Here is a 57,671-nt window from a genome sequence, read left to right as displayed (position 1 = left end):
GCCAGGCCGTGAGCTTTTCAAACGCCCAGGCCGGAGCGTACTTGATCAACTCCTTATTGCCCTTGCCGGTCACGCGCAAACTGCGCTCTTGAACGTTGATCTGCGCCAGGTCGAGGTTGACCGACTCCGACTTGCGCATGCCCGAGCCATACAGAATACCGATGAGCGCCGCATCCCGCAGGCCCTGTGGGCGCGGGTCGGCAGCGCAGACTTCCATCATTTCGCGGATCAGAGTACGTCGCAGGTTGCGGCCCTGACCCAGGCGTGTGCCAGGGGCGGCCTTGACCGAGCGGATCTTGAACAAGTGGTCCTGGCTGATCAGGCTCATGCGCCAGGCTTCGTTCATCACCCCGCGCACCGCATTCACATACAGCGATGAAGTGTTCGGCGCATAACCGTCTTCGCGCAAAGCGGCGACCAGGGCAATCACGTGTTCGGGCTGCAGGAGGTGCCACTCGATGTCATCGAGGTTGATGTCTTCGAAGCCCAGGCGGTCGGCGGCGTCTTGCAGCACGTAGCGCATGGTCAGTTGGCTGGAGGGCGCCAGGCGGGTGAGGTAAAGGGTCAGCGGGTTACGGATAGACTCAGTCAAGGTAGATCAGCCTTTGGATTAAATACCTCTAGCAAGCCATTGTTTAATAGAGGTATTTAGTGAATTGGCGAAGACCTAGTCTACCGCAGGGCCGGCCCTGGTACAAAAATCACGGGGCAGACTCATCATCCCCGGTCGGTTCCTCGGGCTGGGGCTGGGTCTGGGATTGGCTCCACTCGGCGTCCTGCTTCTGCATCAACGCAAACCAATGCTGACGCATGAATGCCAGGTAGCTGTCCGGGGCCTTGGCAAAGTCCTTTTCATCACCATAGCAGCCCGGCAGGGGCAACTCGGTGCCTTGCTCCTTGTACTGGCTGACCAGCGCCTGCTGCGCCGCAACACTGCAATCCTTGGGCAACGGCATGCCACGCAACGCGCCCGCTTCCTCGTCCCACCAGCTCGCGCCGACGCGATCAACACCGCGCAGGCGGTACTTTTGTGACTTGCCGACATGCATGATCAACTTGAATTCGTTGGGGCTGACATCGCTGGTGCACGTGCGCGAATAACCCACGGTAGCCTGGGTAATGCCATCGCCGGTCAGGTCGGTGACTTTGGTCGCGGCCATGTCAAAACGCAACGCCGCGTCGAATTGGCAATGCTGCACATCGTCGTAAAGCATCCACATGCGCTTGGGATGGTTGCCCTCCAACAGATACTGGGCCGCGTAAACAAATGCCGACTGGGTACCGTCGTCTTCACGCTCGCTGACCTGCTCGGCAAGCACCAAGAGATTCTTGCCCTGCCGGTCGTCCCAGGTGTACACCGCGACCGGTTTACCACGCACTTCAACGCCTTCCGGCACCTGGTCGACACGGGTGAGCGCGACCGCATCATCGGCCCGTACGGTCGTAACGCAGGCCACAGCCATCAACAATCCCATCAACGCGGGCCGCAACTGGCCGCGTAAAAGCTGCACGCTATTCATCCGAGTACCCTGGCAAGAGATGGCTTACTTTACCGGCACTTGAGCGGCAATGCAGAGAAGATTGTTGAATAGACCAGGCGAAGCGCTGCAGGCTGCAAAAAACGCCTGCATTTTACCCGCTCAAGGTATCCCTAGGCGCATCAGTCACTTAGCTGAACCCTAGCTGTCTACCTGTCAAATAAACGAGTTTTTCATCTGCCTTTCATATTCGTTCAACATTTTTGCGCTTAATCTTGGCGCCAGGACTTGAGAACAAACCGCGCATTCTTCAACTAACCTGTTGATTACGTTTTACCTTTCACGTTTTTCGTCTTTACTCTGCTAGCCATGGAAGAAAATATTGCTCGTCTCAGGAAGCTCGAATGATTACCGCAAGCCCACGCTATATTTAATCAGTGATCTGAACATTCAGCCGCTGGTGACTGCTGTTTTCACGCTCCAACCGCTCTAGCCCCGAGGTCATGAATCTTTGAAACCCTACCCTATTCATTGCGTGTCGATCGTCATCCCGGTCTACAACGAACAAGAGAGCCTGCCTGAATTGCTGCGTCGCACGACGGCAGCCTGCAAGCAACTGGCCTACGAATACGAAATCATCCTGGTCGATGATGGTAGTCGCGACAATTCCGCCCAATTGCTGGAAGACGCCGCCGCGCAAGACGGCAGCAACGTGGTGGCGGTGATTCTCAACCGGAACTACGGCCAGCATGCGGCGATCATGGCCGGCTTTGAGCAGTGCCGAGGCGAGGTGGTGATTACCCTCGACGCCGACCTGCAGAACCCGCCGGAAGAAATCCCGCGTCTGGTCGAACAAGCCGCCCTGGGTTACGACGTGGTTGCCACCGTACGTAACAATCGCCAGGACTCGGCCTTCCGCCGCTGGCCTTCGCGCCTGATCAACCTGGCCGTGCAGCGTTCCACCGGCGTGGCCATGAGCGACTACGGCTGCATGCTGCGCGCTTATCGGCGCACCATCGTCGACGCCATGCTTGCCTGCCGCGAGCGCAGCACCTTCATTCCGATCCTGGCGAACGGCTTTGCCCGCCACACGACCGAGATCCTGGTGCATCACGCCGAGCGTGAACACGGCGAGTCCAAATACAGCCCGATGCGCCTGATCAGCCTGATGTTCGACCTGCTGACCTGCATGACCACCACGCCATTGCGCCTGCTGAGCATTGTTGGCTTCAGCCTGGCAGCGTTGGGTATGTTGTTCGCTTTTGCCTTGGTCGTCATGCGCCTGGCCTTCGGTGCTACCTGGGCCGGCGACGGCACGTTTGTGCTATTTGCCGTATTGTTCGTATTCACCGGTGGCCAATTCATCGGCATGGGCCTCTTGGGTGAATACCTGGGGCGCATGTACAGTGACGTGCGCGCCCGTCCACGGTTCTTTATTGAAAAAGTGCTGCGCAACCAACCGGCAGCACCGGCTCCAGTGGTCGTCGTTGACGGCCTGGTGTCCTCCCATACCTCTACCTCTCCTTCCGATCAGGTTTCGTCATGAATTCAAAAGCTGTTGTCTTCGCTTACCACGACATTGGCTGTGCAGGCATTGAAGCCCTGCTGACCGCTGGCTACGACATTGCTGCCGTGTTCACCCATGCCGACGACCCCAAGGAAAACAATTTCTACGGCTCCGTCGCGCAACTGTGCGCTCGCAACGGCATCCCGGTGCATGCACCTGAAGACGCCAACCACCCCCTGTGGATCGAGCGCATTGCCAAGCTCAACCCCGACTACATCTTCTCGTTCTACTACCGCAATCTGCTGAGCGAGGCCCTGCTGGCCACCGCCAAAAAAGGCGCGTTCAACCTGCACGGCTCCTTGCTGCCCAAATACCGTGGCCGCGCACCGGCCAACTGGGTGCTGGTCAACGGCGAAACCGAGACCGGCGTGACCCTGCACCGTATGGTCAAGCGTGCCGATGCCGGCGCAATCCTGGCCCAGCAAAAAGTCGTGATCGACCGCACTGACACTGGCCTGACCCTGCACGCCAAACTGCGCGACGCGGCCACCAGCCTGCTGCGTGACGCCCTGCCGCAACTGGCTCAAGGCAAGCTGCCCGAGACCGCCCAGGACGAAAGCCAAGCCACCTACTTCGGCCGCCGTACTGCGGCTGATGGCAAGCTGGATTGGAAAAAACCGGCTGAGGAACTGTTCAACCTGGTTCGCGCCGTGACTCAACCTTACCCGGGCGCCTTCTGCGCTGTTGGCGAGCACAAACTGATTGTTTGGCAAGCCGAAGTGGTCAAGGGCAACGAAGGCATGGCACCTGGCCGCGTGATCAGCGTCAACCCGCTGCGCATCGCCTGCGGTGAAGACTCCCTGGTGGTCAAGTTCGGCCAGCGCAACGCCAATGGCCTGTACCTGGCCGGCCCTTCCCTGGCCGACGAGCTGGGCCTGGTGGACGGTTCCGTACTGCGCGGCGCCGAGTCCGGCCGTAAGCCACGGCGTACCCGCGTACTGATCCTGGGTGTGAACGGTTTTATCGGTAACCACCTGTCCGAGCGCCTGCTGCGTGACGACCGTTACGAAATCTACGGCCTGGATATCGGCTCCGACGCCATCGAGCGCCTGCGCAGCCACCCTAACTTCCACTATGTGGAAGGCGATATCAGCATTCACTCCGAGTGGATCGAGTACCACATCAAGAAGTGCGACGTGGTCCTGCCGCTGGTGGCTATCGCCACGCCAATCGAATACACCCGTAACCCGCTGCGCGTGTTCGAGCTGGACTTTGAAGAGAACCTGAAACTGGTTCGCTACTGCGTCAAATACAACAAACGCGTGATCTTCCCGTCGACCTCCGAAGTCTATGGCATGTGCCAGGACCAGTACTTCGACGAAGACACCTCTAACCTGGTGGTCGGCCCGGTCAACAAGCAGCGCTGGATCTACTCGGTCTCCAAGCAGCTGCTGGACCGTGTGATCTGGGCTTACGGCGACAAAGGCCTGAACTTCACCCTGTTCCGCCCATTCAACTGGATGGGCCCACGCCTTGACCGCCTGGACTCGGCCCGTATCGGCAGCTCCCGTGCGATCACCCAGCTGATCCTTAACCTGGTGGAAGGCACGCCGATCCGCTTGTTCGACGGTGGCGAGCAGAAGCGCTGCTTCACTGACATCGCCGACGGCATCGAAGCCCTGGCACGCATCATTGATAACGACAACGATGTCTGCAACGGCCAGATCATCAACATCGGCAACCCGGAAAACGAAGCCAGCATCCGTCAACTGGGCGAAGAATTGCTGCGTCAGTTCGAAGCTCACCCGCTGCGCAGCAACTTCCCACCGTTCGCCGGTTTCCGCGACGTCGAAAGCAAGGCGTTCTACGGCACCGGTTACCAGGACGTGGCACACCGCAAGCCAAGCATCGAAAACGCCAAGCGCCTGCTGAACTGGGAGCCTACCGTTGAGATGAGCGAAACCATCGGCAACACCCTGGATTTCTTCCTGCGTGAAGCCATGCTTGAAATCGCGGATAAAAAGTAATGCAGGCAGGCCTTCGCATCGACGTCGACACCTACCGTGGCACCCGTGAAGGCGTGCCGCGGTTGCTCGAATCCCTGGATGAAGCCTCGGTTAAAGCGACGTTCTTCTTCAGCGTTGGGCCGGACAACATGGGGCGCCATTTGTGGCGCCTCATCCGCCCGCAATTTCTGTGGAAGATGCTGCGTTCCAATGCTGCCGGGCTGTATGGCTGGGATATCTTGCTGGCCGGCACCGCCTGGCCGGGCAAGCCGATTGGCCGTGACCTGGGGTATTTGATGCGCCAGGTCAAGGATGCCGGCCATGAAGTCGGCCTGCATGCGTGGGACCACCACGGCTGGCAGGCCAACACCGGGCGCTGGAGCGATGCACAGCTGGTCGAGCAGATCCGTCGTGGCGTCGACACCTTGAGCGACATTCTCGGTGAGCGCATCGACTGCTCAGCGGCCGCTGGTTGGCGTGCCGATGAGCGCGTGGTGCAAGCCAAGCAAGGTTTCAACTTTCGCTACAACAGTGATTGCCGGGGCACCAGCCTGTTTCGTCCAACCCTGGCCGATGGCAGCGCAGGCACCCCACAAATTCCGGTAGACCTGCCGACCTTCGACGAAGTCGTCGGGCCGGTAGTGGCTGCCAAAGACTTCAACAGCTTCATTCTTGACCGCTTCAGCGCGTCGAAGCTGAATGTGTACACGATCCACGCAGAAGTAGAAGGGATTCTGATGGCTGATGATTTTCGCCAGTTGCTCGCCCAGGCCGGGCAGCGTGGCATCGACTTCAACCCTCTGGGCGACCTGTTGCCTGCGGATGTGACCAGCCTGCCCCAGCAACAGCTGGTGCGCGGCGCACTCAGCGGCCGCGAGGGTTGGCTCGGAGTGCAGCAGGCATGATCCGGCGCTGGGCATTGCCCCTGCTCCTGTTGGCGTTTGGCGCGTTTTACCTGTTACCGCTGGCCACCCACGGCCTGTGGATCCCGGATGAAACCCGTTACGCGCAGATCAGCCAGGAAATGCTGCTGACCGGCAAGTGGGCCTCGCCGCACTTCATGGGCATTCGCTACTTCGAAAAACCGGCTGCCGGTTACTGGATGATCGCGCTGGGCCAGGCGATCTTCGGACAGAACCTGTTTGGCGTGCGTTTTGCCTCAGCCTTGAGCACCGGGCTGAGCATCCTGCTGGTGTACCTGGTGTCGCGCCGGCTGTGGAACGATCCGCAAAAAAGCCTGGTCAGCACCGTGCTGTACATGAGCTTTGTCAGCGTGGCGTTGCTCGGCGGCTATGCCAACCTGGACCCGCAATTCACCTTCTGGGTCAACCTGACCGGCGTTGCGCTGTGGTTCTGCTTCGACAGCACCACGCGCCGGGGCCGCCTGTGGTCCTGGGCCTTGCTGGGGTTTGCGTGTGGCATGGGCTTTATGACCAAGGGTTTTTTGGCTTGGTTGCTGCCGGTGTTGATCGCCCTGCCCTATGCGATCTGGCAGAAACGCTTTCGTGAGCTGCTCGGGTACGGTGTGGTCGCCGTAGTCGTCGCCATTATCGTCAGCCTGCCCTGGGCGTTGGCCGTGCACCTGCAAGAACCGGACTACTGGAGCTTCTTCTTCTGGCATGAGCATATCCAACGCTTTGCCGGTGACGATGCCCAGCATGCCGAGCCGTTCTGGTATTACCTGCCACTGATGGTCGCGTTCTCGCTGCCGTGGATTGCCCTGCTGCCGTCCACGGTCAAACAGGCATGGCTGGAAAAGCACCTACCCAAAACCGCGTTCCTGCTGTTGTGGCTGTTGATGCCCCTGGCCTTCTTCAGCCTCGCCAAAGGCAAGCTGCCGTCCTATATCATGCCCTGCCTGCTGCCATTGGCCTTGCTAATGGGCTCGACCCTCAGCGACAAGCTTGCTCAAGGCCATGGCCGCGCCTTGCGCATCAACGGCTGGTTGAACTTGGGTATCGGCGTGCTGGCTTTGCTGGCGCTTAGCTGGTTTCAATTGAAGAAGCCGGTGTACGAACACGGCGAGGAAACCCTCAGCCTGGTACTGGTCTTTACGTTCTTGTTCGGCTGGATCGTCGTCAACCTGCTGCAAGCGGCACGCCCGCTGGCACTGTGGGCTGCTCCGTTGATCGGCAGCGGGCTTCTGGTGCTGCTCGTGCCGGCCGCCTTGCCGCATTCGGTGGTTTATAACAAAACGCCGGATCAGTTCATTATCGACCATCAGCACGAACTGCAATCGACCACGGCCTTGCTCAGCAATGACCTTGGCGCTGCGTCGGCACTGTCCTGGCGCCTGGGCCGCCCGGATGTCGCGCTCTACAACACCGTCGGCGAAGTGAAATACGGCATTGCCTACGCAGACACTGCCCACCGCAAGATCGACACCACTCAGGTCCAGCAATGGATGAGTGATGCGCGTAAGCAAGGGGCGGTCGGCGTGGTCATGCGGGTCAAGGGCGACGATGAAGTCGCTGAAGTGAACCTGCTGCCCCAAGACGGCACGCGTTACGAGCAAGGCAATCTGGTCATCCTGATCTTCCCACAGGCCGCGCCATGATCACGCTGGTTCTTTTATTAAGCGCCTGCCTGCTCACGTGCATGGGCCAGGTCTCGCAGAAGTTTGCTGTGGAAAGCTGGCGCGACCAGCCGCACGGTTGGGCGCCAAAACTGCGTTCGCCTTGGCTGTGGTCGGCGCTGGTGTGCCTGGGCCTGGGTTTGCTGGTCTGGCTGCTGGTGTTGCAGCGCCTGGAAGTGGGCATCGCCTACCCCATGCTCAGCCTGAATTTTGTACTGGTCACCTTGATGGCGCGGTTTGTCTTTCATGAACACATCGATGGCCGTCACTGGCTGGGTGTGGCACTGGTCATCGGCGGTGTGGTGTTGCTGGGGCGTCACGTATGAGCCGGGTTCAAGGGTTTGCCTTGGCCCTGGGCAGCGTCGGCCTGGTCAGCGCCGCCCAGTTGGGCATGCGCTGGAGCATGACGCGCCTGCCGCTGCCTGCCGAATGGCTGAACGCGCTCAACAGCAATGCCATTGACCTCGGCGCCTTGGGCGTGGTGATCCTGGCGATCATCGCCTATGCGCTGTCGATGCTCTGCTGGCTTGGCGCACTCAAGCACTTGCCGCTGGGCCGCGCCTATTCTCTGCTCAGCATCAGCTATGCGTTGGTCTACCTGTTGGCCGCCAGCCTGCCGGTGTTCCACGAAGATTTTTCCCTTTCAAAAAGCCTGGGGGTGGCGTTGGTCATCCTCGGTGTTCTGGTTATTAACTCTCGTCGTGCTAGCGTTACAAGCCCCAGGAATGCCCCATGAAAATCAGTGTATTTGGTAGCGGTTACGTCGGTCTGGTACAGGCCACCGTATTGGCCGAAGTTGGTCACGATGTGATCTGCATGGACGTGGACAAGAACAAGGTCGAATCCCTGCAGAAAGGCCATGTGACCATCTTTGAGCCGGGTCTGGCGGCCATGGTCAAGGAAAACCTGGAAAGCGGACGCCTGCACTTTACCTTTGATGAAAAGCTCGCCGTAGAACACGGTGAAGTGTTGTTTATCGCCGTGGGCACGCCGTCGGATGAAGATGGCTCGGCCGACCTGAAATATGTGCTGTCGGTAGGTGATGCGGTGTCCCGCCACCGTGTGGAGCCGGTGATCCTGGTGGAAAAATCCACCGTACCGGTAGGCACCGGCGACACCTTGCGTGCGCACATCGAAAAAAACCTGCGTACGGCCGGTCGGCACTTGGAGTTCGATATCGTCTCCAACCCGGAATTCCTCAAGGAAGGCTCGGCCGTGGCCGACTGCCGTCGCCCGGACCGGATCATCATTGGCTGCGAGCGTGAAGAAGTGCGTGAAGTGATGCGCGATCTGTACGCGCCGTTCAACCGCAACCACGACCGCATCATCTTCATGGACCTGCGCAGCGCCGAACTGACCAAGTACGCCGCCAACTGCATGCTGGCCACCAAGATCAGCTTTATCAACCAGATCGCCGAACTGGCCGAGCACCTGGGCGCCGACATCGAAGCCGTGCGCCTGGGCATCGGCGCCGACTCGCGCATCGGCTACCACTTTATCTACCCCGGTTGCGGCTACGGCGGCTCGTGCTTCCCCAAAGACATGCGCGCCTTGATCCACAGCGCCAAGCAGGCCAACTGCTCCAGCGACCTGCTGGAAGCCGTGGAAGCCATCAACCAGCGTCAGAAGAGCAAGCTGTTCGAGCGCATCAACGCTTACTTCAAAGGCAATCTGCAGGGTAAGACGTTCGCCTTGTGGGGCCTGGCCTTCAAGCCCAACACCGATGACATGCGCGATGCACCCAGCCGAGTGCTGATGGAAGCCTTGTGGGCCGCCGGCGCCAATGTACGTGCGTTCGACCCCGAAGCCATGCAGGAAACACAGCGCATCTATGGCGACGAGTCGCGTCTGACGCTGCTGGGCACGCCGGAATCGGCCTTGAGCGGCGCCGATGCGTTGATCGTCTGCACTGAATGGCAGCAGTTCAAGGCACCGGATTTCGACCTGATCCTCGATCGCCTGAAAAACCCGGTGATTTTTGACGGTCGCAACCTTTACGACGGCGAGCGCCTGGCACGCAAAGGCTTCAAATACTTCCCAATGGGCCGAGGCGACTCCTGCGAACTGCCGATCCCTCAGCAAAACTGGGTACAGCAGGTCAAGGAAGCCTGAGACGTGAATAGAGTTCAACCGCCCCTGCTCAACGCAACGATCCGCCACCAGTCGCTGGGGCTTGGGCTCCTGGCCCTGGTGCTGTTTATTGTGGGCAACTGGCATCAGGCGATTATCGGCTTCGACTCGCGCTTTGTGCTGTTCGCTCAAGAAATGCTACGCCATGGGCCGAGTTTCTTCCCCACGACCTACGGGCAGCCCTACGCCGATTACCTGGCGACCTCTACGCTGCTGACATGGGTGTTGTCGTTGCCGTTTGGCCAGGTCACCAGTCTCACGGCGTGGTTGCCTACCGCCATCGCTTCGGCGCTGATCGTCACGCTGGTGTATCGCCTCACAGCGCCCTACTCCACGCGCTGGGGCCTGCTGAGCATTGCGATGTTGTTGCTTAGCAGCACCTTCATCAGCGAAACCCGCGCGGTATCCCTGGACCAGATGCTCGCCGCCGTTGCCCTGGCGGTGTTCTACCTGGGTTATGCGCATGATCACTTCGGCGCCGCCAAACGCCTGCACTGGCTGTTCCTGCTGCTGATTATCGGCTTCGCCATCCGTGGGCCTATCGGCCTGGTGATTCCAACGGGGGTGCTGTGCAGCTATTACTTGCTCAATCGGCAATGGCGCCAACTGTTTACGTTCGGCCTGATCGCGCTGGCGTTGCTGGCGGCATGTGTCGGTCTGTTGCTGCTGCTGGCCAAGCTCAGTGGCGGTGAGGAGTTTATGCAGGACGTGATCCGCATGCAGTTCCTCGGCCGCATGGACGGCACCGAAGGCTCCGGCGGCGTGCTGTATTACTTCACCAGTTCCATAGGCAATTATGCCTTGGCCTATCCACTGGCACTGTTGGTACTGCTGGCTGTGGTGGTGGGCGGTCGTCGGGCACCGGACCCGGCGTTGCAACTGGTACTGTATTGCGCGGCTGCCGGTTTACTGGTGATGCTCGGTTTGTCAGTGCCACAGGCGAAAAAAGCCCGCTACATCCTGCCAATGCTCCCGATGGCGGCGATGATCGCGGCCTACCCGTTCCACGTCAGCCAAGGGCGCTTATTTGCCTGGTTGCGCGGGTTAATGCTCGGTATCTGGACGTTGTTGCCGGCGTTGTTGATGATTGGGCTGGTGGTGGCGCGCAGGCGTTATCCGGAACAGTTGAGCAGCCTTGGGCTGATGTTCACCGCGCTGGGCATGCTTCAGGTATTGGCGCTGCTGGCGGTGTTGAGACCGCGGTTGCGGCCATTGGGCCCGGCGTTTGCGGCGGTGCTGGCGCTGTGGTCGACCTATATCGTCGTGGTCGAACCGCTCGAACGTTCGCTGTACGACACCCGAACCTTCAGCCTCGCGGTTAAAGCCCAGATCATGCAGCAGCCTGCCCCCGTTGTACTGCATGGGCTGGGTAAAGATGCCAAGGCCATCAAGTTCATGGTCAACTTCGAGTGCGATAAGGTGCCGCTGTTTACGCAGTCATCTGCCGACCTGGCGCCGCTGCAAGCGCCAGCCTGGGTGGTGATGAGTGTGCAGGAGTTCAATCGTTTGCAAGACCCGCGCTTGCGCGCCCTCACCCCGACCCTCACAGGGGAGTTCGATAAAGACCCCTATGTGTTGCTGCATCTGGCGAAGCCCGCAGCGCCCTGATCGCGTTTACAGCAGCGGTTTAATAAACAACGCCCACTCTTTTAAGGAGTGGGCGTTTTTCGTCATAACCACCAAGAAAACGCCTACATGGCTATGCGTAACAGCTGTCGCACTCTGTCTTCCGGCGCTTGGAACCCAAATGTAGACTCGTTGCACAGTGCATTAACTATCTACTACCACGATCTCGACAGGCTGGAGTGCGTGCACGCAAGTCACCGTGACTTACTTCATTAAGAGGGCTATGCCGTGCTGGAAGACCTGTTACTTATTCCTGTGCCGAGGCTGGATCGGTTGATGGAACTGCGCGACGCCTTGGTGGCGTTAAAGGGGCCGTTGGCCGACGACGTTGCGCTGCAGAAAAACCTGCAAAAACACTTGTTCAACGAAGAGGCGGATATACGCGTACTGGGCCACCTCAACCCTGCGCTACCCCAGAAGGATCGCCTTACTCCAATCGGCGACGCGACGTAACTGCAGTATTCTTGCATTTAACCCTCATTAATATGTATTGGCGACCACGCTTCAAGCTCGGCACACTGCGCGGGTTCCACCCCAAATGTTGGAACCTTCAAAGGGCTTTTCCGGGAAACCCGGCAAGCCTTTTTTTCGCCCGTTTTTTATGGACAGTTCGATGCTCGCTCGCTGGTTACCCGCCGCAATCAACACCCGCCCTGCCGAATGGAGCCGCGCCGCCATCGGCATGGCATTGGGGACGCTGTGCAGTGTTTGGGTGTGTGCCCAAGTATTTGGTATGGAAGTAGCCTTGCATTTGCTCGGCCCACTCGGTGCGTCTGCGGTGCTGCTGTTTGCCGTGTCGTCCGGAGCGCTGGCCCAGCCTTGGTCGATCATCGGCAGTTATTTGTGCGCGGGGGTTGTGGCGTTGTTGGTCGCGCGCGTGCTGGGGCGCACTTTGGGCAGCGCCTGCCTCGCAGCGGGCATGACGGTTGTCTTGATTTGTGGGTTACGGTGCTTGCATCCGCCTGCAGGCGGCCTGGCGATGACGCTGGTACTCGCCGACCCTGCGTCCAGCGCCCTCGGCTGGCAGGTACTGGCACCCGTCATGCTCGGCGCGGGTGCATTGCTGGCATGTGCGCTGGCCTATAACAATGCCACACGCACGCGTTACCCCAAGGGCGCGCTCGAGTCGCCGTCCATCGGCGCAGGCAATGCTGCGCCGCTGACCGATCCGTCGATAACCGCGGCCGACCTGAAGCGGGCCTTGGCTGAGATGGAGCAATTCTACGACGTAGCACCGGCCGAACTTGAACAGCTGATCCACGCGGCGGAAGGCCATGCACGACGCCGCAGCATTGGCGAAGTACTGGCCAGTCGCACGGCTGCATAAATGCAAAAACGACCTGCATGATTCCGGGTTGTACTGGGCAAATTTGCACTGGTACGATCACGAGAGGGTTCGCCCGCGAACATCTTGATAAAGAACAATAAAAGCAGGGAGTTACAGATGACTGCTCAGGTTTCATCCGAAGCAAGCCGCGCTGATAGTCTTCAGGAAGAAGTGTTGGCTGAGGTGCGCAACCATATCGGCCACCTCACCCTCAATCGCCCCGCTGGCTTGAACGCCATTACCCTGGACATGGTCCGTAGCCTGACCGCGCACTTGCAGGCTTGGGCAAATGACCCACAGGTCTACGCGGTTGTACTGCGCGGCGCCGGCGAAAAAGCCTTTTGTGCCGGTGGCGACATCCGGTCCCTGTACGACAGCTTCAAGAATGGCGACACCCTGCACGAAGATTTCTTCGTCGAAGAATACGCACTTGACCTGGCCATTCACCATTACCGCAAACCGGTAATGGCACTCATGGACGGGTTCGTCCTTGGCGGCGGCATGGGCCTGGTCCAAGGCGCTGATTTACGTGTCGTCACCGAACGTAGTCGCCTGGCAATGCCAGAAGTGGCCATTGGCTATTTCCCGGACGTGGGCGGCAGCTACTTCCTGCCACGCATTCCCGGTGAGCTGGGCATCTACCTCGGCGTGACCGGCGTACAGATTCGCGCCGCCGACGCGCTGTATTGCGGGCTGGCAGACTGGTACATCGACAGCGCCAAATTCGCTGAGCTGGACCAGAAATTCGACCGCCTGCAATGGCAGGACTCACCGCTCAAGGATCTGCAAGGCCTGCTCGCGAAATTGGCCGTGCAGCAATTGCCCGACGCGCCATTGGCGGCTTTGCGCCCGGCCATCGACCACTTCTTCGCCCTGCCGGACGTGCCCAGCATCGTCGAGCAATTACAGCAAGTCACCGTCGCCGACAGCCATGAATGGGCGCTGAACACCGCCAACCTGATGCAAACCCGCTCACCGCTCGCAATGGCCGTGACCCTGGAGATGCTCCGTCGTGGCCGCCGGCTGCCGCTGGAGCAGTGCTTCGCGCTGGAATTGCACCTGGACCGCCAGTGGTTTGAACGCGGCGACCTGATCGAAGGCGTTCGGGCCTTGATCATCGACAAGGACAAAAGCCCGCGCTGGAACCCGCCCTCGATTCATCGGTTGGACGCAACCCATGTGGAAAGCTTCTTCCACGACTTCAAGCAGGTTGGGAGATAAGCCGTGCAAGACATTGAATATACTGAAGAACAAGTAATGATTCGCGACATGGCGCGTGACTTTGCCCGTGGCGAGATCGCCCCGCACGCGCAAGCCTGGGAAAAGGCCGGCTGGATCGACGATGCACTGGTCGCCAAGATGGGCGAACTGGGCCTGCTGGGCATGGTGGTGCCTGAAGAATGGGGCGGCACTTACGTTGATTATGTCGCCTACGCCTTGGCGGTCGAAGAAATCTCTGCCGGCGACGGCGCCACCGGCGCGCTGATGAGTATCCATAACTCAGTGGGTTGCGGGCCAATTCTCAACTACGGCACACAAGAACAGAAGCAAACCTGGCTGCCTGACCTCGCCAGTGGCCAGGCCATTGGCTGCTTCTGCCTGACCGAACCTCAGGCCGGCTCTGAAGCCCACAACCTGCGCACCCGCGCCGAGCTGCGCGATGGCCACTGGGTAATCAATGGCGCCAAACAGTTTGTCAGCAACGGCAAGCGCGCCAAGTTGGCTATTGTCTTTGCGGTGACAGATCCGAACCTGGGAAAAAAAGGCATTTCGGCCTTCCTGGTGCCCACCGCTACGCCAGGGTTTGTGGTTGATCGCACGGAACACAAGATGGGCATTCGTGCCTCGGATACCTGCGCAGTTACCCTCAACCAGTGCACGGTGCCTGAAGCCAACTTGTTGGGTGAGCGCGGCAAAGGTCTGGCCATTGCCCTGTCCAACCTCGAAGGCGGCCGCATCGGGATTGCCGCCCAGGCCCTGGGCATCGCCCGTGCGGCGTTTGAGGCGGCGCTGGCGTATGCGCGGGACCGGGTGCAATTCGACAAGGCGATCATTGAGCATCAGAGCATTGCTAACCTGCTGGCCGACATGCAGACCCGTTTGAATGCCGCACGCTTGCTGATCCTGCATGCCGCGCGTCTGCGCAGTGCCGGCAAGCCATGCCTGTCGCAAGCGTCCCAAGCCAAGCTGTTTGCTTCGGAGATGGCTGAGAAGGTTTGCTCCTCGGCAATGCAGATTCATGGTGGGTATGGGTATTTGGAGGATTACCCGGTGGAACGGTATTACCGGGATGCGCGGATTACGCAGATTTATGAGGGGACGAGTGAGATTCAGCGGATGGTGATTGCGCGGGAGCTGAAGAATTATCAGCTTTGAGGGTGTTAGGGGGCTGAGTACATATCCGTTTTTGTAGTTATGGTCGCTATTGGTTCCGCCCTTACGGCGGGTCACTTTTGGAAAAGAGCCCGGAATGCCGGCCGAGCCAAAAGTGACCCGTTGTAAGAGCGGAACCCTAGGCGGCCGTTACCGCAGCAACGGATATGCACCTAACCGCATCGCCCCCCTTACCGGTCCTTAAACTCAGGCGCCCGCTTACCCACAAACGCCGCCATCCCTTCCTTCTGATCCTGCGTCGCAAACGCCGCATGAAACACCCGACGCTCAAAACGCACACCTTCAGAAAGGCTCACCTCAAACGCACGATTAACGCTTTCCTTGACCATCATGCTGATCGGCACCGATTTACCGGCTATCAAGGTCGCCACCTTCAACGCCTCTTCCAGCAATTCATCAGCCGGCACAATGCGCGCCACAATCCCACAACGCTCAGCTTCCACCGCATCGATAAAGCGCCCAGTCAGGCACATTTCCATGGCCTTGGCCTTGCCCACCGCACGGGTCAGGCGCTGAGTGCCGCCCATACCCGGCAGCACGCCAAGGTTGATTTCTGGCTGACCAAACTTGGCCCCATCACCCGCCAGGATAAAGTCGCACATCAACGCGAGTTCACAACCGCCACCAAGGGCGAAGCCGTTAACCGCAGCAATGATCGGCTTACGCCGGTTAGCCACCCGGTCACTGTCGCTGAACAGGTCATCCAGGTAGATTTGCGGATACGTCAGCTCCGCCATTTCCTTGATGTCAGCCCCCGCAGCAAAGGCTTTTTTCGAGCCGGTCAGCACGATGCAGCCGATCTCAGGATCGGCTTCCAACCCATCCAACGCCTGATTCAACTCGCTGATCAACTGCGCATTCAAGGCGTTCAAGGCTTGCGGACGATTAAGGGTAATCAGCCCGACGCGGCCTTGGACTTCGAGCAAAATGGTGTCGTAACTCATGTATTGGCTCCTTAAAGATTGCGTGAGATGACCATGCGCTGGATATCGCTGGTGCCTTCGTAAATCTGGCAAACCCGCACATCGCGGTAGATCCGTTCAAGGGGGAAGTCGCTCAGGTAACCGTAACCGCCCAAGGTTTGCAAGGCGTCCGAGCAGACTTTTTCAGCCATTTCCGAGGCAAACAGCTTGGCCATCGAGGCTTCCACCAAGGCCGGTTTGCCGCTGTCACGCAGGGCGGCGGCGTAATGCACCATCTGCCGGGCGACCGCGATTTGGGTGGCCATGTCAGCGAGGCGAAACGCCACGGCCTGGTGCTCGATCAGGAATTTGCCAAAGCTTTCGCGTTCACGCGCATAGTCGCGGGCCGCCTCAAACGCGGCGCGGGCCATGCCCACCGATTGCGAGGCGATACCGACGCGGCCACCTTCAAGGTTGGCCAAGGCGATCTTGTAGCCTTCGCCCTCCTCCCCAAGCCGATTGGCCACGGGCACTTTCACGTCTTCAAAGAGTATCTGGCAGGTGTCGGACGCATGCTGGCCGAGCTTGTCTTCAACCCGCGCGACGGTATAGCCCGGGGAATCGGTCGGAACGATGAATGCGCTGATCCCACGTTTACCGGCAGCCGGGTCAGTGACCGCAAACACGATCACGACCCCGGCGTTCTGCCCGGAGGTGATGAACTGCTTGCAGCCATTGAGCACGTAATGATCGCCTTCCAGACGTGCACGGGTTTTCAAACTGCTGGCATCGGAACCCGCTTGCGGTTCGGTCAGCGCGAAGGCGCCCAGCATCGTGCCGCTGGCCAGAGGCTTGAGAAATTGCTCTTTCTGCCGATCGTTGCCGAATTTTAGAATCGGCACGCAGCCCACCGAGTTGTGCACGCTCATAATGGTCGAGCACGCGCCGTCACCGGCGGCGATCTCTTCCAGGGCCATGGCGTAGGCCAGGTAGCCGGTGTCACAACCGCCCCACTGTTCCGGCACCAGCATGCCGAAAAATCCCAGCTCGGCCATTTCACCGATAGCTTCCTTGGGGAAACGGTGTTCGCGGTCCCACTCAGCGGCGAACGGTTTCAAGCGTTCCTGGGAAAATTGCCGGGCCGCTTCGCTGATTTGCAGTTGTTCGTCATTGGGCAGCATAAAACGTCCTCAATACACGCATTCGACAGCCATGGCCGTGGCCTCACCGCCGCCGATACAGATGGCGGCAACGCCGCGTTTGAGGCCTTTCTGGCGCAGGGCCGAGAGTAACGTCACCAAAATTCGCGCCCCCGATGCACCAATTGGATGGCCCAACGCACAGGCACCGCCGTGAATGTTGACCTTGCTGTGCGCAATGTCCAGCTTGCTCATGGTCACCAAGCTGACCACCGCGAAGGCTTCGTTGATCTCGAACAGGTCGACGTCGTTGAGGTTCCAGCCGGTCTTGCTCATCAACTTGCGAATCGCGCCCACCGGTGCCACCGGGAACAGCCCCGGCTCATCGGCAAATGCGGCGTGACCGTGGATCACCGCCAGCGGTTTGAGGCCGCGTTTGTGCGCTTCGGACTGACGCATCAGCAGCAATGCCGCCGCGCCGTCGGAAATCGAGCTGGAGTTGGCCGCCGTCACCGTACCGCCTTCGCGGAACGCGGGCTTGAGGCTGGCAATCTTGTCCAGTTTGGCTTTCGGTGGTTGTTCGTCATGCAGGATGGTTTTCTGCTCTTTGCCCACCATGACCTGCACCGGGACGATCTCGGCGGCGAAGCTGCCGTGGGTGATCGCCTCTTGTGCACGGGTCAGCGAGGCAATGGCAAATGCGTCCTGGGCCTCGCGCGTAAAGCCGTTGTGCTCGGCGCAGTCTTCAGCAAAGGTGCCCATCAGGCGACCTTTGTCGTAGGCGTCTTCGAGGCCGTCGAGGAACATGTGGTCCAGCACCTTGCCGTGGCCCATGCGATAGCCGCTGCGTGCGCGGTCCAGCAGGTACGGCGCGTTGGACATGCTTTCCATGCCGCCGGCAACCACCACATCGCTGCTGCCAGCCAGCAGCGAGTCGTGGGCCAGCATGGCGGCTTCCATGCCCGAACCGCACATCTTGTTGAGCGTGGTGCAGCGCGTGGCCTTGTCCAACCCCGCGCCCAACGCCGCTTGCCTCGCAGGTGCCTGGCCAAGGCCTGCGGGCAGTACGCAGCCAAACAGCACTTCATCCACGGCATCCGGCGCAATACCGGCACGCTCAACAGCGGCGCGAATCGCGGCGGCCCCAAGCTGCGGCGCGGTCAGCCCTTTGAGGTCACCCTGGAAGCCGCCCATGGGCGTACGTACCGCACTGACAATAACGATGGGGTCGTTCATGAAAAATCCTCCTTACTTGGCTGCCATGCGCAAAGCACCGTCGAGACGGATCACCTCGCCATTGAGCATGCTGTTTTCAATGATGTGCCGCACCAGCGCAGCGTATTCGACAGGCTTGCCCAGGCGTGGCGGGAACGGCACACCGGCGGCCAGGGAATCGCGCACTTCAGGCGTCATGCCCGCCATCATCGGTGTTTCGAAAATACCGGGGGCGATGGTCATCACGCGTATACCGAAGCGCGCCAGTTCACGGGCGGCGGGAAGCGTCAGGCTGGCGATGGCGCCTTTGGAGGCGGAATACGCCGCCTGGCCGATCTGCCCGTCAAAGGCAGCCACTGACGCGGTGTTGATGATCACACCGCGCTCGCCATCGGCATTGGCCTCGGTTTCGGCGATGGCCGCAGCCGCCAGGCGCAGCAGGTTGAAGCTGCCGATCAGGTTGACGTTGATTACCTGGGCAAAGCTGGCCAAACCGTGGGGGCCGTTCTTGCCAAGGATTTTTTCGCCGCGAACCACACCGGCGCAGTTCACCAGCCCGTGTAACCCACCAAAGGCCGCGACGGTGGCTTGCACGGCGGCTTCGGCAGCGGTTTCCTGGCTGATATCCGCCACCGCGCTACGGGCGTTATCGCCCAACTGTTTGGCCTTGGCCGCAACGGCCTCGGCGTTCAGGTCGACCAGCATTACCTTGGCGCCAGCGGCTACCAGCATTTCTGCGGTGGCCGCGCCGAGGCCCGAAGCACCGCCGCTGACCAGGAATACCTTGTTTTTAATCTGCATCTTTATTTCCTTTGAAAGGGATCACTCCAGTGCCGATTGAGCCTTGGCGATTTCCTGATTACGCAAAATAAAACGCTGCAGCTTGCCACTCGGGGTCTTGGGCAAGTCGCTGACAAATTCGATTTCTCGCGGATAGGCATGCGCGGCGAGGCGCTTGCGTACGTGCAAACGCAGTTCTTCGGCCAGCTCCGGCGTCGCGCGGTATTGCTCACTGATCACCACGAAGGCTTTCACCCGTTCAGTGCGTTCCGGGTCAGGCTTGCCGACCACCGCCGCTTCGACCACGGCAGGGTGTTCAACCAGCGCGCTTTCCACGTCGAACGGGCCTACTCGGTAGCCCGACGTGGTGATCACGTCATCGCTGCGCCCGACAAAGCTGATGCTGCCGTCCGGGTTCAGCTCCACGGTGTCGCCGCTGAGGTAGTACTTGCCGACAAACGCTTTGGTGTTCACGCCGTCATAGCCTGCGAACCAGCACATCGGCGACTGTTCGCGGTCGATAGCCAGGATCCCCGGCTGGCCGGCAGGCAATTCCTGATAGTCATCATCCAGCACCACGATGCGATGTCCTGGCGAGGCGAACCCGGCTGCGCCGACATGCACCGGATGCAGCAGGCCGTGATGGTTGCACAGCACCATGCCCAGTTCGGTCTGGCCGTAGTGGTCGTGGATGGTGACGCCCAGATTATCGGCGAACCAGCGGATCACCTCCGGGTTCAGCGGTTCACCAGCACTGCTGACAATGCGCAGCTTGCCTTTGATCGACCGGGCGAACTGCTCGCCACCGGCTATCAGCAGGCGGTACGCCGTTGGCGAACCGGCGAGGTTGGTAATCGCGTATTTGTTGATCACCCGGCACGTGCTCTCCAGGGTGAAAGGCCCATCGTAGAAGGTGATCGGGTGGCCCATGGACAGCGGCCCGGTGACACCGAAGTAGATGCCGTAGGCCCAGCCGGGGTCGGCAACGTTCCAAAACGCATCTTCGGGGCGCAGGTCCACTGCGTCGCGGGTGTAACTCTGGAACGCGACGATGGCCTTGAGTGGCACTGACAGTGCTTTCGATGGGCCGGTGGTGCCCGAGGTGAACATCAGCAAAAAGGGATCATCGGCGCCCAGTAGCACCGGCTCGCACACATTGGCGTAGTGAGGTAATTCGGCCCAGAAACTGTAATCGCCGCGCACGATGCCTTCGCCCTTGGCACCGGCGACGGTGACGATGGTCGGGCATCCCTGCACTTGAGCCAGCTTGGGTCGGTTCACCGCGTCAGTGACCACCAGCGCTGCATCTGAACAGTTGAGGCGGTGTTCGATGGCCTTGGGACCGAATGCGGTAAAAAGCGGCTGGTAAACCGCGCCGATACGCCAGGTGGCAAACACCACCACCAGCAATTCAGCCGTGCGTGGCAACAGGCCCGCCACTTTGTCACCACGTTTGACGCCCTGGGCCAGGAGGAAATTGGCAAAACGAGCCGCCTGGTCCTGCAAGTCAGTAAAGGTCGACGTGGCGCTGCTCCCGTCCTTACCTTCCCAGAACAGTGCGATGCGGCCCGGCAGTGCGTGCCGGTCGCAGCATTCCACGCAGGCATTCAGCGCATGCAGGTTACCGGCCAATGCGGCGTCGACGGTGTGCTGGTAATCAAACTCGGTGGTGGCAGCCAAATACTCACGCATCGCTTCAATCCTTGTGTTTTTTATTTTTAGGACGTTTTGAGCCTGTAAAGCGTGGAAATAGTCGCTCTAGAGCGCTGTAGCAGCAATGGTCAAAGCCTTCAACTTGGCTGACTGGTTTGGCCAATGGTTATTCGCCCCCTACGTTCGAGATCCCCTTGATACGCAGCAAACATGGGCAAGGAGGCCTGTGCACTTTGGCGGCTGTCGTTTCCAGCTCGACCAGAACATCGCGCAGCGCCAGCCCCGCGACCGGCATCGCCGCGCGCAATGGTTTCTAGGGGTGATTGTCGCTTGCAAAAAACTGCTCGTAGGCTTGCAGTGAACGTGCCGGAGCGTTCTTGTCGGTTACGCTGGGCAACATTTCGCTCAGCCGATACGTGTGGGGGTTGGGCGCAAGGTCCACACCTGCCGCCGCCAGGCTGGCTTTGGCGACGTCAATCCGTTTTGCCAAGGCCGTTGGTAGCGCAGGCGGCTCACTGTCGCGGGGTACATCAATGTTAAGTGCAAACACATAGATATTACCCGCTTGCTCGACCCACCCTACGAACCAGCCAATACCCGGATCTTGCTTACCGGCCCAGCCCGTCTTGCCATACAGACTCCACGTCGTACCGGTTTCCAGCTTGATTATTTCCCTTACATCGGCTTGCAGGCTTACTGGGTAGGGTAATTTCCCTTGCGCGAGGCGCGTAAGAAATTCCACTTGCTCGATGGCGCTGATCCGCAGCGAGTCGTCGAGCCAGAATGTCTCAACGGACTTGCCGATAGCGCGATTGCCATAGTCGAGTGCATTGAGGTTCGCTTGCATCGGCGCCAGCCCCACCCGCCGCGCGAGCAGTTGATACGCCTTGACGTTGGACGTTGCGATGGCTTCACGCACGTTCATGTCCTTTTCCCATGCTTTGAGCATCTGCGGCTGACCATCGTAACGATAGAACACCTCATCCAAGCTACCGACACTGCCGGTGTGCAAACCGATCAAGCTATTGGGAATTTTGAAGGTGGATGCTGGCGTGTAGCGTGTTTCGGCGCGTTTCTCATTATGGCCAACCCACTGCTGGGTATTGGCGTCATACAGGACGAACGTACCGCTGACCTCAGCTTTGTTGAAAACTTCATTGATCGCAGGGCTGGTTCTCAGCTCAACGGCCAACGCAGGCACGGCGATTAACAGTCCGGCAAGAAAAAAAATAGGCTTGAGCAGCATTTGAAGCGTCCTTTTCAGTTGAGGGTGTCTGCGGCCCGCGACTAACCGGTAGGTGATCATAAGAGTCGAAACGGGTGTCAGTACGAATCAGCTTGTTTCTAAACTATTCATCGCCGCTGTGAGTGCTCAGTTTTACGCATTCATAGACCCCATCAATCGGCTCGTGGGTACAAGCGATTGGACGCCCTTCCTGCAAGCTTCTAACCTGATAGCCTGCACCACCGAAGAAACCTGCCCGCGATGATCGTCCGTCCCAAACCCAACCTCCTGGGTATCCTGTTTTCCCTCAAAGGCTCGATTGCCAAGCGCATCGCCCTGCGCAGCCTGCTCGTGACCTTGCTGGCCTCGGTGATCGTACTGGTTGAAACCTTGCACCCGGCCTATTTTTCCAAGGTCAACGCGACGCCCTTCACCTTGCTGGGGTTGTCGTTGTCGATCTTCATGAGCTTTCGCAACAACGCCTGCTACGACCGTTGGTGGGAAGGCCGCAAGCAACTGGGGCAAATGATCATTGATGTACGTTCGCTGATTCGCGAAACCCAGGTGCTGAGCGACCCGCTCGAGCGCCGGGCTGTTGCGCGGCGTGTGCGGCTTTGCCCATGGCTTAATCGCACGCCTGCGGCATGAAGACGAGGCCTTGGCGATAAAGCCCTGGATCGGTGTTGATCGCACGCCCCCCAACCTCCCTGACCATGTGTTGCAACAGCTCGGCGCGCGGTTTTCGGCGCTGGCCGTGCAATGCCCTCCTGCGCACCCTGGAGCGCGAGACCCTTTTTGCGCTGGGCGAAAGGGATTTGCCGCCTGCCCTGGAGCCGGTTGAATACGTGTTGAGTTGATGCGGGTTTGACACCTGTCGTGGTCTGACCGAAGCTGGCGGCTTTGCACTAGCTGCCCCAGCTTTTGGACGCCTGCATGTCAAAGTCACGCCGTTACTCCATCTTCGGCCTGTGCGCCCTGTTGTTGATTGTGTTGCTCACCTGGTTTTTCTCCCGTTCTGGCCCGGTGGCCGTGCCACCCGCCATCGCCCATGGTTACGGCAAAGCCCTGAAACAGGCGCGCAACGGTGAGCCAGGCGCCGCGCGCGTGCTGTATCAGCAGCTTGGCCGGCCGGATCTTTCACCTGAACGTCGCGCAGCGTTGCACGCGCAATTGCCCAACTACCCAAGCCCCCAGGCGCTAAAACTGGCCGATAAAGACCTGGCCAATGACTCGCCATTAGTGCGCGAGGCGGCGATTCACAGCATCGTCGGCCTAGTACCCAGCGGCCAACGCGTGCTGTTGCTGGGGCCGGTCCTGGACGATCCGGAACAAGAGGTGCGTTTTGCCGCCGCCAATGCCTTGCTCGGCCTGTCGCCGGATACCTTGGGGCTTTACTTCGGGCCCTTGCAGCAAGTACTTGATGAGTTCGTGAAAAAACTCAAGGGTCAGCCTGAAACCGCCGAGGGCTGGATTCAGCTGGCGCGCTTGTATATTCACAGCGTGCTGCTGCCGGACGCGCAAAATGCCTTGGCGCAGGCCATGCGTTTACAGCCGGACAACCTGCAAGCGGGTGTAGCGCAGATCGAGTTATTGGACAAGCAAGGCAAGACCGACGAGTCGCGCCAACTGCTGGCGCGGCAACTGGCCGCGCATCCTGAGTCGGCCTACCTGCAACATGCCTTGGGCATGTGGTTGCTGCATCACGGCGAGCGCCCTTATGCCCTGCTTGGCCTGTCCAAAGCGGTGGAGCTGGAGCCGGACAATCAGGATTACCGCTACGACCTGGCGACCACTTTGCACGCCCAGGAAGAACTGGAAGCAGCCCAGCGTCAATTGGAAGAAATCGTGCAGCGCCATCCCGCCAACCGCAAGGCTCGCGTGTTGCTGATCACCTACTGGAAAGAGACCGGCCAGTTGCAAAACGTGCAGGTGTTATTGGCGCAACTTGAGCAGCAAAACCCGGACGATCCGGCGCTGCAACAGGGCTTGTAAGAGCCAGGCCTTTAGTCCAACCCAGGTTCACCTACCACAGGTTGCTACGCGCCGAGCCGCTCTTAATCGGCCTGGAAGTAACCCAGCAACAAAGCCACTGAAGGCTACCTATAAGCCCGACGCGGTTACAAATATCACGAAGTGTTGAACCGCCACGGGTCACTACGGTCAAGTGAATATGGCGCGCCCAGGGTGGCGCGCTCCTCTACTTGTACGTGACCCGAGGGCACTTCTTGTCTACATCCAAAGAGCTGTTCAGTGAAAAGGCGGCAACCGGCATCGAAGGTCTTGATGACATTCTTTCTGGGGGGCTATCGCGCAGCCACCTGTTCCTGCTGGAAGGCGAACCCGGCACGGGTAAAACTACCGTAGCACTGCATTTCCTGCAGGCTGGCGCAAAAAACGGTGAACGATCGCTGTACATCACCCTGTCCGAAACCGAGCGCGAATTGCGCCAGGGCGCTAAATCCCATGGCTGGGACCTGGATGACAATATCCACATCTTCGAACTGACCCCGCCCGAGAGCCTACTCGACGCCGACCACCAGCAGAGCCTGCTGTACTCATCGGACCTGGAGCTGGGCGAAGCCACACGGCAAATCTTTGAAGTGGTCGAGCAGGTCAAGCCGACCCGCGTGGTCATCGACAGCCTGTCGGAGATACGCCTGCTGGCGCAAAGCTCGTTGCGCTATCGTCGCCAGATCCTGGCGATCAAGCACTATTTCGTGCGCTACGACGCCACCGTGCTGCTGCTTGACGACCTGACCACCGAATCCTTGGATAAAACCGTGCACAGCGTGGCCCACGGCGTGGTTCGCCTGGAAGAACTGACCCCCAGCTACGGCGCCGAACGTCGTCGCGTGCGTGTAGTGAAATACCGTGGTCAGAAATACCGTGGCGGTTTCCACGACTTCACCATCATGGCCGACGGTATCCACGTGTTTCCACGCCTGGTCGCCGCCGAGCATCGCGGCGGCTACGTGCGCCAAACCCTGAGCAGCGGCATTGCTGAATTGGATGCGCTGATGGGCGGCGGTGTTGAGACCGGTTCGAGCAGCTTGATCCTGGGGCCTGCCGGCACCGGTAAATCGTTGATCTCGATGATCTTCGCCGCAGCCGCTGTGGCCCGTGGCGAGAAAGCCGCGCTATTCATCTTTGATGAAGAGCTGGGACTGTTGTTTGAACGCATGAGAAACATGGGCATCGACCTCGAGGCCCTGCAAGCCACCGGCAACCTGCTGATCGAACAGGTCGACGCTGCCGAGCTGTCGCCGGGGGAGTTCTCGCACCGGGTACGGCGTTGCGTGGATGAACGTGGGATCAAAACCGTGGTGATCGACAGCATCAATGGCTATCAGGCCGCGATGCCGGAAGAAAACGCATTGATCCTGCACATGCACGAACTGCTGCTGTACTTGAACCGCCGTGGTGCAGCGACGTTTATGACCGTCGCCCAGCATGGCCTCGTTGGCGATATGCAGGCCCCCGTCGACATTACCTACCTGGCCGACACGGTAATTCTGCTGCGTTACTTCGAAGCGCTGGGCAAGGTGCGGCGTGCCATTTCGATTATCAAGAAACGCACCGGCTCGCACGAATCCACGATTCGTGAATACCGCATCAGCAGCCGAGGCATGACCGTCGGTGAGCCGCTCGATAACTTCCAAGGCGTATTGCGCGGTATCCCGACCTACATGGGCGCCGGATCTCCTCTACTTAAGGATGAGGGCTAGTGACCGGTTTATTCCCTCTCTCAGAGCGTGCAATTATCCTCGCGCCATTGGGTCGTGACAGCACACTGGCGCTGATGATGCTTAACGAGGCCGGCTACAGCGGCATTATTGCCGGCAACCTGAGGGCTTTATGTGAAGCTCTGGAACAAGGCGCCGGCTTGCTGGTAGTCGCTGCCGAAGCGTTGCGCGGCGTCGATTTGGCGCCGCTGTTGGAGCACTTGCACCACCAACCGGCCTGGTCGGACTTGCCAATCGTGCTGATGACCCATCACGGCGGCAGCGAGCAGAACGGTTCCTCGCATTTGAGCGAGCTGCTGGGCAACGTGACCTTCCTTGAACGCCCCTTCCATCCGGTGACCCTGATCAGCTTGGTGAGCGCCGCCCTGCGCGGCCGGCGTAGGCAATACGAAGCCCGTGACCGGCTGATTGATTTGAGCGCGAGCGAACTGCGCCTGCAACGCACGCTGGAAACCCTTGAACAGCAAGTCGAGGAGCGCACAGCGCAGCTACGTTCCAATGAAGAAGCACTGCGCCAATCACAGAAAATGGAAGCCGTCGGCCAGTTGACCGGCGGCATCGCCCATGACTTCAACAACATGCTCACCGGGATCATCGGCAGCCTTGAGCTGCTGCGCCGGCGTGTGTCACGCGGCAAGCTGGATGACCTCGACAGCCTGATTGACCTCGGCGTGACCTCAGCCAACCGCGCGGCGGGCCTGACCCACCGCCTGCTGGCATTCTCGCGTCGTCAGTCGCTGGATTCCAAACCGGTGGAGATCAGCAAGTTAGTGACCTCCATGGGAGAATTGCTGCAACGCAGCATCAATGAAAGCATCGCCTTGGATATGCGTCTGGGTGACCCGCTCTGGACCGCCGAAGCCGACCCCAACCAACTCGAGAGCGCCCTGCTCAATCTGGTCATCAATGCACGCGACGCCATGCCCGGCGGCGGCAAGTTGGTGGTGGAAACGACTAATCGCCACCTGGACAGCGTCTTTACCGCCGCGTACGGCACGTTGAAACCCGGTGATTACGTGGAGCTGAGCGTCAGCGACACCGGCTGCGGTATCCCCGAACACCTGATCGGTCGGGTCTTCGATCCGTTTTTCACTACCAAGCCCATTGGCCAGGGCACAGGCCTTGGGTTGTCGATGATCTACGGCTTTGCCCGTCAGTCCCACGGACACGTCACGATCCATAGCGAAGTCGGTAAAGGTACTACCGTCAGCCTGTTCCTGCCGCGTTTTGTTGGCGAAATGAAGACGTTCGAGCCGCTCAACCCAACGCTGCTGCCTTTCGCCAATGCGGGTGAGACGGTGTTGATTGTCGAGGATGACCCGGCGGTACGGATATTGGTCTGCGCCGTCCTTAAAGAGCTGGGTTACGCCTTCGTCGAGGCGGGTGATGCCGATACGGCGCTGCCTATCATTGAGTCCGAACAGCGCATTGACTTGCTCATCAGCGACGTGGGGCTGCCCGGTATGAACGGCCGGCAGATGGCCGAAATCGGTCGGCAGATTCGCCCGGAGCTCAAGGTGCTGTTCATCACCGGGTATGCCGAACACGCGGCGGTGCGCGGTGGTTTTCTCGATCCGGGGATGCAGTTGATCACCAAACCGTTCACGTTTGATCTGTTGACAGCGAAGGTCAGGGAGATGATCCAAGCGTAGATACGCCACGTCTCTACGCTCGCAACGGCATCCGCTTAGCAACCAACTGTCACTGCTTCATAAAGAAAAGATGGAATCGACGCCTGTTTTTTATCCGCGATAGCGTGAGCGCGTGATGTATGAAAAACACTTCAAACGGCATCGAAAAGGAAAATTCCCTCAATGATTACGTCTGTTTTCACTGCCCCTATCTGTTCGCCTTACCGGCTCCATGCCCAGGAAAAATAGGACAGCGGCGCGATCTAATCAACGACTGACACCGGGTTCGCCGGCGAGGTAAATCAATCGCCGGCATACTGAAATGCAAACACTCAGTCACGCCAGCAAGCGCTGGATATGCTCTTGCAGCGTATCCAAGTCAAACGGCTTGGCCAGGATCGGTGCATTGCGCGTGATCGGGCTGTTGCAGTCGAGAATTTCCTGCGGATAACCGCTGATAAAGATCACTTTCAATTCGGGTCGCAGCTTGATCGCAGGCTCAGCGATCTGCACCCCGGAAATCCCGCCCGGCAAGCGATAGTCAGTGACCATCAGGTCCAAGTGCGGCTTGGTCGCAAGGATTTCGAACGCCTGCTCGCCGTCAATCGCCTTCAACACCCGATAGCCCAGCCCCGCCAGGTATTCACCCAGCACAAACATAATGGATTCGTCGTCCTCGACGATCAGAACGACATCTTGTGCATCTTCACTCATGGGAAGCCTTTGTCCGGTCAATTGCTGCAGTTACGACCATAGGGTCACGCAGAGGTTGCGTCGAGGTGACGATTGATTTCACACGGCCGCCTCAAGCGGCAAGCACACCCGGAACAGCGCGCCCTCGCCTATCTGGCTTTGCACTTCGATGGTGCCGCCGTGGGCCGCCACGATCTGCTCAGAAATAAACAGCCCCAAGCCCAGACCCGCCGAGACATGGCTGGCCGACACCCGCTCGAACTGCTGGAATATGCGCTTCTGGTTGTCTTCACTGATACCGATGCCATGGTCGCGCACCTCCACCCGAGCTTCGCCATGCTCGGTGTAGACCCGCACGTCCACCGGGCTTTTGGCCCCGTAGCGCAGCGCGTTGGTCAATAGGTTGGACACCACCTGCTCGATGCGGAACTCATCCCAGTTGCCCTCCACGGGGCCTTCGGTTTCCACGTGCATCGATGAGTCGGCCGCCACCACTTGCGGGGCGAAATTTTCCACCAGGTTACGCACCAGTAGCGACAGGTCAAAGCGGGCCGGGCGAATCGACAGCTTGCCGGTGCGGATACGTGACACGTCGAGCATGTCTTCGATCAGGCGGATCAGGCTTTTGATCTGGCGCTCATCGCGATCGACCATGGCGTGCATCTTGTCCAGGGTGAACGCGGCCGCGTTATCCCTCGCCAAGTGCATCTTGCGCAGTTGAGTCTCGAGGATCAGGCCGTTAAGCGGCGTGCGCACTTCGTGGGCGACGATCGACATGAAGTCGTCACGCATGCGCACCGCTTGCTCCAGCTCGGCCTGGGTGGCCTGCAGGCGCGTCAGCAGCAGCTCCTGCTCGCGACGGCTGCGCTCCAGGGCTTCTACCTGCAGTTTCATCGCCTTGCTCTGGCGGTACAGGTCGACGAACACATTGACCTTGCTCTTCACCGCGTGGATATCCAGCGGTTTGTGCAGGAAGTCTACGGCGCCGCTTTCATAGCCTTTGAAGGCGTAATTGAGTTCGCGGCCGGCGGCGCTGACAAACACAATCGGGATGTTCTTGGTTTTTTCGGTGCCGCGCATCAGTTCGGCCAGTTCGAAACCATTCATGCCGGGCATCTGCACGTCGAGAATCGCCATGGCGAACTCGTGCTCCAGCAACAGTGACAACGCCTCATCGGCGCTCAACGCCTTAAAGACCTGGCGATCCCCGCGCTTGATCAGCGCTTCGAGGGCCAACAGGTTTTCCGGCAGATCGTCGACGATCAGCAGTTTGGCCTGGATATTACTTAACATGGGGAAGATTCCAGGGAAGCCAGCAATGAGGCAATGCGGCTCAAGGTCAGAATATGGTCAGGTGTGTGCAGCGCCAAGGCCGCCAACGGCATGACGGCGATGCGTGCTTCGTCAGGGTCTTGTACCACGGTAGTGCCGCCCGATTGCTTGACGTGGGCCAGCCCACGCGCGCCATCCTGGTTGGCGCCGGTCAGCAGGATCGCCAGCAGCCCCTTGCCATAGGCATCGGCGGCTGAGGCGAACAGGTAATCAATGGCTGGGCGGGAGTGGTGCACCCGGTCTTCCTGACTCAGGGACAAGCTGCGGTCATGTTCTACCGAGAGGTGATAGCCGGGCCCGGCGAAGTACACCGTGCCGGCCACGATCAATTCTTTGTCCTGCGCTTCCTTCACCGGGATCCGCAAGCGCCGTGAAAACACTTCCGCCAATTGGCTACGATGTTCGTCCGGCAGGTGCAAGACGGCAATAATCGGCAAGGCAAAGCCTTCAGGCAACTCGCCAAAAATCGTCAGCAACGCCTCGACACCACCGGCAGAGGCGCCGACGACGATGGCTTCAATCCCGAATAACGGGTTGGCTTGCGCCTCGTTCATGATTTTCGGTAGATCCGTTCTTGCTTGACCAAGGGTTCGAATTGTTTGCTGTAGGCGGAAAAATCCAGGGTTTCCTTACTGCCCAGCACCAGGAATCCGCGATGACACAGTGACTCATGAAACAATCCAAACGCCCGATCTTGCAATTTTTTATTGAAATAAATCAGCACGTTGCGACATGAAATTAATTGAGTCTCTGAGAATACGCTGTCAGTTGCCAGGCTGTGATCCGCAAAGGTGACGTTCTCGCGCAGGGTCTTGTCGAAGATCGCGTAATCGTAGGCCGCCGTGTAGTAGTCGGCAAATGAACGTTGGCCGCCAGCCTGCTGATAATTGGCAGTGTAGGCGCGTACATTTTCCAGCGAGAAAATCCCTTGTTTGGCCTTGTCCAGCGACGCCGGGTTGATGTCCGTGGCATAGATGATCGTGCGCTCGAGCAACCCCTCTTCACGCAACAGGATGGCCATGGAGTACACCTCCTCCCCTGTGCTGCAGCCGGCAATCCAGATCTTGATCGACGGGTAGGTCTTGAGCAACGGCACCACTTCCTGGCGTATCGCCAGAAAGTGCGACGGGTCGCGAAACATCTCGCTGACCGGGATCGTCAGAAATTGCAGCAGCTGCATGAACGCAGAAGGATCGTGCAGCACCCGTTCCTGCAGCGCGGAGATGGTCGCGCAGTCAAACTGACGCAGGGCATGGGCCACACGGCGCTTAACCGACGCACCGGAATAGTCACGAAAGTCGTAGCTGTACTTGAGGTAAATCGCCTCGATCAACAGGCGCAGCTCAATATCGCTGCTTTTGTCCAAAAAAACCTGCTCCACTTAAATACGTTCCATCTTCGGTAGCCATACGCGAATCAGCGAGAACAGGCGATCCAGGTCAATCGGTTTGGCCAGGTAATCGTTGGAACCCGCCGCGAGGCAACGTTCCTGATCGTCCTTCATCGCCTTGGCTGTCACCGCTATGATCGGCAGCTTCTTCCAGCGCGGGTCCTGGCGGATCAAGGCAGTCGCCTCGTAACCGTCCATCTCCGGCATCATCACGTCCATCAGCACCAGGTCGATGTCGTCAACTTCATTGAGTTTGTCGATGGCTTCACGGCCGTTACGGCCAATCACCACCACCGCACCTTTGTGCTCCAAGGCGCTGGTCAGGGCGAAGATGTTTCGCACATCATCGTCCACCAACAGGATTTTGCGCCCTTCAAAGACCTTGTCGCGGCTGCGCGCAGTCTTGAGCATCTTCTGGCGGTCATGGGACAGCTGGGATTCGACTTTGTGCAGAAAGAGTGTCACTTCGTCCAGCAAGCGTTCAGGTGAGCGTGCCCCCTTAATGATGATCGAGCGTGAATACTTGCGCAGCTCGGCTTCTTCATCGCGGGTCAAGTTACGTCCGGTGTAGACGATCACCGGCGGGAACGAGCAGATATCCTCGGTGGCCATGCGCTTGAGCAGCTCATTACCAAGCATATCCGGCAGTTTGAGGTCGATGATCATGCAGTCGTAGATGTTGGTGCGCAGCAGGTCCAGCGCGGCCTGGGCGAAGCCAACATCAGTAATTTCAATGTCGTCGTCGCCGATCAGGCGGGCAATGCTGTCGCGCTGCAGGTCATCGTCTTCCACCAGCAATATGCGCTTGACCTTCTGGGTCAGCTTGGCTTCCAGGCGTGCAAACACGTCCTTGAGCTCTTCGCGGGTGGTGGGTTTGACGGCATAACCGATGGCGCCCATGTGCATGGCAGCTTCGACGCGGTCTTCCACGGAAATCACATGCACGGGAATATGGCGGGTACTGGCGTGTTCTTTCAGGCGTTGCAGCACGGTCAGCCCGGAATGGTCCGGCAGGCGCATGTCCAACAGGATCGCGTCCGGCACGAACTCCTCGGCCAGGCTGTAGCCTTCATCCGCGCCGTGGGCGACCAGGCAGTTGTAACCCAGCTCGTGGGCCAGGTCGAACAGAATACGCGCAAAGTTCGGCTCGTCCTCCACCACGAGGATGCAACGGGTGGTGAACGGGGCCTTGTCACGGTCATCGGCGAAGCGCGAGATCTGTTGGGCGTCGGCCACCGGCAGTGGTGAAACCGCGATGGGCGTCGGCGCGGGGGCCGCTACGGCCTGGCGCGGCTGTTCAATGGGTACCACACCCTCCTCGCGTTCGATGTACTGCTCCGGCAACACCAAGGTAAACGCACTGCCCTTGCCCGGTTCGCTGGTCACGCTGATATAGCCGCCGAGCAACGTGGCCAAGTCGCGGGAGATCGACAGGCCCAGGCCAGTGCCGCCGTAGCGACGGTTGGTGGTGCCATCAGCCTGGCGGAAGGCTTCAAAGATGCCTTCCTGCTGATCCAGGGCGATGCCGATGCCGGAGTCGCGCACGGTAAACGCAATACCCTCGCCAAGTGCTCGCGACACCGAAAGGCTGACCCCGCCCTGCTCGGTGAACTTGACCGCGTTGGACAGCAAGTTTTTGAGGATCTGCTCCAGGCGCTGGCGGTCGGTGAACAGTAGGGTTGGTGCATCGTTTTGCACCTCTACCTGGAAGGCCAACTTGCGATCGGCCGCCAGCGGTTCGAACATGCTGCGCAGCCCGTCCACCAAACGCACGACGCTGGCGTTTTCCGGGCGCACTTCAAGTTTGCCGGCTTCCACCTTGGAAATATCCAAAATATCGTTGATCAGGTTGAGCAAGTCGTTACCCGCCGAATAAATCGACTCGGCAAACTTGACCTGTTCGGCGCTGAGATTGTCCTGTGGGTTTTCCGCCAGCAGCTTGGCCAGGATCAACGAGCTGTTCAGCGGTGTGCGCAGCTCGTGGGACATGTTGGCGAGGAATTCAGATTTGTACTTGCTGGAGCGCTGCAGTTCGTCGGCGCGGTCTTCCAGTTCAAGCTGTGCCTTGTTGAGCTCGACGTTTTTGCGGTCCATGGCGTCGCGTTGCTCGGCCAGGGTCTGGGTCTGCTCGGCCAACTGTTCGTTAGTCTGCTCAAGCTCTGCCTGCTGGGTTTCCAGGTACGCCTGGGATTCTTTGAGAATGCGCGACTGCTCTTCGAGTTCTTCGTTGGCGGTCTTGAGTTCTTCCTGCTGCACCTGCAGTTCTTCGTTGAGCTGCTGGGTCTCGGCGAGCACTTCCTGCAAACGCTGGCGGTAGCGCGCAGCTTCGATGGAGGTGCCGATATTGCCGGCAATCAGCTCCAGCAGTTCGACGTCACGCTCTTCCAGCGGGCGCAGGAAACCCAGTTCAACCACGCCATTGACGCGGTCATCGTCACTGGTGGGCGTGATCAGTACGCTACGGGTCGAGCCTTCGCCGAGCCCGGAGCTGACCTTGAAGTAATCCACCGGCACATCGTCCAGGCGAATCAGGCGATTAAGCTGGGCGGCCTGCCCGACGATGCCTTCGTCGCTGTAGATCGACTGCTCTCGTTGCTCTTGTTCGCGGGAGAAGCCATAGGTGGCCACGCGTTTGAGGCCACCGTGTTCTTCGCGCACGTACAACGCGGCGACGGCCGACCCCATGTACTGGGCAAAGAACTGCAGGATGTTGCGACCCAACAGATTCAAGGTCAGTTGACCGAGAACCTGTTCGGCCAGCTCAGTCTGGCCATTGCGCAGCCAGGCTTGTTGTTCCAGTCGCCGCGCGATCTTCTGTTGTGACGCGAGGTTTGTGCTGTAACTCTCTGAAAGAGATACAAGATTTTTTCTTCCGACGTACGCCAGAAAGCCACTTAAACCCAGCACAAAGATCAGATACAACGTGACGCTGATGACGGTAGTGCGCGTGACATCTTCATTGCGGGTGATACGGAACTGCTGCTCCATCGCCACCGCATCGTCGTATTCCTTGCGAACTTCATCAGTCAAGCGCTTGCCACGGCCGGCCTTCACCGCGCCGCGGTAGTCGCCACTGGTGCGCTGCATTTCAATCATCGATTCGGCGTATTTGTTCCACTCAGCCTGCAGCGCTTCCAGGCGTTTGAGGCGATCCACCTGTTGCGGGTTGTCCGCCACCAGCTCTTGCAAATTACGCAAATCAGCAATGATTCGCGGTTTGGCGACTTCATACGGGTCGAGAAAATGCTCGTCGCCGGTGATCAGAAACCCGCGCATGCCGGTTTCCAGGTCCACCGTCAGCTTGGACGACTCATTGAGGTTATTGAGCACTCGATCGGTGTGCTCCACCCACTGGATGACCGACAACAGGTAGGTGATCAGTACGACGAAAAACACTGCGCTGAGCACGCCCACGCCCAGAGGCAGGGCCACGTTGCGGCTCAGGAGTTTACGAAAGCTCTTTTCATCGACGGTCGACGCAGGAGTCATGGTCATGCCTTGGCCAGGTACGGAAAAAGGGGGAGTTTGCCCGAAGACCATGGGTAAGGGCTATGTTTCTGCACTGGTTTGACGCAAAAACCTATATGGCGCAGGTGGATTTCGCGCGGATTTTGGCCAGTTTCATTCTGTAGGCCGCACACAACTTATAACAACCTCCTACAACAAAAGAGGAACGAGCTTTCATTGGCTTCACACTCAGGAGGGCGCCACAGGAACACGGAAGATCTTTTGGACAGCGTCTTCTTATGACTCGCCAAGGTAAGATAAATGAGCATTCCAAATGTTACACAACGAACAGCAAACGTCTCCACCACAGAACCTAGGCCGCCTGCGCAAAGCGTCACTAACACGTCAATAACGCCAGCCCCCGCAAGTACTCCTCCAGTAGCCAAGCTGCCTACCAAAACGGTGGAACAGCTCCAAGCCGACAACCAGAACCTTTTCAACTTGGTCGACCAGCTCCGCCAAATTGCCAGTCAAAATGCGAGCACACCCCTCACCCCACTCCAACTTTCAAGCGCTTTAAAAAGTCAAATTGACGTGCCATACGTAGGTTCGACCTACGCCATGACACGTTCCACGCCCCCGATATTGGCGACCGTCATTGCCGACCTTGGTTTTGAGCTGCCAAGCACTGTCGATGAAGTCACTGCACTTGCCAAAAAAATTGAGCAACGGGCCTTAACGTATCCGTTGGGAAATCTAGGTGGCGCACTTTCCTGGCCAATTCCGATGTCGGAAGAGGACCGAAGGAGCATTCGTTCGTTCCTCTTCTGCGATAAAAGCGGCTTGCCTGGCTTACCATTGCCGAAACATGGCAACGGCACGCTGCATTACTTGTTGAAAGGCAGTTCGGTCACGCACAGTGATTTGCAGAGTGACCCTCAACAGACGCTGCAAAAATTGTTCGATTCCCCCAGGGCTCAGGCACTGGGGCAGGCTTTACAGGCGCACCTGAAGGGTGTGGCCACGGCCACCAGTATTTATGACTATCTGTTGACCGCGATGATCGATGGGCTCTATCTGAGTGGCCTTTGGTATCCCGAACCCAAAAAAATCGGTGATGTCTATCTCGACTCCCCCCTGTATTGGGGTCAACCACCCTCGCTGATTGCCGAGAACCTGAGCAAGTATCTGATCAAGGAAGGCCTCGCGACACACTCGTCGGCTAAACTTGCGACCCACGTTCTGCTGGCGAGTCACGCTCCGCAGTTTCTCATCAAAGATATTCCCCAGAATGTGAAAGTCGGCGGTGTTCTCTGGGGGCAATTGACAACCGCAGCAGCCAAGATCGAAGCCCAGACGCCTGGCCGGGTGCCTAACATGACCTATGCCGAGGTTATTGCCACAGCGGAGTCCCTGCCGGCCAGCAATATCGACGTTAAACTTGCCCAGCGTGAAGCCCTAAAAGAGTGGGGGTTAGCCAATGGTGTGCTGCCTATTTTGCAAACCCGTTGGACCCCGGTAAATGGCGTACTGACGCCCTCAACTCCCGAACCAACAGCGTCGCAAATGGAACAGGCCAGAGTGGCCTACAACAGTCGCTTGCAGGCGCTGGTGGAGACGTCTACGTCTTTATATATGCCACCGGCCAGTCGAAAAGAAATTGCACTCGACTGCCTCAAAGCTGAGTTTGCGAAACTTGATCCATCGGTTTTTGAAGCCCAAGTCCTCGCAAAAGCCTCCATAGGCCGCGCCAGAGCCGGCGATCCAAGGATGCGCTCCATGCTTGATATTGTGATGGAAGGGGACGCGCTGGGGCAAACATACAAATGGATCACCAATGACCGCAGGGTTCCGCTTGATAAGTTTAACGATTTTGCACGCTCCGAACGGTTTCGCACGCCCGAAGTATTCAAGACTAAATTCGACGCGTCGATAACAGCGCAAAAAAAAGGCCATCACGGAATGGTCAAACACCTGATATCGCAATTGCCATTAGCCGACCGCAAAAATTTTGAATTCGGCGATATCGAGTGCTCTTACGAAAAACACTACAAAGATGCGCCGGGTAACGCACTCGTGACGGTGGGTCGCGAACATACATTGTTTGTGAAAACCACGTACAAAGGTGAGAGCAATCTGTATGAAATCGACACCACCCAAGGGACAATCAACAAACAAAACGAGCGTATGACGGGAAACCTGAAGCAGGTCATTAAAATAGACGGACGCTATCAGCCGGTTACTTCGATTATTACGCCTTATCCCGGCGACGCCCGCATTGGCAAGACTGATAATCCAGACAGTTCTGAGACCCCCAACAGTTTCGACTCCAACCGAACCAATGAGATTGCCAGTTTCTACGTTAAATCCTTACGCCTTGATGATGAAAGTGTGCTGAATTACGCCAAAGGCGTGACGTCTTACGATCATGATCGGTCGGGTGACAAGGGGGTTGGTGAATTCTTCCTCAACCTCATCCCGTTCCGGTCTGCCATCGACAACCTAGCGAAAGGCAACGTCGTCGAGGGAATAGCAGACCTAACGATGGATGTCATGGGGCTGCTGACTTTTGGCGCAGGCAAGACTGCCCAGGCCGCCAAAGTCTTTGGCAATGGCGCCAAGGCGGCAAAAGTCATCAAGTTCCTAGGGACGTCCGCCTTTGAAGTACTCAACCCACTGAGCGGAGCAAGTGATGCGATCGCAGGGGTTGGGACATTGCTGAAAAAGGGAGCGGCAAAGAGTTGGAACAAGGGCGCGGAGCTGGTGAACATGCTCAAGGGCGCAGACGGCAATTATGATCTGCTCAAAGCAGCCAGTAAAAATAACGGTGTCGTCGCCACGGGTACGTACAAAATCGCAGAAACTACCTTCGAAGGCGCGGCAGTATTGGTCGATAGTAAATGGTATGCCTACAACCCGGTGAACGGACGCCCGTATGGCAAACCGCGTCCCATGTTTACGGCCCAAAGCGTGGCGATGGGCGGCCACATGCAAGAATTCAAGGTACTGGGTACTGGCCTGGCGATGTCTGCGGATCAAACAAAACGAGGCCCTCGCCTGACTCTGGATGCCCATGGCATTATTCCGCCGGGGCACACCTCAGCAACCATGACGGTAAATGGCACGCAACTGACCCCTAACGAGTTAGTTGATCTACTGAAAGCACAGGGCGTAAAGCTGGACAAATACGCAGAGATCCGTTTAACCATGTGTTTTTCCGCGACAGGCGGAGCCCATTCGTTTGCCGCGCAGTTTGCCAAACAGACCAAAAAGCCCGTTGAAGGGTTCGAGGGCATTATGCAGGTCAATGATCCTGCAATAAGCGATATAGCCGCGCGGACATTTGCCAACAAGGCCCGCCAGCGTGACTATATTGACGACACGATCATTGGGCAAAAAAAGCACGAAATCGTGAAGTACACCATGACCGGCCGGACTGCGGACAATCGAGGTATTTACACACATAGCCCAAACTACAATCCGGTTCGTTTTGATGTTCAAGGTGTTCCGGCCGCGCCCAAGCCGCCTCGCCCTCCTTACAGGGGCGATGCAGTCGAGCAGCCTGTGATCGAATTGCCGGTAACCAAGCCCGAACCTTCAAATTTTGACTTTGACGAGTACGACGATCTCACGTGATCGAAGCTTGAAACGAACGCCCGGCACGCTGCGACTGCCGGGCACTGAAGGGGCGGGACATTGCAGCCTATAACCGTCACAATGTTTGTATGTCTGGGGAACTTACCTGGATCGACAGGACTCATGGATGAGAAGGGTCGTTAAATGACTAAAGGCCTGTATTTCCAATTCCTCAGGAACTCTCCCTATGCCCGCTGCCCCCTCCACCATCCTGGTAGTCGAAGATGACGCGATCGTGCGCATGCTGATCGTCGATGTGCTCGAAGAGTTGGAGTTCAGCGTGCTTGAAGCGGCGGACGCTCAAGAGGCTTTGCATATGGTCGAAAACACTGAAAAGGTGATCGACCTGATGATGACCGATGTCGGCCTGCCCGACATGGACGGTAAGCAGTTGGCGACCAAGGCGCGCGAACTACGCCCAGCCCTGCCTATCCTGTTCGCCAGCGGCTATGCCGAAAGCATTGACGTGCCGGCGGGCATGCAAGTGATCGGCAAACCGTTCTCCATCGACCAACTGCGTGACAAGGTCAAGTCGATGCTGCCTGTCGGCTGAAGCCCCGCCCTGCCACTGCACTGCGCTCCTCATTTCGTTGCACCAGGGCTATCTGCGCTGCTGGGGGCTACTCGGTGCCTGCTCACCTGCCCTGGTCACATCACCGGTTTAGCCTCAGCTCACCTTGCCTGCAGGGATTAACGTGACGTTCGGCAAATAAAGTTGGAAACTCGGCGCTTTGATCCCTCGCCCTTTAAAAGCACTCTGGAAGGACGCAACAACATGATTGGAAAACCGACGCGCCTGCTGTTGGCGAGCCTCTCGATGCTCATGAGTACCGGCGCCTTGGCCGATTTCACGGCCACCCCTGCCGAAGCCCGGTCGATTGCCAAGGAAGCCTACCTGTATGGCTACCCGGTCGTGGCAATGTACAAGACGCTCTACACCCAAGCCGTCGATAAAGGTGGTGCCCACTTCAAGGCGCCGTTCAACCACGTCGGCAATACCGCCCAGGCCATCACGCCCAAAGACACCGCATTCGCCACTCCGAACCCGGACACGCCCTACTCCTTCATGTGGATGGACCTGCGCAAAGAACCGTTGGTGCTGACCCTGCCGAAGATCGAAGACAACCGTTACTACTCCGTGCAGTTAATCGACCTCTACACGCAGAACATGGCGTATTTGGGCACGCGCAGTACCGGCAACAATGGCGGCCACTACATGATCGCCGGCCCCGACTGGAAAGGTCAGCAGCCGGTCGACATCGACCGTGTGGTGTACAGCGAAAGCAATATTGCCTACGCCCTTTACCGCACGCAGCTGTTTGATGAGAAAGACCTGAACAAGGTCAAGCAGATTCAGAACGGCTACAAAGTCCAGCCGCTGAGCAGCTACGTGAAACAGGCAGCGCCGGCCCCGGCGCCTAAAATCGTCTGGCCCAAACCAATGGCCACGATGACTGAAGGCCCGCAACTGTTCCGCTACCTGAACTTCATGCTGTCCTTTGCCGCGCCGCAGGACAGCGAAAAAGACCTGCTGGCACGCTTTGCCAAGATCGGAATTGCGCCTGGTGCACCGTTCAAGGTCAAGGCGTTGACCGCTGAACAACGCAAAGCCCTGGAAGAGGGGATTGCCGACGCCAGGGCTGAGTTTGCCGCGTTCAAGAAAGACAAGATCGACACTCACCAAGTGCCCAGTGCCGACCTGTTCGGTAGCCGTGACCGCCTCAAAAACAACTACCTTTACCGCTACGCCGGTGCTGAACTCGGCATTTTCGGCAACTCCCCCGATGAAGCCGTGTACCTGAGCTACCGCGTCGACAGTGAAGGCAAACCAGCCAACGGTGCGCGCCACAGCTACACCGTGCACTTTGCCAAGGACCAGTTGCCGCCCGCCGAGGCGTTCTGGTCGCTGACCATGTACGACGCCAAGACCAAGCTGCTGGCACGCAACCTTAAGAAACGCTACCAGATCAATTCGCAGATGCTGCCGAATCTCAAGCTGGACGCCGACGGCGGACTGACGCTGGCATTGCAGCACCATGAGCCGCCGAAAGCCGAACAGAGCAACTGGCTGCCCGCCCCGCCCGGCCCGTTTTATGCCGTACTGCGGATCTACCTGCCCAAGCCTGACGTGGGCCAATGGAAGCTGCCTCCGCTGACGCCTCTCAAGTAATACCCTATGCCCGGCCGCAACAGGATTCGGTCGGGCACTGGCTTCACTGACTACCGCTGGTTTATCAGGCAATAAAACCGGTAAGGTGCGCGCGGTGATTTTATGGAGTGGTACCGCGCATGACTTGCTGGGATGTCCTCGGTCTATCCTCGGATGCAGATAGCCGCACGATCAAGCGTCAATACGCCACGTTGTTGAAGAAAACCCGGCCGGATGATGACGCCGAGGGGTTTCAACGGCTGCGTGAGGCGTATGAAAGCGCATTGAACTGGAGCCAGAGGGAGCAAGAACCCGAGGTTTTCGACGTGCTCGTCGAGAACGTGGCTGAGCCCCTCGCCCAGCGGTATCAAGCAGCCCAAAGCAATGGCAGTGCGCTGTACTTCGAAATTGAGTTGCTGCAACGCTGCATTCAGGGCGAGCTGAGCGCTGAAGACCGGCAGTGGGCATTCGAAACCTTCAACTGGCTGACGGCCTGGCAACGCCTGGAGTTGCCCGGCGAGCTGGTCGAGGCACTCGAACAGCAACACCGAACCGCCCTGCAACAACCGCTGCGCCTTGCCCTCGAACAGAAAGATGAGGCTGGGTTCCTGGCGGCTTACGCTGCACGCGCCGACCATTCCTGGGTGAACAATCACCCCCACGCGGCATGGTTCAACCAATGGCTGGCAAAATTGCTCGCCCACAGTCACTACTGGTCCGGCACAGTATTCGATGCGGTTTGCGCGGGCCAAGACTGGCACGGCGGCAGCGGTCATGGCTGCCCAGCGGGCGAATGGGCGATATTGCTGCGACGCCAACAAGCGCCGATCTTCATGGCCCGCCAACGTGCACTGGCGGCCGAGCCCCCGTACAGCCCGCAACAGCGCGCCGCGCGCTTGCTGCTGGCGCCCATGAGCCTGTGTCAGCGGCGCGCGTTCGCCCAGCGTCTTGACGCACAAGACTGGAAAGCCTGCCACGCGCTTAGCGTAGAGATCTATGCAGACCACGTCGCCGAAGCCGAAGCGATGCCAGGCGGCACCGTGTATTTCTGGCAAGGTTGGGACAAGGGCATGGACACCTGGCCGTGGGTAATCGCCATCCTGCTCAGTTGCCTGCTGGGTACGTTGATGCAAGCCACGACCTTGAGCGGCAACTTATTACCAAGCCTGGGCCACGGACTGCTGTGGTCACTGGCCTACGTGGTTGGCGCTGGCCTGGCCTGGCAGGCCTGGCGCCCGCTGGCCCACCAGTACCGCGTACTGGATGAGCAACTGAGCCGACGCCTGCCCCGCAGGATCAGCCCTACCCACTTGCCGCTGTTGCCGATACGCGAGCTGGTGCCCGGGGCCGTCATAGCGGCAGCACTAGGCTACGTATTGGGCCCCTTCGCCAGCCTTACCCTGATAGCGGTATTGGCGGCGATTGGCGTGGTCAAACGGCCTTTCATGAACAGTCATACGCCGTGGGCTGTGCGCCACCCTCGATGGGCCAAGGTGGCCCTCGTCGGTTACCTAGTCATGGGTGTAGCGCTGTACACCGGCCTGAAGTTGCTGGATGACCAGCACCGCGTCACCCGTAACCAAGGGCTGCAACAGTGGACCGAACGCCTGTGCAGCCGCATGCCCAGAACTGACGTTGAATGCCAGGCGCCTGCCACCCAGGCGCAATGGTACGGCCAGGAGGTCAAGCCATGAACCCGAAATGGTTGCTACCCATCGGCCTATTGTTGGGCTTGGGATTGCTCGGCGTGGCCGGCGCCACCAAGCCCCTGCAGCACGTGCAGTTGTGGCTGGACCAGCGGGACGGCCCCTACACCGCAACCGCCAGCGCATTGGCACCGATCATTGATTGCGTGAACCGTATCGACCGGGATACACGCCTGGCTCACTACCGCTGGCACGCTGCGCAGCCCGAGGCACCCACTCACGACAAGTTCGGCGACAACAACGAGCCTGAACCGCGCATTATCCAGGCGGCAGTCTGCTCCCAGTTGTACACCCTCAAACTCGAACGTCAGCAGCCCGGAAGCCTGCTGATCGGTCTCGCCAGTGTCTACGCGTATAAATTGAATAAATTCACCACACTGGCCGACATGGTCAACCCGATGCAGCCCGAAGGCCTGGCACCGAGTGCTCGGCAAATAGTGGCGCAGGCCATGAATGAGCACCTGGCCACTGAACTGGCACAAAAAGGCGAGGATTACCTAGCAGTGTCGACGTTACTGCGCCAGCAGTTGGAAGACGAAGACCTGCGTTTACGCCCGGCGCAATTGGCATTATTGGAAACGCGCTTTGGCCGAGACCTGCATTGGCATGTGCTGAACTACATGATTGCGGCACGCCAGGCCGTGAACGAGATCGAACAAGGTATGCGAAATGCAAGCCTTACACCGCAAACTGTCGGCACCCTGGCGAATGCTGTGCAAAAGGCCGCTGACGATGTAAAGGCCTACGTACGCCTGCACCCTGGCCAAACAATGGACGAAGAAGCCCGTTTCCTGTGGTACACGATTACCCCGCCAGCCGATGAATACCTGGCGAGGCTCAATAGCCTGAAGCAGCACTGGCTCGACCACGCCCCGCCACAGCAACTGAGTGACGACTACTACCTCGTCACCCGCCGCTATGACGCCCTGCTCAGCTACTACAACCGGCCCGCCAGGAATGCGTTTTAGCCCTTAGTGTTTTTCAGCTTCATAGAGAACTGATGCAGGTCCGACGCCCAGCCATCGATAACACCTTTGACATCATCGGCCTTCATCACCTGCGAGTCATTGGACAACGGCTTGCCGGTGCCTTTGCGCACGACTTGGGCAATCACCTTGCCACTGGCCCCGTCGAGGAACTGCGCTTCGGTGCCCAAGGTGGTTTCCTGGTCACGAATGCCGGTGCCGGTGCTCACCGCCGCCGCCACCAACGCGACGGGAATGTACTCGTAGGGCTTGAGGCTTTCCGTCTTGCTGCTGACGGCGGTAATGGCCGCGCGCACCACGATGACACCCGGCCCGGGCGCGTTGGCGATCGGCAGCGACTTGGCCAATTCACGCTTGAGGGCCTGGCTGTAGTAGGTGTTGATGCCGTTCAGGGTACTCTCAGGGATTTTTGTCGTGGCCTGGGGCTTGGGATAGAACTGCGTGGGTTCGATAAACACCGCGTTGTAGCGGCTCAAGTCCAGATGGGGATCAACCCAGCGCATCACCTCGGCACCCGAGGGCGACTTGGCTTGCTTGAGTTGGCTGTAGTCCGAGAGAAAGCCTGAATACTCATGCGGCTGCGGGACTTTGCTGGCGCAACCGGTCATGGCAATTGAAGCAACGCACAACGTACTGATCATTAGCCTTAGTTTCATCATTGAACTCCCTGGCGGTCATCATCGAAATGCTGAGCCATAGGTATAGCCAAGGCAGTGGTACATTGCTCAGCCGCGTTCACGCGGGATCAGACTCTGCAGTTGCGACGCCAGGAAGTTCGCGTCGAAGGCAAAGGTGTCCGGGTCTTTCAGGCCGTTGGTTTTTTTCCATAACCAATCGTTTTTATCCGCCGGCAGCACCAGCGAGACACTCCCGTGCCGTGCGGCGGTCAGGCCCATGACCGACACGGAAATCGAGCCGCCCGCGCCCATTACTTCCGGCACGAACTCCACCGGCTTGCCGGTGATCTGCACGGTCAGCTTCTCGGTCTTGAAGGTTGATGTTTCTACCGGCAGGCTCGGGCCACTGGCCACGTAGGCTTCACGCTGGACCTCCAGCAAACCCACGGTTTTGACCGGCTCCAGCCACTGCTCGATCTGCCCGAACAGCTCGCCGAGTTTTTGCGCCCAGCGGGCCGACTGCACGTCGAATTGCTGTTTTTTATGCGCTTCGCTGTCGGCGTAATGACGAAGCATCTCGCCCAGTTGCTGTACATCGTCCATTGCGGCGTTCCTTGGATAAGCCAGGTTGCGAGCACTGATCATGGCAGATGCGGCGGCGGGCCGTACGATTATGCGTTGCCAGCGCAGTGCGTTGAAGATTCAGGCGAGAAGTTAAAACGCGGATCAGAACCGCCATAACCCTTGTTCTGAGGCCTTAACAACTGATCCGTAGTAATCAGCTTTTTCTGAGTCTGTTTTGTTTTACCCATGCTTCCTACAGTGCCCGCCACTTGGAACCGTGGGAGGACTGAGCATGAGTAACGCAACAACCGGACAGGCCTATAACTACAAGGTCGTGCGCCAATTCGTCATCGCAACCATCGTATGGGGCGTGGTCGGCATGGCCATGGGCGTGTGGATTGCTTCACAACTGGTGTGGCCCGAGATGAACCTTGACCTGCCCTGGACCACCTTTGGCCGGCTGCGGCCCTTGCATACCAGCCTGGTGATCTTCGGGTTTGCCGGCAGCGCGCAATTCGCCGCCAGCTACTACGCCGTGCAGCGCACCTGCCAGGTTCGCTTGTTTTCCGACACGCTGGCGGCCTTTACGTTCTGGGGCTGGCAATCGGTGATTGTGATCATGTTGATCAGCTTGCCTTTGGGTTATACCACCACCAAGGAATACGCCGAGATCGAGTTCTCCGGTGCGGTGTGGATGACCGTGGTGTGGGTGGCCTATGCCGTGGTGTTTTTCACCACCGTGGTGCGGCGCAAGACCCGGCATATCTATGTGGGCAACTGGTTTTTCGGCGCATTTATTCTGGTGATCGCCATGTTGCATGTGGTCAATCACCTGTCGATCCCGGTGGGCTGGTTCAAGTCTTACCCGGTGTACTCCGGGGCCACCGATGCGATGGTGCAATGGTGGTACGGGCACAACGCCGTGGGCTTTTTCCTCACTACCGGCTTTTTGGGGATGATGTACTACTTTGTGCCCAAGCAAGTCGGACGGCCGGTTTACTCGTATCGCCTGTCGATCGTGCATTTCTGGGCGTTGATCACCCTGTACATCTGGGCCGGGCCGCACCATTTGCACTACACCGCGTTGCCAGACTGGGCGCAGTCGCTGGGCATGGCGATGTCACTGATCCTGCTGGCGCCAAGTTGGGGCGGCATGATCAACGGCATGATGACCTTGTCCGGTGCCTGGCATCAGTTACGCACCGACCCGATCCTGCGTTTTCTGGTGTTGTCGTTGGCGTTCTACGGTATGTCGACCTTCGAGGGCCCGATGATGGCAATCAAGACCGTTAACGCCCTCTCCCACTACACCGACTGGACCATCGGCCACGTGCATGCCGGCGCCCTGGGTTGGGTGGCGATGATTACCTTCGGCTCGCTGTACCACATGATCCCAAAGGTGTTTGGCCGTGAGCAAATGCACAGCGTGGCGTTGATCAACCTGCACTTCTGGCTGGCTACCATCGGCACCGTGCTCTATATCGCCTCGATGTGGGTCAACGGCATCACTCAGGGCCTGATGTGGCGGGCGGTGAACGATGACGGCACGCTCACCTACTCGTTTGTCGAGGCGTTGCAGGCCAGTCATCCGGGGTTTGTGGTGCGCTTTGCCGGCGGCGTGTTTTTCCTGACCGGGATGCTGCTGATGGCCTACAACACCTGGCGCACAGTACGGGTCGCAGACTTACGCATCGCGCAGCTTGATGCGCGGATCGCCTGAGATGTGGAGCCTGTTAATACTGGTGTTCCTGTATGGCGCGGTGGAATATTGCCTGCGTGGGGAGTCTGAAAGAAGCCTGGATGACGCCAGTATGCTGCCGTTCGCCGATGACCCTGAGGTGGCGCGACGGGTCGAGTTGGCCACCGGCAAGCCAATCAACGCGGTGGCTCCGGAGCAGGCCAAGCCAGGCTGGGGCAACCTGGACATCTGAAACTGCTCCGGTCATTTTGCGGCTAACTGCGTATGACTAATCCGCAGCCGGTGAGTAAGGTGGGGCGACATTCCTTGTCAGGAGCATCGCATGCGCACCATCGGCCTTATCGGCGGCATGAGCTGGGAGTCCAGTGCCGAGTATTACCGCATCATCAACCAGCGCGTGCGCGACCAACTCGGCCCGCTGCGCTCGGCACAACTATTGATGTACAGCGTGGACTTCGGCCCGGTCGAGCAGGCCCAGCATGCTGGTCGTTGGGATGACACCGCACTGATCCTCGAGGACGCCGCGCGTCGCCTGCAAGCAGGGGGGGCCGAGTGTGTGGTGCTGTGTACCAACACCATGCACTTGGTGGCGCCGCGCATCGAGGCGGCCGTGTCGATTCCGTTCCTGCACATTGCCGATGCGGCAGGTAAAGCCGCTGTTGCAGCAGGCACGTTGACGGTCGGCCTGCTCGGCACCGCCTTCACCATGGAACAGGACTTTCTCAAAGCGCGCCTGACTGCCCAAGGCTTAACCGTGCTGGTGCCCGACGCCGACGAGCGCCAAGCTGTGCACCGGATCATCTATGACGAGTTGTGTGTCGGGGTGATCAGCGATACATCGCGTCAGGTGTATCAGCGGGTGATCGAGTCCTTGGCCGAGCGTGGCGCCCAGGCAATCATCTTGGGTTGCACGGAAATCGGGCTGTTGATCAAACCGCAGCACAGCGAGCTGCCGCTCTTGGACACCACCGAGTTGCATGCGCAGGCTGCGGTGGCGTTTGCTCTAGGGAATTAAGCCGACTGGCGCAGGCGAGCCATGCTCAGGGTGTCGACGAACACGCCGTCACGCAAGGCGTAATCGCGCATTCGGCCTTCGACTTCGAAGCCGAACTTGCGGTACAGGTTATGCGCGGCTTCGTTGTCGGCGTAGACGGTGAGTTCTACGCGGCGCAGGTTCATCCAGTTGTCGGCCACGTCCAGGGCGGCCGTCAACAGTTTGGAACCTACGCCCTTGCCCTGCCAAGCCGTCGCCACGCCCATGCCGAAGGCACCGACATGGCTGCGGCGCACACGCAGGAGTTGTTCCAGGCCGAGTTGGCCGATGACCTCGCCGCCATGCACCGCCACCAGCTGTAGCCGCCGTTCATTATCGGTGACCAGCTTGTTGCGCCATGCCTCGACTGACTGGAACGGCATTTGCAGCACCTGACGGCATACAGCCGGTTCGTTATAGAGCGCAGCCACGCCTTCAAGGTGGGCATCGGTAAAGCGCTGGATCACGATATGGGGTTCAGGTGTGTGCATTGTGTTTCATCCTTTGAAAGACAAGAGGCAGGCCAGTGTAGAGGGCAAGACTGCGTGCTGGCTAGGGCTTGACCACAGTGTGCTCCCTCCCACATTTAACCGAGTGCAGCTTCAGTAAACAGGTCGGTTGTCAGGCCGTCTCGCTTTCGCTGTTGATCTGCTTGGGATTTTGAGAGCGCAACCATACGCGGCCTTTACCGCAGCAACGGATATGCCTCCACCCGCCCTTAGCGCCCAGCAGCAACGCGCCACACTCGCGCGATATCCGCCGCCCGCTCACGCAACAAACGCGGTGCTTCGCTGCACGCCTGTTCCAGGCTCATCGGCCCCGATGGCAAGGCAAACGCAGCCTCTACACCGTGGCTATACATCTGCTCATAACCCTCACCCAGAGTGCCAGCAATCACAATGACCGGAACACCCTGCTGCTGGGCGATGCGCGCTACGCCAAGCGGCGTTTTACCGCGCAACGTCTGAGCGTCAAAACGCCCTTCCCCGGTAATCACCAAATCAGCGCCGCGCACTGCGGCATCCAGGCCAACCAGTTCAGCCACCACGTCCACCCCCGCGCGAAATTGCGCACCGAGAAACGCTTTGGCGGCGAACCCCAAACCACCGGCCGCGCCACTGCCGGGCTCATCGCGCACGTCTTTGGGCAGGACGTTGGCACAGTGATCGGCAAAGTGCCCAAGGGCCGCGTCCAGTTGTTGAACCTGTTGCGGGTCGGCGCCTTTTTGCGGGCCGAAAATAGCCGATGCACCGTGCGGGCCGCACAACGGGTTATCCACATCGGCAGCGATTTCAAAACGCACCTGGGCCAAACGCGGGTCCAGTTGATCCAGGCTCATGCTTGCCAGGCGCGCCAAGGCCAGGCCACCGGGCGCAAGTACCTGGCCTTGCGCATCGAACAACTGCACGCCAAGCGCCTGCATCGCACCCGCCCCACCATCATTGGTAGCGCTACCGCCAATCGCCAAGATGATGCGCTGCGCCCCCGCATCCAGGGCCGCGCGGATCAGTTCGCCCGTGCCGTACGTGCTACTGGAACAGGCATCACGCAGCCCCCGCCGAACCAATTGCAAGCCGCTGGCTTCGGCCATTTCAATGATTGCAGTGTGGCTGTCGGCCAACCAACCCCAGCGTGCTTGAACCTTATCGCCCAAAGGCCCTTGGACGGTTTGGTCACGCAGCTCGCCATTGCACGCTGCGAGTACCGAATCCACCGTACCTTCACCGCCATCGGCCATCGGGCACTGGACCAATTGCGCGTGTGGCCACACCTGGGCCAGCCCTTCGGCAATCGCCTGGGCGACGCCTGCGGCACTCAGGCTGTCCTTGAACGAGTCGGGGGCGATGATGATTTTCATGGGCTTTCTCCGTTTTTTATATCGCCCATGCTGCCAGTTGGCTGCGGCAATGACGCCGGTCCGATGCACAAGTGTGAATGAGGTTTGTTGTTCAATCCGACAAAGCCTGAGGCAATAGCTGTACACCGAGGTAGAGGGCGAGCATGCCGTCGAGGGTCAGCGGGTCGACGCCGCTGAGTTCGGCGATGCGCTCCATGCGATAGCGCAGGCTGTTACGGTGAATCCCCAGGGCATCGGCACACGCTTGGCTCTGGCCGTCGTGTTCGCACCAACTGCGCAAGGTGACGAGAAGTTGGCCGTTGCTGTCCTTGGCCAAGACCTTGCGCAACGGATTGAGCAGTTCATCCAAGGCGTCGTCGTTGCGATGGCGCCACAGCATCACCGGCAGGCGGTAGCGGTTGAGCGTCAACAAGCGCGATTGGGGCAAGATATCCCGACCGTAGGCCAGCAAGTCGCCAACCCGCCGATAGCACCGACGCAAACCTGTCAGGCCATCCGCTTGCCCGCCGACAGCCACACGCAGGATGTTCCAACCCTGGCCTTGGAGTTTCTCCAGCAGCCGTGGGTTGTCGACGTGCACCGCGGCCGGCCGGCACCACAACAGCGAAAATTGCGCCGAGCTGACACACCAACTGTCCGGGTAACGGCTGGCAAGCCAGACGCTGAGTGCCTCCGCCGATTGGCCCGCGCCCAGTTCAAACAGGTACGGCGTACGTGCCATTTGCGGTTTGAGCCCCAGTTGCTGGGCCTCATCGATCAGGCGCGGCGAGTCCCCACTTTCAGCCAGCAGCAACGCCAGCAAGTCGTCGCAACGCTGGCGTCGCCATTGCTGCTCGGCTTGCTGATGGCGATGGCTGACCAGCATTTCAGCGGTCATGCGCACCAGCTGCGCGTAAGTGCGCAACTGTTCGGGTTCGCCGGTAATGCCCAGCACGCCGATCAAGCGTTGATCGTGCATCAATGGCAGATTGATGCCTGGCTGCACGCCCTTGAGATGCTTGGCGGTCTGGCCGTCTATTTCGACTACCCGGCCATTGGCCAACACCAACTGCGCGCCTTCATGCCGGGTATTGATGCGCTCCGGCTCGCCGCTGCCGAGAATCAGGCCCTGGCTGTCCATGACGTTGACGTTATAGGGCAAGATCGCCATGGTGCGATTGACGATATCCTGCGCCAAGTCATGATCCAGCTCGAACATGGGGCTAAGTTCCTAAAAAAACCTGTTGTTCATAGGCACAGCGCAAACCCTGCATGACTGTGCGCGAGCACAAAGACAGCACCCCGCAAGGTGGCCGAGACTCATTGCGCGATCAACGTTACCTTCGCATCGCAAAAAATCATAATAAAGAGAGACTGCCATGTCACAGAGCGCCGCTGCCACACTGGCCACCGATGACGATAAAAACGCCATCTACAAGCGCATTACCCTGCGCCTGATCCCCTTCATTTTCATCTGTTACTTGTTCAACTACCTCGACCGGGTGAACGTTGGCTTTGCCAAGTTGCAGATGCTTGATGCGTTGAAATTCAGTGAAACTGTGTACGGCTTGGGTGCCGGGATTTTCTTTATCGGCTACGTGCTGTGCGGCGTGCCAAGCAACCTGGCGCTGACCCGGTTCGGCCCACGGCGCTGGATTGCGCTGATGATGATCGTCTGGGGCACACTGTCGACCTGCTTGCTGTTCGTCACCACACCGACGCATTTCTACGCCTTGCGCCTGTTGACCGGCGCCGCTGAAGCGGGCTTCTTCCCGGGCGTAGTGCTGTACCTCTCGCAGTGGTTCCCGACGTTCCGCCGTGGGCGCATCATGGCACTGTTCATGTCGGCGATCCCGGTTTCCGGCTTGCTCGGCAGCCCGTTTTCCGGCTGGATTCTCAACCACTTCGCCGCCGGGCAGGGTGGTTTGGCGGGCTGGCAGTGGATGTTCCTGCTGCAAGGCATCCCGACCGTGATCCTGGGCGCCCTCGCCTACTTCCTGCTCAGCGACAGCTTCGCCAACGCCAAGTGGCTCACGCCGCACGAGCGAGCGGTGCTGGAAACCGACCAGGCGACGGATCTGGCAAATAAGCCTAAAGCTACGACGGACTCTCTCGGCGAGGTGTTCAAGAACCCGGCCATCTGGGCGTTCGGCCTGATCTACTTCTGCATCCAGAGCGGCGTGTACGCGATCAACTTCTGGCTGCCGTCAATCATCAAAAACCTGGGCTTCAGCGACAACCTGGTGATTGGCTGGCTCAGTGCGATTCCGTACCTGCTGGCCGCCGTGTTCATGCTGCTGGTGGGCCGCTCCGCCGACTTGCGCAAGGAGCGTCGCTGGCATTTGGTGGTGCCGATGTTGATGGGCGCTATCGGCCTGGTGATCGCAGTGAATTTTGCCACCACCCCGGCGATTGCAATTCTCGGCCTGACCATTGCCACCATGGGCGCTCTCACCGGCCTGCCGATGTTCTGGCCGGTGCCGACCGCCATGCTCAGTGCGGGCGCAGCAGCGGGCGGTTTGGCATTGATCAATTCCATGGGCCAGATGGCGGGTTTCCTCAGCCCGTATATCGTGGGTTTTGTGAAGGATGCCACCGGGTCAACGGACATCGCGCTGTACTTGCTGGCGGCGGTCATTGTTGCCGGCAGTGTGTTGGCACTGCGCATGACACGGACGTTGAAGGCATAACGCGGTCGATGTGGGAGGGGGCTTGCTCCCCATGGCAGTGGGTCAGTAGCCGCTAAGCTGACTGTCACACCGCCATGGGGAGCACGCCCCTTCTCACACTTTTGCTCGGTGTTTACAACAGCCCGCCGCCATCGATGTCGATCACGGCGCCGGTCATGAAGCCATTTTCCATGGCCAGCACATACCCCGCCGCCACCTCTGCAGCCTGCCCCACACGCCCGACCGGCAACGCCCCACCGATCTTGGCGAACATCGTCACGCGCTGTTCTTCTGCCAACCCTGCATAAGCAGGCGTGTCGATCACCCCAGGGCTGATGACATTGACCCGGCGCGGTGCCAGTTCTTTCGCCAACTGCTTGCCCAGTGCCTCAGTCGCAGCGTTAATGCCGGTCTTGATGAACTGGCCAGGCGCCAACTTGCGGCCCAGCTGGCCCGAGGTCAGGCTGATGCTGCCGTGCTCGCTGAGAAATGGCAGCGCCTGTTGAATCGCACGCAACGAGCCCCAGAGCTTCACATCGAAATTGTCTTGGGCCTCCTCCAGGTCGGTCTCGATCAGGGGCTTGGCCCGTACCGACGGCCCGGAGGTATATACCAGATGGTCAAAGCGCCCTACGGTCGCGAACAAGCGTTGCACCGAATCGCTGTCGGTGACGTCGACCGGCTCGCTGCGCACACCGTTGTCGACACTGGAGTTCAAGCGACGCCCGGCCAGCACCACCTGTGCGCCACGCGCGACGGCGGCCTTGGCCACGGCGGCACCGATGCCGCTGCTACCGCCGATCACGATGACGGTTTTACCGCTGAGGGAAGATGTCATGACTTAGCTACCTGGCTGAAAAAGTGAGGGTTCATGTTCTCAGCTTGGCAATCGACGAAAAATCCCGGTAAAACGACAAGATCTTTAAAGGATTTTTACAAATGAGCTCAACCCTGGACCTTGAAGTGTTTGTGCGCACCGCCGATACCGCCAGCCTGTCGGCGGCTGCACGTAGCCTCAACCTCACGCCGGCAGCGGCGAGTATCGCGCTCAAACGCCTGGAAACCCGGTTGGGCATCCGCCTGCTCGCCCGCTCCACGCGCAGCATGCGCTTGACCGAAGAAGGTCGGCGCTACCTGGACAGCGTACGAATAGCGCTGGAAGCACTGTCAGAAGGCGAACAGGCGATCAAGCAACAAGGCCAGAGCCTCAGCGGTTTACTGCAGTTAGCGGCGCCCTCGGATTTTGGCCGCAATGTGCTGCTGGGCTGGCTGGATGAATTCAAACTCGAACACCCGAACATCCGTCTGCAGTTGTTGCTCAACGACAGCAACGCCGATTTATTCCGCGACACCGTCGATATCGCCCTACGCTTTGGTGTGCCGCGCGATTCCAGCCTCGTCGCGCTGCCGGTGGTGCTCGGCCACCAGCGCATCGCCTGCGCCAGCCCCGACTACCTTGCGCGGCACGGCACACCGCACACGCCGGCGGACCTGGCGCAACACAGTACGCTGCGCTACATGCGCCGAGGGCAGGCTAACAACACCTGGTACTTTCGCCAGGGCGCCCTGCTGCAGGAAGTTGAGGTGATGGGCGATTACCTGAGCGACGACGGCGAAATAGTCCGGCGCTGGGCGTTGGCTGGCCACGGCATTGCCTACAAAGCCAACCTGGATGTCGCCAGTGATATCCGGGCCGGGCGCCTGGTGCCGCTGTTGACCGACTGGCAAGGCGAGCCGACGCCGTTCAACCTGATGTGCCCTCACCGCCTGCAAGTGTCGGAACGGGTGAAAGTGCTGCACGGTTTTTTACAGGCACGCTGTCAGGCCTTGCTGAGCGCATGAAGAAACACGCACAGAGCTTGTTCCAGAGCCCTGGAGTCTGGTATTGCATGACTCACGTTTCCCTGCATTGAGGAGCTTTGCATGATTTACCGCACATTGGGCCAGTCCGGGTTAAAGGTCAGCGCACTGACCCTGGGCACCATGATGTTTGGCGAACAGACCAATACCGAAGACTCGCTGCGTATCATCGACAAAGCCTGGGACCAAGGCATCAATTTTATCGACACCGCCGACGTCTACACCGGCGGGCGCTCCGAGGAAATCGTCGGCGAGGCCATCGCCCGTCACCGTTCGGACTGGGTGGTGGCCTCCAAGGTCGCGATCGGTCCCACCGACGGCTTGCCCAACCGCAGCGGCCTGAGCCGCAAACGCATGTTCAACGCGCTGGAAGCCAGCCTCACGCGCCTGGACACTGACTACCTGGACATCTACTACCTGCACCGTGAAGACCACGACACACCGCTGGACGTCACGGTGTCGGCGATGGGCGACCTGATCCGCCAAGGCAAAGTCCGCTATTGGGGCCTCTCCAACTACCGGGGCTGGCGCATCGCCGAAGTGATCCGCGTGGCCGAGCGTCTGGGCGTGGATAAGCCCATCATCAGCCAACCGCTGTACAACATCGTCAATCGCCAGGCCGAGGTTGAGCAGATCACCGCCGCGGCAGCCTACGGCTTGGGCGTGGTGCCTTATAGCCCGTTGGCGCGCGGTGTACTCAGCGGTAAATACGCTCCCGATGTGACGCCCGAAGCCGGCAGCCGCGCGGCGCGCCAGGACAAGCGCATTCTGGAAACTGAATGGCGCGTGGAGTCGCTGCGCATCGCCCAACAGATTCAGCAGTACACCCTCGGACGTGGCGTGGGCATTGTCGAGTTTGCGATCGCCTGGGTGCTGAATAATTCGGCGGTGAGTTCGGCGATTGTGGGGCCGCGTACCGAGGCGCAATGGGATGCGTATACCGGCGCGCTGGCGGTGGAGATCACAGCTGAGGATGAGGCGTTTATTGACTCGTTGGTGACGCCGGGGCATTCGTCTACGCCGGGGTTTAATGATGTGAGCCATTTTGTGTCTGGCCGTATTCCGCGATAAAAGAACCGCCCACATGCCCCCTGTGGGCGGTTTTGCTGATTACGTGCGTAAGAAGTTTAAATCCGCTTTTACGCCCAATCCATTGGCAGCCTCTCTGGCTTCCTCCTCCGTCACAGGCACGTGCCTTATTATCTTCGCCAACACCGCCGCGACAGTCCTGTATGTGCCATAGGTAGGAACAAACCCCTGGGCCGCGCTACCAAAATAACTAAGCGCCTCGTCCATTTCACGCTTCGGCAAACCGAAAACTCTACCGATATCATTGTTTTTATTTAGGAAGACCAACACCGCAGTGACGGGATTATCCAGACCTTGCTCTACAGTATCGGCAGTGCCTTTATCTACACCCAGCGCTTGCAGAAGTGTTGAAACGCCGGAAAATGGATGCTCAAGAAAGTTTGCAAGTGTGTGGGTATATAGCGCCAGAGGGTCGCCAAAGGCGATCACTCTCAACTGCGCCAACGTGATGGGAACAAGTGGCAACTTACTGTTTGCGCCATTGATCAGGAAATAAAAATTCCCTTTATCGCCAGAACCTAACAGGTGACCGTTTCGGTCATACCGATAGACCACTTTCTCGCCATCAGGTCGCACGCCACTATAAGTAGGCCGGTCAGAATCGATTGATTCCAGCTGTTGATTGACAAGCCCATTGACGTAAATAAATGTTGTGGGGTTTTCACTCGAACGATCCAAGTGTTCGAACACATTACCCGGAATCTGTTTACCTGGGCCCGTCAGCACCTTGGGCGGGCTACCTTGAGGTGTGGATGCCAGCTCCAGGATACTTGCTCTGACGGCAGCCGATTCTGTCTTGTCCCCAAAATGGGCAAGAAATGCGTTAAGCGCATCGGGTTTTCTCGCCAGCCCCTTTAGGAAACTATCAATTTCCTGATAGCTGTTGAACGCATAATTTGATGTGAAGTTCTGCTCCGGCATATACAGTACAAAGTTAACTTTGTCGGGCTCGATTGGTTCGCGCTTAACAAAGAACATGTCCTTTGCGTAATGAGGCCCCACGTTAAAATTGGAAACTGTTACGCGAGGTCCTATTGATGGGTTTGGGGAGACAGCCGCATCAAGCAGTTCTTTCCCGCCCGTCGTCAGCACACCGAGCGCTGTGTCTCTCGCCAACGCCTCGGAGAATGTTTTATAGACGCCAAGCTTTTTCCAGGCTGGCGTGTCATCCGTAGGAAACGGATGACTCTCGCCAAATCTACCTATAACACCTGGCAAGCCACTGAAAGCAGCGTGCGATGAACCATAATAGGGTGAGATGCCGTGCATAAAATTCACTCTCGGTAGAATACTGAAGCCCTAAACCTCCCACTCTGTTTTCCGCCAAGTTGTTGCTAAACAACAGGGTGAATAACACTCGCGAGGTCACGATTAATGCCTTCACTCCATTAACTGAGGTTTCCACATGAGGCGCGTGGGCCATGCAAAACTTTCCGTGAGATGCGACATCTGGTTTTGTTCACCAAGCGTCGTGATACTTATGTGGAATCGCCGTGGGGATTTGTTCCATTAGCACGGTGTAATTGGTGTGACAAAAGCTGTCGCTGCCCCTATATTCCACACCCGAATACCCCCTTCTTTTGAATAAATCGGCTTTCGCGAGGACAGTGTGTCTAAAGGTGTTGTGTTGTCGGTATTGGCCTCGGTGTTGTTTGCCGTGATGTATTACTTCACCTCGCTGCTCACGCCATTGAGCGGCTTGGAAATCTTCGGCTGGCGCATGTTGCTGACCGTGCCGTGCATGACGGTGTTCATGATCATCAGCGGCGAATGGCGGCGAGTGTGGGAGCTGTTGCGAATGCTGGCAGCGAAGCCACGGCTGCTCGGCGGTGTGCTGCTGTCGTCAGCCTTGCTGGGTGTGCAGTTGTGGCTGTTTATGTGGGCGCCGCTGAATGGGCGCAGCCTGGATGTGTCGGTGGGCTATTTCCTGCTGCCGCTGACCATGGTGCTGACCGGGCGTCTGGTTTACGGCGAACGCTTGTCACGCCTGCAGCAGATTGCAGTGTTCTTTGCAGCATTGGGTGTGCTTAACGAGTTGTACCAGGCCGGTGGTTTTTCCTGGGCGACACTGGTGGTGATCATCGGTTACCCGATCTATTTTGTGGTGCGCAAATACCTGAGCACCGATCACCTGGGCGGTTTATGGCTGGATATGGCGCTGATGCTACCCGTGGCCTGGTGGTTTGTGCAGCACGGTGAACAAGGCTTTGCGGTGATGGATATTCACCCAAAGCTGTATACGTTGATTCCCCTGCTGGGGGTCATCAGTGCCTCGGCGCTGGTGAGCTATATCGTCGCCAGCCGTTTGCTGCCCTTCAGCCTGTTCGGGCTGCTCAGCTACGTGGAACCGGTATTGCTGCTGGTGGTGGCGTTGATTTTGGGAGAAGGCATCAACGGCGGGCAATGGTTGACCTACATCCCAATTTGGCTGGCGGTGATGGTGCTGGTGTACGAAGGTTTCAAGCACTTGGTGCGACAGCGTAAAGCCTGACGCACAGGCAATAAAAAGCCCGACCGAGATCGCTCTCGGCCGGGCTTTTTACGCTTAGTCGGCGGTCAGTACGCCACGACGCACTTGGTCACGCTCGATCGACTCGAACAGTGCCTTGAAGTTACCCTCGCCAAACCCATCGTCGCCCTTGCGCTGGATGAATTCGAAGAACACCGGGCCCATCAGGGTTTCGGAGAATATCTGCAACAGCAAACGCTTGTCGCCGGCAATCGAAGAGCCGTCGAGCAGAATACCGCGTGCTTGCAGTTGGTCCACTGGCTCGCCGTGGTTCGGCAGGCGGCCTTCGAGCATTTCGTAGTACGTGTCCGGTGGCGGGGTCATGAAGCGCATGCCGATCTTCTTCAGCGCGTCCCAGGTCTTGACCAGGTCGTCGGTGAGGAACGCCACGTGCTGGATGCCTTCGCCATTGAACTGCATCAGGAACTCTTCGATCTGGCCGGCGCCCTTGGACGACTCTTCGTTCAGCGGGATGCGGATCATGCCATCCGGAGCGCTCATGGCCTTGGAGGTCAAGCCGGTGTATTCGCCCTTGATATCGAAGTAGCGTGCTTCACGGAAGTTGAACAGTTTCTCGTAGAAATTGGCCCAGTAGACCATGCGCCCGCGATACACGTTGTGGGTCAGGTGGTCGATGACCTTGAGGCCGGCGCCGACGGGGTTGCGGTCTACGCCTTCGAGGTAAACGAAGTCGATGTCATAAATCGAACTGCCTTCGCCGAAACGGTCGATCAGGTACAGCGGCGCGCCGCCGATGCCCTTGATGGCCGGCAGGTTCAGCTCCATCGGGCCGGTTTCGATATGAATTGGCTGGGCGCCCAGCTCCAATGCTCGGTTGTAGGCCTGCTGCGAGTCTTTGACGCGGAATGCCATGCCACAGACCGAAGGGCCGTGTTCTGCGGCAAAGTACGATGCGAGGCTGTCGGGCTCATTGTTGAGGATCAGGTTGATTTCGCCCTGGCGGTACAGGTGCACGTTCTTGGAGCGGTGGGACGCGACTTTGCTGAAGCCCATGATCTCGAAGATCGGCTCCAGCGTACCCGGCGTTGGCGATGCGAACTCGATAAATTCAAAGCCCATCAGGCCCATTGGGTTTTCGTATTGGTCTGCCATGGAGGCACCTC

At 58.9% G+C, this 57,671-nt stretch carries 47 protein-coding genes and 2 pseudogenes (1 of these 49 only partly in view); 28 read left to right on the top strand and 21 right to left on the bottom strand.

The genetic code is table 11. The features are described from left to right. A protein-coding gene (locus tag FW764_RS00780) for a site-specific integrase (RefSeq protein WP_446432292.1) crosses the window boundary here: on the bottom strand, nucleotides 1-592 show its 5' portion. 323 nt of this gene lie to the left of the window's left edge; 592 of the gene's 915 nt are visible here — the first part of the coding sequence; it begins with the start codon at nucleotides 590-592; its stop codon lies off the left edge, out of view. Between the two features lie 109 nt (nucleotides 593-701). Beyond that, entirely contained in the window at nucleotides 702-1,520 is an 819-nt protein-coding gene (locus FW764_RS00775; protein WP_446432291.1) for a M949_RS01915 family surface polysaccharide biosynthesis protein, read from the bottom strand. 469 nt (nucleotides 1,521-1,989) lie between these two features. Between FW764_RS00775 and arnC the strand changes: the two genes are divergently transcribed. From arnC to FW764_RS00715, 12 genes are all read left to right on the top strand, one after another. After that, nucleotides 1,990-3,024 carry an undecaprenyl-phosphate 4-deoxy-4-formamido-L-arabinose transferase gene (gene arnC, locus FW764_RS00770; RefSeq protein WP_446432290.1) on the top strand — a complete coding sequence of 345 codons (1,035 nt, stop codon included), beginning with the start codon at nucleotides 1,990-1,992 and terminating at the stop codon, nucleotides 3,022-3,024. Next, complete coding sequence (gene arnA / locus FW764_RS00765) at nucleotides 3,021-5,012, top strand: bifunctional UDP-4-amino-4-deoxy-L-arabinose formyltransferase/UDP-glucuronic acid oxidase ArnA (RefSeq protein ID WP_446432289.1); 1,992 nt, start codon at nucleotides 3,021-3,023, stop codon at nucleotides 5,010-5,012. Before arnC ends, arnA begins: the two co-directional genes overlap by 4 nt. Further along, nucleotides 5,012-5,896 (top strand): 4-deoxy-4-formamido-L-arabinose-phosphoundecaprenol deformylase, encoded by an 885-nt coding sequence (gene arnD / locus FW764_RS00760; protein WP_446432288.1) that lies wholly within the window; start codon nucleotides 5,012-5,014, stop codon nucleotides 5,894-5,896. The genes arnA and arnD overlap by 1 nt, the downstream gene beginning before the upstream one ends. Continuing rightward, on the top strand, nucleotides 5,893-7,548 hold the full coding sequence (gene arnT, locus FW764_RS00755) for a lipid IV(A) 4-amino-4-deoxy-L-arabinosyltransferase (protein WP_446432287.1): 1,656 nt from the start codon (nucleotides 5,893-5,895) through the stop codon (nucleotides 7,546-7,548). The genes arnD and arnT overlap by 4 nt, the downstream gene beginning before the upstream one ends. Further along, nucleotides 7,545-7,892 carry a 4-amino-4-deoxy-L-arabinose-phosphoundecaprenol flippase subunit ArnE gene (arnE, locus tag FW764_RS00750; protein ID WP_446432286.1) on the top strand — a complete coding sequence of 116 codons (348 nt, stop codon included), beginning with the start codon at nucleotides 7,545-7,547 and terminating at the stop codon, nucleotides 7,890-7,892. Before arnT ends, arnE begins: the two co-directional genes overlap by 4 nt. Then, nucleotides 7,889-8,302 carry a 4-amino-4-deoxy-L-arabinose-phosphoundecaprenol flippase subunit ArnF gene (gene arnF, locus FW764_RS00745; protein WP_446432285.1) on the top strand — a complete coding sequence of 138 codons (414 nt, stop codon included), beginning with the start codon at nucleotides 7,889-7,891 and terminating at the stop codon, nucleotides 8,300-8,302. Before arnE ends, arnF begins: the two co-directional genes overlap by 4 nt. Then, the gene (locus FW764_RS00740) at nucleotides 8,299-9,678 is read left to right on the top strand and encodes a UDP-glucose dehydrogenase family protein (RefSeq protein ID WP_446432284.1); all 1,380 of its coding nucleotides are present in this window, start codon (nucleotides 8,299-8,301) and stop codon (nucleotides 9,676-9,678) included. The genes arnF and FW764_RS00740 overlap by 4 nt, the downstream gene beginning before the upstream one ends. 3 nt (nucleotides 9,679-9,681) lie before the next feature. Further along, nucleotides 9,682-11,304, top strand: coding sequence for an ArnT family glycosyltransferase (locus tag FW764_RS00735; RefSeq protein ID WP_446432283.1), 1,623 nt, complete (start codon nucleotides 9,682-9,684; stop codon nucleotides 11,302-11,304). A 246-nt stretch (nucleotides 11,305-11,550) separates the two neighbouring features. Continuing rightward, nucleotides 11,551-11,775, top strand: coding sequence for a type VI secretion system contractile sheath small subunit (locus FW764_RS00730; RefSeq protein ID WP_446432282.1), 225 nt, complete (start codon nucleotides 11,551-11,553; stop codon nucleotides 11,773-11,775). Nucleotides 11,776-11,935: 160 nt separating this feature from the next. Then, nucleotides 11,936-12,649 carry an HPP family protein gene (locus tag FW764_RS00725; protein WP_446432281.1) on the top strand — a complete coding sequence of 238 codons (714 nt, stop codon included), beginning with the start codon at nucleotides 11,936-11,938 and terminating at the stop codon, nucleotides 12,647-12,649. A 117-nt stretch (nucleotides 12,650-12,766) separates the two neighbouring features. Then, nucleotides 12,767-13,870, top strand: a complete 1,104-nt coding sequence (locus tag FW764_RS00720) for an enoyl-CoA hydratase/isomerase family protein (protein WP_446432280.1) — start codon at nucleotides 12,767-12,769, stop codon at nucleotides 13,868-13,870. A gap of 3 nt (nucleotides 13,871-13,873) precedes the next feature. Next, on the top strand, nucleotides 13,874-15,025 hold the full coding sequence (locus tag FW764_RS00715; protein ID WP_446432279.1) for an acyl-CoA dehydrogenase family protein: 1,152 nt from the start codon (nucleotides 13,874-13,876) through the stop codon (nucleotides 15,023-15,025). A 188-nt stretch (nucleotides 15,026-15,213) separates the two neighbouring features. Here the strand turns inward: FW764_RS00715 and FW764_RS00710 are convergent, their stop codons facing one another. The 6 genes and pseudogenes from FW764_RS00710 to blaOXA all read right to left on the bottom strand — a co-directional run. Next, entirely contained in the window at nucleotides 15,214-15,987 is a 774-nt protein-coding gene (locus tag FW764_RS00710; protein ID WP_446432278.1) for an enoyl-CoA hydratase, read from the bottom strand. Nucleotides 15,988-15,998: 11 nt separating this feature from the next. Next, nucleotides 15,999-17,126 (bottom strand): acyl-CoA dehydrogenase, encoded by a 1,128-nt coding sequence (locus FW764_RS00705; RefSeq protein ID WP_446432277.1) that lies wholly within the window; start codon nucleotides 17,124-17,126, stop codon nucleotides 15,999-16,001. A 9-nt stretch (nucleotides 17,127-17,135) separates the two neighbouring features. Continuing rightward, complete coding sequence (locus FW764_RS00700; RefSeq protein ID WP_446432276.1) at nucleotides 17,136-18,320, bottom strand: acetyl-CoA C-acyltransferase; 1,185 nt, start codon at nucleotides 18,318-18,320, stop codon at nucleotides 17,136-17,138. A gap of 12 nt (nucleotides 18,321-18,332) precedes the next feature. Then, the gene (locus tag FW764_RS00695; RefSeq protein WP_446432275.1) at nucleotides 18,333-19,100 is read right to left on the bottom strand and encodes an SDR family NAD(P)-dependent oxidoreductase; all 768 of its coding nucleotides are present in this window, start codon (nucleotides 19,098-19,100) and stop codon (nucleotides 18,333-18,335) included. Between the two features lie 21 nt (nucleotides 19,101-19,121). After that, nucleotides 19,122-20,771, bottom strand: a complete 1,650-nt coding sequence (locus FW764_RS00690) for an AMP-binding protein (RefSeq protein WP_446432274.1) — start codon at nucleotides 20,769-20,771, stop codon at nucleotides 19,122-19,124. A 400-nt stretch (nucleotides 20,772-21,171) separates the two neighbouring features. Continuing rightward, a pseudogene (blaOXA, locus tag FW764_RS00685) lies at nucleotides 21,172-21,978 on the bottom strand (class D beta-lactamase); the annotation flags it as partial. A gap of 240 nt (nucleotides 21,979-22,218) precedes the next feature. On the opposite strand from blaOXA, the pseudogene FW764_RS00680 reads away from it, so the two are divergent. The 4 genes and pseudogenes from FW764_RS00680 to FW764_RS00665 form a co-directional block, all read left to right on the top strand. Next, nucleotides 22,219-22,711 (top strand): annotated as a pseudogene (locus FW764_RS00680) (bestrophin family protein); the annotation flags it as partial. Between the two features lie 179 nt (nucleotides 22,712-22,890). Continuing rightward, nucleotides 22,891-23,949, top strand: coding sequence for a tetratricopeptide repeat protein (locus tag FW764_RS00675; RefSeq protein WP_446432273.1), 1,059 nt, complete (start codon nucleotides 22,891-22,893; stop codon nucleotides 23,947-23,949). Nucleotides 23,950-24,182: 233 nt separating this feature from the next. Beyond that, a complete protein-coding gene (locus FW764_RS00670) occupies nucleotides 24,183-25,682 on the top strand; it encodes an ATPase domain-containing protein (protein ID WP_446432272.1) in 1,500 nt (499 codons plus the stop codon). Then, the gene (locus FW764_RS00665) at nucleotides 25,682-27,352 is read left to right on the top strand and encodes an ATP-binding protein (protein ID WP_446432271.1); all 1,671 of its coding nucleotides are present in this window, start codon (nucleotides 25,682-25,684) and stop codon (nucleotides 27,350-27,352) included. The genes FW764_RS00670 and FW764_RS00665 overlap by 1 nt, the downstream gene beginning before the upstream one ends. Nucleotides 27,353-27,667: 315 nt before the next feature. On the opposite strand, the gene FW764_RS00660 is transcribed toward FW764_RS00665, so the two are convergent. The 5 genes from FW764_RS00660 to FW764_RS00640 all read right to left on the bottom strand — a co-directional run bounded on the left by FW764_RS00660 (nucleotide 27,668) and on the right by FW764_RS00640 (nucleotide 34,235). Next, nucleotides 27,668-28,045, bottom strand: a complete 378-nt coding sequence (locus FW764_RS00660; protein WP_003217591.1) for a response regulator — start codon at nucleotides 28,043-28,045, stop codon at nucleotides 27,668-27,670. A gap of 78 nt (nucleotides 28,046-28,123) precedes the next feature. Beyond that, complete coding sequence (locus FW764_RS00655) at nucleotides 28,124-29,317, bottom strand: hybrid sensor histidine kinase/response regulator (RefSeq protein ID WP_446432270.1); 1,194 nt, start codon at nucleotides 29,315-29,317, stop codon at nucleotides 28,124-28,126. Next, nucleotides 29,311-29,910 (bottom strand): chemotaxis protein CheB, encoded by a 600-nt coding sequence (locus FW764_RS00650; protein WP_446432269.1) that lies wholly within the window; start codon nucleotides 29,908-29,910, stop codon nucleotides 29,311-29,313. Before FW764_RS00650 ends, FW764_RS00655 begins: the two co-directional genes overlap by 7 nt. Further along, nucleotides 29,907-30,737, bottom strand: coding sequence for a CheR family methyltransferase (locus FW764_RS00645; protein WP_446432268.1), 831 nt, complete (start codon nucleotides 30,735-30,737; stop codon nucleotides 29,907-29,909). Before FW764_RS00645 ends, FW764_RS00650 begins: the two co-directional genes overlap by 4 nt. Next, complete coding sequence (locus tag FW764_RS00640) at nucleotides 30,738-34,235, bottom strand: response regulator (protein WP_446432267.1); 3,498 nt, start codon at nucleotides 34,233-34,235, stop codon at nucleotides 30,738-30,740. A gap of 279 nt (nucleotides 34,236-34,514) precedes the next feature. Between FW764_RS00640 and FW764_RS00635 the strand changes: the two genes are divergently transcribed. The 5 genes from FW764_RS00635 (at nucleotide 34,515) to FW764_RS00615 (ending at nucleotide 42,652) form a co-directional block, all read left to right on the top strand. Then, complete coding sequence (locus tag FW764_RS00635; protein ID WP_446432266.1) at nucleotides 34,515-37,829, top strand: hypothetical protein; 3,315 nt, start codon at nucleotides 34,515-34,517, stop codon at nucleotides 37,827-37,829. Between the two features lie 187 nt (nucleotides 37,830-38,016). Beyond that, nucleotides 38,017-38,382: a response regulator gene (locus tag FW764_RS00630; protein WP_446432265.1), complete on the top strand. Its 366-nt coding sequence runs from the start codon at nucleotides 38,017-38,019 to the stop codon at nucleotides 38,380-38,382. Nucleotides 38,383-38,604: 222 nt separating this feature from the next. After that, the gene (locus FW764_RS00625) at nucleotides 38,605-39,999 is read left to right on the top strand and encodes a DUF1254 domain-containing protein (protein ID WP_446432264.1); all 1,395 of its coding nucleotides are present in this window, start codon (nucleotides 38,605-38,607) and stop codon (nucleotides 39,997-39,999) included. A gap of 119 nt (nucleotides 40,000-40,118) precedes the next feature. Further along, nucleotides 40,119-41,672, top strand: a complete 1,554-nt coding sequence (locus FW764_RS00620; protein ID WP_446432263.1) for a J domain-containing protein — start codon at nucleotides 40,119-40,121, stop codon at nucleotides 41,670-41,672. Further along, nucleotides 41,669-42,652 carry a DUF3829 domain-containing protein gene (locus tag FW764_RS00615; RefSeq protein WP_446432262.1) on the top strand — a complete coding sequence of 328 codons (984 nt, stop codon included), beginning with the start codon at nucleotides 41,669-41,671 and terminating at the stop codon, nucleotides 42,650-42,652. Before FW764_RS00620 ends, FW764_RS00615 begins: the two co-directional genes overlap by 4 nt. Here the strand turns inward: FW764_RS00615 and FW764_RS00610 are convergent. Further along, nucleotides 42,649-43,326 (bottom strand): DUF3313 domain-containing protein, encoded by a 678-nt coding sequence (locus FW764_RS00610; protein WP_446432261.1) that lies wholly within the window; start codon nucleotides 43,324-43,326, stop codon nucleotides 42,649-42,651. The two genes, FW764_RS00615 and FW764_RS00610, sit on opposite strands and share 4 nt — an antisense overlap. Nucleotides 43,327-43,395: 69 nt before the next feature. Next, nucleotides 43,396-43,890: a hypothetical protein gene (locus tag FW764_RS00605; RefSeq protein WP_446432260.1), complete on the bottom strand. Its 495-nt coding sequence runs from the start codon at nucleotides 43,888-43,890 to the stop codon at nucleotides 43,396-43,398. Nucleotides 43,891-44,143: 253 nt separating this feature from the next. Between FW764_RS00605 and ccoN the strand changes: the two genes are divergently transcribed. The 3 genes from ccoN to FW764_RS00590 all read left to right on the top strand — a co-directional run bounded on the left by ccoN (nucleotide 44,144) and on the right by FW764_RS00590 (nucleotide 46,565). Then, complete coding sequence (ccoN, locus tag FW764_RS00600) at nucleotides 44,144-45,571, top strand: cytochrome-c oxidase, cbb3-type subunit I (protein ID WP_446432259.1); 1,428 nt, start codon at nucleotides 44,144-44,146, stop codon at nucleotides 45,569-45,571. A 1-nt stretch (nucleotide 45,572) separates the two neighbouring features. Further along, a complete protein-coding gene (locus tag FW764_RS00595; protein WP_446432258.1) occupies nucleotides 45,573-45,782 on the top strand; it encodes a cbb3-type cytochrome c oxidase subunit 3 in 210 nt (69 codons plus the stop codon). Nucleotides 45,783-45,872: 90 nt separating this feature from the next. Then, nucleotides 45,873-46,565 (top strand): aspartate/glutamate racemase family protein, encoded by a 693-nt coding sequence (locus FW764_RS00590; RefSeq protein WP_446432257.1) that lies wholly within the window; start codon nucleotides 45,873-45,875, stop codon nucleotides 46,563-46,565. On the opposite strand, the gene FW764_RS00585 is transcribed toward FW764_RS00590, so the two are convergent. The 3 genes from FW764_RS00585 to FW764_RS00575 all read right to left on the bottom strand — a co-directional run bounded on the left by FW764_RS00585 (nucleotide 46,562) and on the right by FW764_RS00575 (nucleotide 49,639). Then, nucleotides 46,562-47,074 carry a GNAT family N-acetyltransferase gene (locus FW764_RS00585; RefSeq protein ID WP_446432256.1) on the bottom strand — a complete coding sequence of 171 codons (513 nt, stop codon included), beginning with the start codon at nucleotides 47,072-47,074 and terminating at the stop codon, nucleotides 46,562-46,564. The two genes, FW764_RS00590 and FW764_RS00585, sit on opposite strands and share 4 nt — an antisense overlap. 227 nt (nucleotides 47,075-47,301) lie before the next feature. Then, the gene (locus FW764_RS00580; protein WP_446432255.1) at nucleotides 47,302-48,441 is read right to left on the bottom strand and encodes a glycerate kinase; all 1,140 of its coding nucleotides are present in this window, start codon (nucleotides 48,439-48,441) and stop codon (nucleotides 47,302-47,304) included. A 91-nt stretch (nucleotides 48,442-48,532) separates the two neighbouring features. After that, a complete protein-coding gene (locus FW764_RS00575) occupies nucleotides 48,533-49,639 on the bottom strand; it encodes a sugar diacid recognition domain-containing protein (RefSeq protein WP_446432254.1) in 1,107 nt (368 codons plus the stop codon). A gap of 160 nt (nucleotides 49,640-49,799) precedes the next feature. On the opposite strand from FW764_RS00575, the gene FW764_RS00570 reads away from it, so the two are divergent. Further along, nucleotides 49,800-51,110: an MFS transporter gene (locus FW764_RS00570; protein ID WP_446432253.1), complete on the top strand. Its 1,311-nt coding sequence runs from the start codon at nucleotides 49,800-49,802 to the stop codon at nucleotides 51,108-51,110. 112 nt (nucleotides 51,111-51,222) lie between these two features. Here the strand turns inward: FW764_RS00570 and FW764_RS00565 are convergent, their stop codons facing one another. Then, on the bottom strand, nucleotides 51,223-51,927 hold the full coding sequence (locus tag FW764_RS00565) for an SDR family oxidoreductase (protein ID WP_446432252.1): 705 nt from the start codon (nucleotides 51,925-51,927) through the stop codon (nucleotides 51,223-51,225). A gap of 101 nt (nucleotides 51,928-52,028) precedes the next feature. Here FW764_RS00565 and FW764_RS00560 point away from each other — a divergent pair, with 101 nt between their 5' ends. Continuing rightward, entirely contained in the window at nucleotides 52,029-52,931 is a 903-nt protein-coding gene (locus FW764_RS00560) for a LysR family transcriptional regulator (RefSeq protein WP_446432251.1), read from the top strand. A gap of 81 nt (nucleotides 52,932-53,012) precedes the next feature. Continuing rightward, a complete protein-coding gene (locus tag FW764_RS00555; protein WP_446432250.1) occupies nucleotides 53,013-54,020 on the top strand; it encodes an aldo/keto reductase in 1,008 nt (335 codons plus the stop codon). A gap of 39 nt (nucleotides 54,021-54,059) precedes the next feature. Here FW764_RS00555 and FW764_RS00550 read toward each other — a convergent pair whose 3' ends face one another. Continuing rightward, nucleotides 54,060-55,307: a hypothetical protein gene (locus FW764_RS00550; protein ID WP_446432249.1), complete on the bottom strand. Its 1,248-nt coding sequence runs from the start codon at nucleotides 55,305-55,307 to the stop codon at nucleotides 54,060-54,062. A gap of 340 nt (nucleotides 55,308-55,647) precedes the next feature. On the opposite strand from FW764_RS00550, the gene rarD reads away from it, so the two are divergent. Next, a complete protein-coding gene (rarD, locus tag FW764_RS00545; RefSeq protein WP_446432248.1) occupies nucleotides 55,648-56,529 on the top strand; it encodes an EamA family transporter RarD in 882 nt (293 codons plus the stop codon). Nucleotides 56,530-56,583: 54 nt separating this feature from the next. Here the strand turns inward: rarD and hppD are convergent, their stop codons facing one another. Further along, nucleotides 56,584-57,660 (bottom strand): 4-hydroxyphenylpyruvate dioxygenase, encoded by a 1,077-nt coding sequence (hppD, locus tag FW764_RS00540; protein ID WP_446432247.1) that lies wholly within the window; start codon nucleotides 57,658-57,660, stop codon nucleotides 56,584-56,586. Nucleotides 57,661-57,671 lie beyond the last annotated feature (11 nt).

It is taken from the genome of Pseudomonas sp. 1152_12, from assembly GCF_052850675.1.
The sequence above is the reverse complement of the archived record's forward strand: the minus strand, read 5'-3'. Positions and strand labels throughout refer to the sequence as shown.

Coding starts and splice junctions, on each gene's coding strand:
- FW764_RS00775 (WP_446432291.1), bottom strand. CDS start 1,520: ATGAATAGCGTGCAGCTTTTACGCGGCCAGTTGCGGCCCGCGTTGATG.
- arnA (WP_446432289.1), top strand. CDS start 3,021: ATGAATTCAAAAGCTGTTGTCTTCGCTTACCACGACATTGGCTGTGCA.
- arnD (WP_446432288.1), top strand. CDS start 5,012: ATGCAGGCAGGCCTTCGCATCGACGTCGACACCTACCGTGGCACCCGT.
- arnT (WP_446432287.1), top strand. CDS start 5,893: ATGATCCGGCGCTGGGCATTGCCCCTGCTCCTGTTGGCGTTTGGCGCG.
- arnE (WP_446432286.1), top strand. CDS start 7,545: ATGATCACGCTGGTTCTTTTATTAAGCGCCTGCCTGCTCACGTGCATG.
- arnF (WP_446432285.1), top strand. CDS start 7,889: ATGAGCCGGGTTCAAGGGTTTGCCTTGGCCCTGGGCAGCGTCGGCCTG.
- FW764_RS00740 (WP_446432284.1), top strand. CDS start 8,299: ATGAAAATCAGTGTATTTGGTAGCGGTTACGTCGGTCTGGTACAGGCC.
- FW764_RS00725 (WP_446432281.1), top strand. CDS start 11,936: ATGCTCGCTCGCTGGTTACCCGCCGCAATCAACACCCGCCCTGCCGAA.
- FW764_RS00720 (WP_446432280.1), top strand. CDS start 12,767: ATGACTGCTCAGGTTTCATCCGAAGCAAGCCGCGCTGATAGTCTTCAG.
- FW764_RS00710 (WP_446432278.1), bottom strand. CDS start 15,987: ATGAGTTACGACACCATTTTGCTCGAAGTCCAAGGCCGCGTCGGGCTG.
- FW764_RS00705 (WP_446432277.1), bottom strand. CDS start 17,126: ATGCTGCCCAATGACGAACAACTGCAAATCAGCGAAGCGGCCCGGCAA.
- FW764_RS00700 (WP_446432276.1), bottom strand. CDS start 18,320: ATGAACGACCCCATCGTTATTGTCAGTGCGGTACGTACGCCCATGGGC.
- FW764_RS00695 (WP_446432275.1), bottom strand. CDS start 19,100: ATGCAGATTAAAAACAAGGTATTCCTGGTCAGCGGCGGTGCTTCGGGC.
- FW764_RS00690 (WP_446432274.1), bottom strand. CDS start 20,771: ATGCGTGAGTATTTGGCTGCCACCACCGAGTTTGATTACCAGCACACC.
- FW764_RS00675 (WP_446432273.1), top strand. CDS start 22,891: ATGTCAAAGTCACGCCGTTACTCCATCTTCGGCCTGTGCGCCCTGTTG.
- FW764_RS00660 (WP_003217591.1), bottom strand. CDS start 28,045: ATGAGTGAAGATGCACAAGATGTCGTTCTGATCGTCGAGGACGACGAA.
- FW764_RS00655 (WP_446432270.1), bottom strand. CDS start 29,317: ATGTTAAGTAATATCCAGGCCAAACTGCTGATCGTCGACGATCTGCCG.
- FW764_RS00650 (WP_446432269.1), bottom strand. CDS start 29,910: ATGAACGAGGCGCAAGCCAACCCGTTATTCGGGATTGAAGCCATCGTC.
- FW764_RS00640 (WP_446432267.1), bottom strand. CDS start 34,235: ATGACTCCTGCGTCGACCGTCGATGAAAAGAGCTTTCGTAAACTCCTG.
- FW764_RS00635 (WP_446432266.1), top strand. CDS start 34,515: ATGAGCATTCCAAATGTTACACAACGAACAGCAAACGTCTCCACCACA.
- FW764_RS00630 (WP_446432265.1), top strand. CDS start 38,017: ATGCCCGCTGCCCCCTCCACCATCCTGGTAGTCGAAGATGACGCGATC.
- FW764_RS00625 (WP_446432264.1), top strand. CDS start 38,605: ATGATTGGAAAACCGACGCGCCTGCTGTTGGCGAGCCTCTCGATGCTC.
- FW764_RS00620 (WP_446432263.1), top strand. CDS start 40,119: ATGACTTGCTGGGATGTCCTCGGTCTATCCTCGGATGCAGATAGCCGC.
- FW764_RS00615 (WP_446432262.1), top strand. CDS start 41,669: ATGAACCCGAAATGGTTGCTACCCATCGGCCTATTGTTGGGCTTGGGA.
- FW764_RS00610 (WP_446432261.1), bottom strand. CDS start 43,326: ATGAAACTAAGGCTAATGATCAGTACGTTGTGCGTTGCTTCAATTGCC.
- FW764_RS00605 (WP_446432260.1), bottom strand. CDS start 43,890: ATGGACGATGTACAGCAACTGGGCGAGATGCTTCGTCATTACGCCGAC.
- ccoN (WP_446432259.1), top strand. CDS start 44,144: ATGAGTAACGCAACAACCGGACAGGCCTATAACTACAAGGTCGTGCGC.
- FW764_RS00595 (WP_446432258.1), top strand. CDS start 45,573: ATGTGGAGCCTGTTAATACTGGTGTTCCTGTATGGCGCGGTGGAATAT.
- FW764_RS00590 (WP_446432257.1), top strand. CDS start 45,873: ATGCGCACCATCGGCCTTATCGGCGGCATGAGCTGGGAGTCCAGTGCC.
- FW764_RS00585 (WP_446432256.1), bottom strand. CDS start 47,074: ATGCACACACCTGAACCCCATATCGTGATCCAGCGCTTTACCGATGCC.
- FW764_RS00580 (WP_446432255.1), bottom strand. CDS start 48,441: ATGAAAATCATCATCGCCCCCGACTCGTTCAAGGACAGCCTGAGTGCC.
- FW764_RS00575 (WP_446432254.1), bottom strand. CDS start 49,639: ATGTTCGAGCTGGATCATGACTTGGCGCAGGATATCGTCAATCGCACC.
- FW764_RS00570 (WP_446432253.1), top strand. CDS start 49,800: ATGTCACAGAGCGCCGCTGCCACACTGGCCACCGATGACGATAAAAAC.
- FW764_RS00565 (WP_446432252.1), bottom strand. CDS start 51,927: ATGACATCTTCCCTCAGCGGTAAAACCGTCATCGTGATCGGCGGTAGC.
- FW764_RS00560 (WP_446432251.1), top strand. CDS start 52,029: ATGAGCTCAACCCTGGACCTTGAAGTGTTTGTGCGCACCGCCGATACC.
- FW764_RS00555 (WP_446432250.1), top strand. CDS start 53,013: ATGATTTACCGCACATTGGGCCAGTCCGGGTTAAAGGTCAGCGCACTG.
- FW764_RS00550 (WP_446432249.1), bottom strand. CDS start 55,307: ATGCACGGCATCTCACCCTATTATGGTTCATCGCACGCTGCTTTCAGT.
- hppD (WP_446432247.1), bottom strand. CDS start 57,660: ATGGCAGACCAATACGAAAACCCAATGGGCCTGATGGGCTTTGAATTT.